The sequence below is a fragment of the Pseudomonas sp. S2_C11 genome, from assembly GCF_054668395.1.
Window position 1 is genome coordinate 5,097,694 of record NZ_CP162765.1, and the last position, 55,481, is coordinate 5,153,174.

At 59.1% G+C, this 55,481-nt stretch carries 57 protein-coding genes, 1 tRNA gene and 1 pseudogene (2 of these 59 only partly in view); 33 read left to right on the top strand and 26 right to left on the bottom strand.

Translation table 11 applies throughout. The features are described from left to right. The 5 genes from AB4N48_RS22910 to vapC form a co-directional block, all read left to right on the top strand. Positions 1–482 carry the 3' portion of an alpha/beta hydrolase family protein gene (locus AB4N48_RS22910; protein ID WP_256584334.1) on the top strand. The gene continues 454 nt to the left of window position 1, outside the view, so only the last 482 of its 936 coding nucleotides appear in the window; its start codon lies beyond the left edge, outside the window; the stop codon is at positions 480–482. Between the two features lie 29 nt (positions 483–511). Continuing rightward, positions 512–925, top strand: coding sequence for a hypothetical protein (locus AB4N48_RS22915; protein ID WP_016772137.1), 414 nt, complete (start codon positions 512–514; stop codon positions 923–925). Positions 926–931: 6 nt separating this feature from the next. Further along, on the top strand, positions 932–1,384 hold the full coding sequence (locus AB4N48_RS22920) for a hypothetical protein (protein ID WP_236168219.1): 453 nt from the start codon (positions 932–934) through the stop codon (positions 1,382–1,384). 164 nt (positions 1,385–1,548) lie between these two features. Further along, positions 1,549–1,779: a type II toxin-antitoxin system VapB family antitoxin gene (gene vapB, locus AB4N48_RS22925; protein WP_024011210.1), complete on the top strand. Its 231-nt coding sequence runs from the start codon at positions 1,549–1,551 to the stop codon at positions 1,777–1,779. Next, positions 1,779–2,177: a type II toxin-antitoxin system tRNA(fMet)-specific endonuclease VapC gene (gene vapC, locus AB4N48_RS22930; RefSeq protein ID WP_460094364.1), complete on the top strand. Its 399-nt coding sequence runs from the start codon at positions 1,779–1,781 to the stop codon at positions 2,175–2,177. The genes vapB and vapC overlap by 1 nt, the downstream gene beginning before the upstream one ends. Positions 2,178–2,255: 78 nt before the next feature. On the opposite strand, the gene gabP is transcribed toward vapC, so the two are convergent. Further along, complete coding sequence (gene gabP / locus AB4N48_RS22935; RefSeq protein ID WP_016772141.1) at positions 2,256–3,647, bottom strand: GABA permease; 1,392 nt, start codon at positions 3,645–3,647, stop codon at positions 2,256–2,258. Positions 3,648–4,190: 543 nt separating this feature from the next. Between gabP and AB4N48_RS22940 the strand changes: the two genes are divergently transcribed. The 6 genes from AB4N48_RS22940 to AB4N48_RS22965 all read left to right on the top strand — a co-directional run bounded on the left by AB4N48_RS22940 (position 4,191) and on the right by AB4N48_RS22965 (position 8,910). After that, positions 4,191–4,964 (top strand): ABC transporter ATP-binding protein, encoded by a 774-nt coding sequence (locus AB4N48_RS22940; RefSeq protein ID WP_024011209.1) that lies wholly within the window; start codon positions 4,191–4,193, stop codon positions 4,962–4,964. Between the two features lie 13 nt (positions 4,965–4,977). Then, entirely contained in the window at positions 4,978–5,730 is a 753-nt protein-coding gene (locus AB4N48_RS22945; RefSeq protein ID WP_056787192.1) for an ABC transporter substrate-binding protein, read from the top strand. A 77-nt stretch (positions 5,731–5,807) separates the two neighbouring features. Beyond that, positions 5,808–6,503 (top strand): ABC transporter permease, encoded by a 696-nt coding sequence (locus AB4N48_RS22950; RefSeq protein ID WP_016772144.1) that lies wholly within the window; start codon positions 5,808–5,810, stop codon positions 6,501–6,503. Beyond that, the gene (locus AB4N48_RS22955) at positions 6,500–7,189 is read left to right on the top strand and encodes an ABC transporter permease (protein WP_460094365.1); all 690 of its coding nucleotides are present in this window, start codon (positions 6,500–6,502) and stop codon (positions 7,187–7,189) included. The genes AB4N48_RS22950 and AB4N48_RS22955 overlap by 4 nt, the downstream gene beginning before the upstream one ends. Next, the gene (locus AB4N48_RS22960; RefSeq protein WP_460094366.1) at positions 7,170–8,405 is read left to right on the top strand and encodes a methyltransferase; all 1,236 of its coding nucleotides are present in this window, start codon (positions 7,170–7,172) and stop codon (positions 8,403–8,405) included. Before AB4N48_RS22955 ends, AB4N48_RS22960 begins: the two co-directional genes overlap by 20 nt. 429 nt (positions 8,406–8,834) lie before the next feature. Then, positions 8,835–8,910 (top strand) — tRNA-Thr (locus AB4N48_RS22965). 85 nt (positions 8,911–8,995) lie between these two features. Here AB4N48_RS22965 and AB4N48_RS22970 read toward each other — a convergent pair. Then, positions 8,996–9,097 (bottom strand): annotated as a pseudogene (locus AB4N48_RS22970) (helix-turn-helix domain-containing protein); the annotation flags it as partial. A gap of 19 nt (positions 9,098–9,116) precedes the next feature. Here AB4N48_RS22970 and AB4N48_RS22975 point away from each other — a divergent pair. After that, a complete protein-coding gene (locus AB4N48_RS22975; protein ID WP_236168269.1) occupies positions 9,117–9,161 on the top strand; it encodes a hypothetical protein in 45 nt (14 codons plus the stop codon). A 333-nt stretch (positions 9,162–9,494) separates the two neighbouring features. Further along, complete coding sequence (locus tag AB4N48_RS22980; RefSeq protein ID WP_460094367.1) at positions 9,495–10,292, top strand: lipopolysaccharide biosynthesis protein; 798 nt, start codon at positions 9,495–9,497, stop codon at positions 10,290–10,292. Here the strand turns inward: AB4N48_RS22980 and AB4N48_RS22985 are convergent. From AB4N48_RS22985 to AB4N48_RS22995, 3 genes are all read right to left on the bottom strand, one after another. Then, positions 10,283–10,963 (bottom strand): RES family NAD+ phosphorylase, encoded by a 681-nt coding sequence (locus tag AB4N48_RS22985; RefSeq protein WP_460094368.1) that lies wholly within the window; start codon positions 10,961–10,963, stop codon positions 10,283–10,285. The genes AB4N48_RS22980 and AB4N48_RS22985 overlap by 10 nt on opposite strands. Next, positions 10,960–11,367, bottom strand: a complete 408-nt coding sequence (locus AB4N48_RS22990) for an MbcA/ParS/Xre antitoxin family protein (protein WP_460094369.1) — start codon at positions 11,365–11,367, stop codon at positions 10,960–10,962. Before AB4N48_RS22990 ends, AB4N48_RS22985 begins: the two co-directional genes overlap by 4 nt. Positions 11,368–11,586: 219 nt before the next feature. Next, a complete protein-coding gene (locus AB4N48_RS22995) occupies positions 11,587–11,877 on the bottom strand; it encodes a type II toxin-antitoxin system RelB/DinJ family antitoxin (RefSeq protein ID WP_056787159.1) in 291 nt (96 codons plus the stop codon). 468 nt (positions 11,878–12,345) lie between these two features. Here AB4N48_RS22995 and AB4N48_RS23000 point away from each other — a divergent pair, with 468 nt between their 5' ends. Beyond that, positions 12,346–13,272, top strand: a complete 927-nt coding sequence (locus AB4N48_RS23000) for a LysR family transcriptional regulator (protein ID WP_016772151.1) — start codon at positions 12,346–12,348, stop codon at positions 13,270–13,272. On the opposite strand, the gene AB4N48_RS23005 is transcribed toward AB4N48_RS23000, so the two are convergent. The 9 genes from AB4N48_RS23005 to AB4N48_RS23045 all read right to left on the bottom strand — a co-directional run bounded on the left by AB4N48_RS23005 (position 13,189) and on the right by AB4N48_RS23045 (position 23,061). Next, positions 13,189–13,506, bottom strand: coding sequence for an AzlD domain-containing protein (locus AB4N48_RS23005; protein WP_024011198.1), 318 nt, complete (start codon positions 13,504–13,506; stop codon positions 13,189–13,191). The two genes, AB4N48_RS23000 and AB4N48_RS23005, sit on opposite strands and share 84 nt — an antisense overlap. Beyond that, complete coding sequence (locus AB4N48_RS23010; RefSeq protein WP_016772152.1) at positions 13,485–14,201, bottom strand: AzlC family ABC transporter permease; 717 nt, start codon at positions 14,199–14,201, stop codon at positions 13,485–13,487. Before AB4N48_RS23010 ends, AB4N48_RS23005 begins: the two co-directional genes overlap by 22 nt. Next, on the bottom strand, positions 14,198–14,575 hold the full coding sequence (locus AB4N48_RS23015; RefSeq protein WP_016986309.1) for a GNAT family N-acetyltransferase: 378 nt from the start codon (positions 14,573–14,575) through the stop codon (positions 14,198–14,200). Before AB4N48_RS23015 ends, AB4N48_RS23010 begins: the two co-directional genes overlap by 4 nt. A gap of 79 nt (positions 14,576–14,654) precedes the next feature. After that, entirely contained in the window at positions 14,655–15,401 is a 747-nt protein-coding gene (locus tag AB4N48_RS23020) for a 2OG-Fe dioxygenase family protein (protein ID WP_041477502.1), read from the bottom strand. Positions 15,402–15,632: 231 nt separating this feature from the next. Beyond that, positions 15,633–16,937, bottom strand: a complete 1,305-nt coding sequence (locus AB4N48_RS23025; protein ID WP_150741768.1) for an OprD family porin — start codon at positions 16,935–16,937, stop codon at positions 15,633–15,635. Between the two features lie 463 nt (positions 16,938–17,400). Continuing rightward, positions 17,401–17,613: a hypothetical protein gene (locus AB4N48_RS23030; RefSeq protein WP_039756463.1), complete on the bottom strand. Its 213-nt coding sequence runs from the start codon at positions 17,611–17,613 to the stop codon at positions 17,401–17,403. Between the two features lie 245 nt (positions 17,614–17,858). Further along, complete coding sequence (gene aguA, locus AB4N48_RS23035) at positions 17,859–18,965, bottom strand: agmatine deiminase (RefSeq protein ID WP_457264662.1); 1,107 nt, start codon at positions 18,963–18,965, stop codon at positions 17,859–17,861. Then, positions 18,965–19,843 (bottom strand): N-carbamoylputrescine amidase, encoded by an 879-nt coding sequence (gene aguB, locus AB4N48_RS23040; protein ID WP_460094370.1) that lies wholly within the window; start codon positions 19,841–19,843, stop codon positions 18,965–18,967. The genes aguA and aguB overlap by 1 nt, the downstream gene beginning before the upstream one ends. A 305-nt stretch (positions 19,844–20,148) precedes the next feature. After that, entirely contained in the window at positions 20,149–23,061 is a 2,913-nt protein-coding gene (locus AB4N48_RS23045; RefSeq protein ID WP_460094371.1) for an aminotransferase, read from the bottom strand. A 161-nt stretch (positions 23,062–23,222) separates the two neighbouring features. Here AB4N48_RS23045 and rfbC point away from each other — a divergent pair, with 161 nt between their 5' ends. From rfbC to AB4N48_RS23065, 4 genes are read left to right on the top strand one after another with little or no spacing between them, the layout of a single operon-like run. After that, on the top strand, positions 23,223–23,768 hold the full coding sequence (rfbC, locus tag AB4N48_RS23050; protein ID WP_056787145.1) for a dTDP-4-dehydrorhamnose 3,5-epimerase: 546 nt from the start codon (positions 23,223–23,225) through the stop codon (positions 23,766–23,768). A 42-nt stretch (positions 23,769–23,810) separates the two neighbouring features. Then, positions 23,811–25,619: a sensor histidine kinase gene (locus AB4N48_RS23055; protein ID WP_122508427.1), complete on the top strand. Its 1,809-nt coding sequence runs from the start codon at positions 23,811–23,813 to the stop codon at positions 25,617–25,619. Continuing rightward, entirely contained in the window at positions 25,616–26,998 is a 1,383-nt protein-coding gene (locus AB4N48_RS23060) for a sigma-54-dependent transcriptional regulator (protein ID WP_041477494.1), read from the top strand. The genes AB4N48_RS23055 and AB4N48_RS23060 overlap by 4 nt, the downstream gene beginning before the upstream one ends. Then, positions 26,995–27,450, top strand: coding sequence for a thioesterase domain-containing protein (locus AB4N48_RS23065; protein WP_252877249.1), 456 nt, complete (start codon positions 26,995–26,997; stop codon positions 27,448–27,450). Before AB4N48_RS23060 ends, AB4N48_RS23065 begins: the two co-directional genes overlap by 4 nt. A gap of 199 nt (positions 27,451–27,649) precedes the next feature. Here the strand turns inward: AB4N48_RS23065 and cysQ are convergent, their stop codons facing one another. Both cysQ and nudE read right to left on the bottom strand, forming a co-directional pair. Then, positions 27,650–28,477 carry a 3'(2'),5'-bisphosphate nucleotidase CysQ gene (gene cysQ, locus AB4N48_RS23070; protein ID WP_460095576.1) on the bottom strand — a complete coding sequence of 276 codons (828 nt, stop codon included), beginning with the start codon at positions 28,475–28,477 and terminating at the stop codon, positions 27,650–27,652. A 7-nt stretch (positions 28,478–28,484) separates the two neighbouring features. Next, on the bottom strand, positions 28,485–29,054 hold the full coding sequence (gene nudE / locus AB4N48_RS23075; protein ID WP_016772166.1) for an ADP compounds hydrolase NudE: 570 nt from the start codon (positions 29,052–29,054) through the stop codon (positions 28,485–28,487). Between the two features lie 88 nt (positions 29,055–29,142). On the opposite strand from nudE, the gene yrfG reads away from it, so the two are divergent. Further along, complete coding sequence (yrfG, locus tag AB4N48_RS23080) at positions 29,143–29,805, top strand: GMP/IMP nucleotidase (RefSeq protein WP_460094372.1); 663 nt, start codon at positions 29,143–29,145, stop codon at positions 29,803–29,805. A gap of 24 nt (positions 29,806–29,829) precedes the next feature. On the opposite strand, the gene AB4N48_RS23085 is transcribed toward yrfG, so the two are convergent. Together AB4N48_RS23085 and lysM are read right to left on the bottom strand one after the other, a co-directional pair. Then, positions 29,830–30,825, bottom strand: coding sequence for an IS110 family RNA-guided transposase (locus AB4N48_RS23085; protein WP_460066159.1), 996 nt, complete (start codon positions 30,823–30,825; stop codon positions 29,830–29,832). Positions 30,826–31,185: 360 nt separating this feature from the next. Beyond that, positions 31,186–31,626, bottom strand: a complete 441-nt coding sequence (gene lysM, locus AB4N48_RS23090; protein WP_123585632.1) for a peptidoglycan-binding protein LysM — start codon at positions 31,624–31,626, stop codon at positions 31,186–31,188. A 137-nt stretch (positions 31,627–31,763) separates the two neighbouring features. Here lysM and AB4N48_RS23095 point away from each other — a divergent pair, with 137 nt between their 5' ends. The 4 genes from AB4N48_RS23095 to AB4N48_RS23110 all read left to right on the top strand — a co-directional run bounded on the left by AB4N48_RS23095 (position 31,764) and on the right by AB4N48_RS23110 (position 36,746). After that, on the top strand, positions 31,764–32,651 hold the full coding sequence (locus tag AB4N48_RS23095; RefSeq protein ID WP_252868618.1) for a LysR family transcriptional regulator: 888 nt from the start codon (positions 31,764–31,766) through the stop codon (positions 32,649–32,651). Positions 32,652–32,743: 92 nt separating this feature from the next. Next, positions 32,744–33,583, top strand: a complete 840-nt coding sequence (gene fdhD, locus AB4N48_RS23100) for a formate dehydrogenase accessory sulfurtransferase FdhD (protein ID WP_071174078.1) — start codon at positions 32,744–32,746, stop codon at positions 33,581–33,583. Then, on the top strand, positions 33,580–35,928 hold the full coding sequence (locus AB4N48_RS23105; RefSeq protein WP_056787127.1) for an FdhF/YdeP family oxidoreductase: 2,349 nt from the start codon (positions 33,580–33,582) through the stop codon (positions 35,926–35,928). Before fdhD ends, AB4N48_RS23105 begins: the two co-directional genes overlap by 4 nt. Positions 35,929–36,260: 332 nt before the next feature. Then, a complete protein-coding gene (locus tag AB4N48_RS23110) occupies positions 36,261–36,746 on the top strand; it encodes a glycine zipper domain-containing protein (RefSeq protein ID WP_039756448.1) in 486 nt (161 codons plus the stop codon). Positions 36,747–36,801: 55 nt separating this feature from the next. On the opposite strand, the gene AB4N48_RS23115 is transcribed toward AB4N48_RS23110, so the two are convergent. The 3 genes from AB4N48_RS23115 to AB4N48_RS23125 form a co-directional block, all read right to left on the bottom strand. Then, the gene (locus tag AB4N48_RS23115) at positions 36,802–37,221 is read right to left on the bottom strand and encodes an acyl-CoA thioesterase (protein ID WP_071174077.1); all 420 of its coding nucleotides are present in this window, start codon (positions 37,219–37,221) and stop codon (positions 36,802–36,804) included. 102 nt (positions 37,222–37,323) lie between these two features. After that, a complete protein-coding gene (locus AB4N48_RS23120) occupies positions 37,324–38,550 on the bottom strand; it encodes a 3-hydroxyacyl-CoA dehydrogenase (protein WP_460094374.1) in 1,227 nt (408 codons plus the stop codon). A gap of 213 nt (positions 38,551–38,763) precedes the next feature. Then, positions 38,764–40,692 (bottom strand): RecQ family ATP-dependent DNA helicase, encoded by a 1,929-nt coding sequence (locus AB4N48_RS23125; RefSeq protein ID WP_305381982.1) that lies wholly within the window; start codon positions 40,690–40,692, stop codon positions 38,764–38,766. A gap of 271 nt (positions 40,693–40,963) precedes the next feature. Between AB4N48_RS23125 and AB4N48_RS23130 the strand changes: the two genes are divergently transcribed. The 3 genes from AB4N48_RS23130 to AB4N48_RS23140 all read left to right on the top strand — a co-directional run bounded on the left by AB4N48_RS23130 (position 40,964) and on the right by AB4N48_RS23140 (position 43,149). Continuing rightward, complete coding sequence (locus tag AB4N48_RS23130; protein ID WP_252887128.1) at positions 40,964–42,106, top strand: lipase family protein; 1,143 nt, start codon at positions 40,964–40,966, stop codon at positions 42,104–42,106. 324 nt (positions 42,107–42,430) lie between these two features. Next, positions 42,431–42,877: an antitoxin PaaA2 family protein gene (locus AB4N48_RS23135; protein ID WP_056787116.1), complete on the top strand. Its 447-nt coding sequence runs from the start codon at positions 42,431–42,433 to the stop codon at positions 42,875–42,877. Next, positions 42,877–43,149, top strand: a complete 273-nt coding sequence (locus AB4N48_RS23140; protein WP_056787114.1) for a type II toxin-antitoxin system RelE/ParE family toxin — start codon at positions 42,877–42,879, stop codon at positions 43,147–43,149. The genes AB4N48_RS23135 and AB4N48_RS23140 overlap by 1 nt, the downstream gene beginning before the upstream one ends. Before the next feature lie 177 nt (positions 43,150–43,326). Here AB4N48_RS23140 and AB4N48_RS23145 read toward each other — a convergent pair whose 3' ends face one another. Both AB4N48_RS23145 and hslO read right to left on the bottom strand, forming a co-directional pair. Continuing rightward, positions 43,327–44,868, bottom strand: a complete 1,542-nt coding sequence (locus tag AB4N48_RS23145) for a phosphoenolpyruvate carboxykinase (RefSeq protein ID WP_016772179.1) — start codon at positions 44,866–44,868, stop codon at positions 43,327–43,329. A 181-nt stretch (positions 44,869–45,049) separates the two neighbouring features. Beyond that, positions 45,050–45,952: an Hsp33 family molecular chaperone HslO gene (hslO, locus tag AB4N48_RS23150; RefSeq protein ID WP_460094376.1), complete on the bottom strand. Its 903-nt coding sequence runs from the start codon at positions 45,950–45,952 to the stop codon at positions 45,050–45,052. A 107-nt stretch (positions 45,953–46,059) separates the two neighbouring features. Here hslO and AB4N48_RS23155 point away from each other — a divergent pair, with 107 nt between their 5' ends. Beyond that, on the top strand, positions 46,060–46,860 hold the full coding sequence (locus tag AB4N48_RS23155; protein ID WP_130887608.1) for a phosphatase PAP2 family protein: 801 nt from the start codon (positions 46,060–46,062) through the stop codon (positions 46,858–46,860). Between the two features lie 98 nt (positions 46,861–46,958). Here AB4N48_RS23155 and AB4N48_RS23160 read toward each other — a convergent pair whose 3' ends face one another. Then, positions 46,959–47,366: an RNA-binding S4 domain-containing protein gene (locus tag AB4N48_RS23160; protein ID WP_460094378.1), complete on the bottom strand. Its 408-nt coding sequence runs from the start codon at positions 47,364–47,366 to the stop codon at positions 46,959–46,961. Positions 47,367–47,482: 116 nt separating this feature from the next. Between AB4N48_RS23160 and rimA the strand changes: the two genes are divergently transcribed. The 3 genes from rimA to rimK are packed head-to-tail and all read left to right on the top strand — an operon-like array spanning position 47,483 to position 49,659. Next, positions 47,483–48,262, top strand: a complete 780-nt coding sequence (gene rimA / locus AB4N48_RS23165) for a S6 modification regulatory phosphodiesterase RimA (protein WP_323620221.1) — start codon at positions 47,483–47,485, stop codon at positions 48,260–48,262. Between the two features lie 15 nt (positions 48,263–48,277). Then, positions 48,278–48,757, top strand: a complete 480-nt coding sequence (rimB, locus tag AB4N48_RS23170; protein WP_016772184.1) for a retropepsin-like aspartic endopeptidase RimB — start codon at positions 48,278–48,280, stop codon at positions 48,755–48,757. Beyond that, entirely contained in the window at positions 48,754–49,659 is a 906-nt protein-coding gene (gene rimK, locus AB4N48_RS23175; RefSeq protein ID WP_024011184.1) for a 30S ribosomal protein S6--L-glutamate ligase, read from the top strand. The genes rimB and rimK overlap by 4 nt, the downstream gene beginning before the upstream one ends. 86 nt (positions 49,660–49,745) lie before the next feature. Here the strand turns inward: rimK and AB4N48_RS23180 are convergent, their stop codons facing one another. Both AB4N48_RS23180 and ompR read right to left on the bottom strand, forming a co-directional pair. Then, positions 49,746–51,059 carry an ATP-binding protein gene (locus AB4N48_RS23180; protein WP_016770645.1) on the bottom strand — a complete coding sequence of 438 codons (1,314 nt, stop codon included), beginning with the start codon at positions 51,057–51,059 and terminating at the stop codon, positions 49,746–49,748. Positions 51,060–51,173: 114 nt separating this feature from the next. After that, positions 51,174–51,914: an osmolarity response regulator transcription factor OmpR gene (gene ompR / locus AB4N48_RS23185; protein ID WP_016772186.1), complete on the bottom strand. Its 741-nt coding sequence runs from the start codon at positions 51,912–51,914 to the stop codon at positions 51,174–51,176. 358 nt (positions 51,915–52,272) lie between these two features. Between ompR and AB4N48_RS23190 the strand changes: the two genes are divergently transcribed. From AB4N48_RS23190 to gshA, 3 genes are all read left to right on the top strand, one after another. Beyond that, positions 52,273–54,597 (top strand): Tex family protein, encoded by a 2,325-nt coding sequence (locus tag AB4N48_RS23190; protein WP_305381979.1) that lies wholly within the window; start codon positions 52,273–52,275, stop codon positions 54,595–54,597. After that, positions 54,597–54,980, top strand: a complete 384-nt coding sequence (locus AB4N48_RS23195) for a PaaI family thioesterase (protein ID WP_052392141.1) — start codon at positions 54,597–54,599, stop codon at positions 54,978–54,980. The genes AB4N48_RS23190 and AB4N48_RS23195 overlap by 1 nt, the downstream gene beginning before the upstream one ends. Before the next feature lie 247 nt (positions 54,981–55,227). Beyond that, positions 55,228–55,481: the beginning of a glutamate--cysteine ligase gene (gshA, locus tag AB4N48_RS23200; protein ID WP_041477477.1), read on the top strand. It continues 1,330 nt past the right edge of the window; the window shows 254 of its 1,584 coding nt (coding positions 1–254); the start codon lies at positions 55,228–55,230; its stop codon lies off the right edge, out of view.

Genomic DNA, 55,481 nt, shown 5'->3' on the forward strand with positions numbered 1-55,481 from the left:
ATGCTTCCGAACAGCGCTGGCGGATGTTCGGCAAGTGGCATGTGGTCATGCCTTTGATGGCGCTGCTCTGCGGCTATTTTCCAGGCAAGCGGATCGGCTGGCTGGAGGACACGCCAACCGGCGTTGTCTGCGACTGGAGCACCCCCACTGCACGGTACGAGGATCGTCCAAGCGGTCGGGTGCTGATGAAAAAGGCGGGCGCCCTGCCCTTCGATGGCGTCCGCGCGCAGACCCTCGCCATCAGCCTCAGCGATGATCCTTACGGAACGATCCCGGCGATCGAACGCCTGCTCGGCTACTTCAGCAACGCGGCAAAAACCCATCTGCGCATTGCGCCGCAGGACATCGGCGAACGACAAGTCGGACATTTCGGCTTTTTTCGCAGCGCATACCAAGCCACACTATGGCCCATTGCTCTGACCTGGCTGCAGACCGGCGCACTGGCCGCCGATACACCCGGCCGACAAGTGCCACGCAGCTGAGCCCCTCTCAACGCACGACGGAACACATCATGGCCTCCGCCAACAAGCAGCAAAAACGCGCCACCCGGGCCAAAGCCAAGGCCAAGCAGAACCGCACCAAGCGCGCCGAAGCGCCGGTCGAGCTCGACCCGAACGACGACCGCATCGATTTCGAATCGGTGGACCTGACCGAGCTGTTCAAGAAAATGATCGACGCCGAGAAGATCAGCCAACAGGCCATGTGCACCGCGTTCCTTGAAGATCCGCTGCTGGAACTGGTCTATGAGCAGGAGGGTGAGGAAGGCGCGATGGATTTCATCCTCGCCGCGCTGATCGAGTATCGCCAGTGGTCGCAGGAAACCGACGAGGCCGGCGCGCTGGCGTGGATCGAATCTCCGGCATTCCAGGCTGACTACGTAGCGGCATCCGACGCGATCGCGGCACAAACCCAACAGAAGAACTGAGCTCCCATGGCATCCCTGAACAAGCAACAGAAACGCGCTAAACGCGCCAAGGCCAAAGCCAAGCAGATCCGTATGGTCGGGCGCAAACCGCTGGATCAGGACGAAGAGCTCGGCCACCTCGCCGAGCCGATCCCGGAATACACCCTGGCGATGTTCAGCAAAATGCGCGATGCCGAAGCCGTCAGCCGCAACGAAATGCTGCTGACCCTGCTGCGCGAACTGGCCTTCATCATCGTCGACCATCCTGAACTGCTCGACATGGAAAACGCCGACAACGAAGGCATGGCCGCCACCCACCTGGCCGCCGACATGCTCATCGACTACCGCATGTGGGCCGACGGCATGACCATCGAACAGGCCCAGGCCTGGCTGAGCGAGCCGCAGTTCATTACGGATTTCGGGGTGGCGCTGGATGCTTATGGGAAGTCGGTAGACACCCAGGAAGGCAAGAGCGAATAAGCCCTTCTCAGAAACAAAAACGGCCGCTAGTCATCCCTGACAGCGGCCGTTTTTGTTTGGATGGCCTAGCTACTCTTTGTCCGGTGACGATGTATATCCCATTGACATATCCCCAGCACGATCTATCCTGAGCTAATCACAGGAACAGACCCGGGAGCTCGAATATGGAGCAGACCACAATTTTCATGAGCAACAGAAGTCAGGCAGTCCGACTGCCAAAGGCAGTTGCGATGCCCGGCGACGTTAAACGAGTGGAAGTCATCGCGATTGGCAGAACACGCGTCATTACGCCTGCTGGAGAAAGCTGGGATAGCTGGTTTGATGGCGACAGCGTCAGCCCTGATTTCATGGCTAACCGTGAGCAACCCACTGAACAGGAGCGCGAGTCGTTCTGATGATCAAGTACATGCTGGATACAAATATCTGCATCTTCACCATCAAGAACAAACCACAAATTGTCCGGGAAGCCTTCAATCGACATTCCGAGCAGTTGTGCATCAGCGCTATCACGCTTATGGAGCTTATTTACGGTGCTGAAAAGTCGGCGGCCCCGGAGAAAAATCTGGCAATTGTTGAAGGATTTGTCGCGCGACTGGATGTCTTGCCTTTCGATAACGACGCAGCCGCACAGGCCGGGATGGTTCGATCTGAACTCGCGAAGGCTGGAACGCCGATCGGGCCATACGACCAAATGATCGCTGGCCACGCACGCTCACTTGGACTCATTGTAGTGACGAACAACGTACGGGAGTTTCAACGCGTTTCCGGTTTGCGAATCGAGGACTGGGTTTAACCTGACTGGAAAGCTCAGAAACAAAAACGGCCGCTAGTCATCCCTGACAGCGGCCGTTTTTACATCACGCGTTACGACTCAGTTCAACACCACCGCACCACGCTTCTCCAGCTTGCGACGGCGCGACACCAGCAGACCAGCGGCTACCACCATCAGGCTCAGCAGGCCCGTGGCAAGGATCTCCACGCGGTGGGCTTCCTGGAACAGCATGATGGTCAGCGCGGCGACGATGAAGATGATCACCGCCCAGGTCAGCCCGGGGAACAGCCACATGCTGAAGACGATTTTCTCGCCGCGCGCCATGCGCTGTTTCCGCATGCGCAGTTGCGAGAAGGCGATCACCAGGTACACCAGCAGGGCGATGGCGCCGGAGCTGGCCAGGAGGAATTCAAACACCGCGGCCGGAGCCACATAGTTGGCGAAGGTGCAGAGAAACGCTGCGCCGGTCGACAACATCACCGCCCAGTAAGGCGTACCGCTCTTGTTGGTGCGGGTCGACATGGCCGGGGCATCGCCGCGCTTGCCGAGGGAAAAGAGCATGCGCGAGGAGGTGTACAGCGCCGAGTTCAGGCAACTGGTCACTGCGACCAGTACGACGATGTCGACGATCATCTTGGCGTTGGGAATGCCCATGCGCTCAAGTACGGTCTGGTAGGAACCCAGGTTGGCCAAGGTAGGATCGTTCCACGGCACCAGCGCAACCACGATGAAAATCGACACCAGATAGAACAGGCCGATCCGCCAGATCACCGAGTTGGTCGCTTTGGAAATCTGCTTGCCAGGGTCTTTCGATTCCGCCGCTGCGATGGTGACGATTTCGGTACCCATGAACGAGAACATGGTGGTCAGGATCGCGCCCAGCACAGCACCCATGCCATTGGGCAGAAAGCCGCCGCTGTCGAACAGGTGCGAAACGCCACTGACCTGGCTGGTCGGCAGGAAGCCGAAAATCGCTGCAAGGCCGAGGCCGATGAAGCCGATGATCGCAAGCACCTTGATCAGGGCGAACCAGAACTCGAACTCACCGTAATTCTTCACGCTGAACAGGTTGGTCACGGTCAGCAGCATGGTGATCACCAGCGCGAAAGCCCAAATGTCGACACCCGGGAACCACGCATGCAGGATGGTCGCGGCGGCGTTGGCTTCCAGCGGAATCACCAACACCCAGAACCACCAGTACAGCCAGCCGATGGTGAATCCGGCCCAGTGACCGATCGCGCGATCAGCGTAAGTCGAGAACGAACCGGTGTCCGGCGAAGCCACGGCCATCTCGCCGAGCATGCGCATCACCAGCACCACCAGAGTACCGGCAGCGGCGTAGGCCAGCAGCACGGCCGGGCCGGCGGCAGCGATGGCGTGGCCGGAGCCTACGAACAAACCGGCGCCGATCACACCGGCGATCGACAACATGGTCACATGACGCGGTTTGAGCCCCTGTTCGAGGCCAGTGGAGCTTGGGGTACTGCTCATAGAGACTACCTTTGCAAGGAAAGCGAGTGCGTCCGGCGCGTCTGAAAATTCTTTCTCGTAAAAAGAATCCAACGGCTTGTTCCTTATTCTGCACGCAATATTTGCGCCAAAATGTTTCAAGTCCTTGAGGGCCGGGGGCTCCGGCATCCGATGCAAGTCCTTGAGTTTAATGGCTATTCGCCAGAACGTTACCCGGCGACTCACTTTCAAGACGAATCAGCGCACCAGAAACACACAGAAAAAGTGTGCGACGCACAGAAAAAGGGCGAATAAGGAACGTTCGGCCGGATAGCGCTTCCAACACCCCGCCAAAGCTGGCAACATCGCGCCTTTTTTTACGCGGCACCCACGGGTATGCACGATCAAACACCCGTCCGGTTGTTGATGGGGCGACAGTCTGCTGCGCCGATGCGACAACCCGCCACATGCCACCCGTTTACCGCTCGTAGCGCTGTTGGCTGCCATTGAAACGCTATGCTAGCTTGGCCGCCTCGTCAGGAAGGCCCGCCAACAGCAGGAGCGCAACATATATGAGGAACGCACATGGCTGAGGCCACGCCCGCGCTTGAAATCCGCAACTTGCACAAACGCTACGGACAGCTGGAGGTGCTCAAAGGCATCTCGCTGACCGCCCGCGACGGCGACGTGATATCGATCCTCGGCTCTTCCGGTTCCGGCAAGTCCACGTTCCTGCGTTGCATCAACCTGTTGGAAAACCCGCACCAGGGCCAGATCCTGGTGGCCGGTGAAGAACTCAAGCTCAAAGCCGCGAAGAACGGCGAACTGGTCGCCGCTGACGGCAAACAGATCAACCGCCTGCGCTCGGAGATTGGTTTTGTATTTCAAAACTTTAATCTGTGGCCGCACATGAGCGTGCTCGACAACGTCATCGAAGCCCCGCGCCGCGTGCTCGGCCAGAGCAAGGCCGAGGCCATCGAAGTCGCCGAAGCGTTGCTGGCCAAGGTCGGCATCGCCGACAAGCGCCACGCCTACCCGGCGCAATTGTCCGGTGGTCAGCAACAACGCGCAGCGATCGCCCGCACGCTGGCGATGCAGCCGAAGGTGATCCTGTTCGACGAACCGACCTCCGCGCTTGACCCGGAAATGGTTCAGGAAGTACTTAGTGTCATCCGCGCATTGGCCGAAGAAGGCCGCACCATGCTGCTCGTGACCCACGAAATGGGCTTCGCCCGCCAGGTTTCCAGCGAAGTGGTGTTCCTTCATCAGGGCCTTATAGAAGAGCAAGGATCGCCACAGCAGGTGTTCGACAACCCGCTTTCGGCGCGCTGCAAACAATTCATGTCCAGCAACCGCTAACGGAGCAACATGCATGCAGAATTTCAAAAAGGTCTTCCTGGCCGCCGCCGTCACCCTCGCGTTCAGCGCCGGTGCCATGGCTGAAACCCTGAAGATGGGCATCGAAGCGGCCTACCCGCCGTTCAACAATAAAGACGCCAGCGGCCAAGTGGTCGGCTTCGACAAGGAAATCGGCGACGCCCTGTGCGCGAAGATGAAAGCCGAATGTTCCGTCGTCACTTCCGACTGGGACGGCATCATTCCGGCGCTGAACGCCGAGAAGTTCGACTTCCTGATCTCCTCGCTGTCGATCACCGAAGAGCGCAAAGCCGCGGTGGACTTCACCGACCCGTACTACTCGAACAAATTGCAGTTCATCGCGCCGAAAAACGTCGACTTCAAAACCGACAAGGACTCGCTCAAGGGCAAGACCATCGGCACCCAGCGCGCAACGCTGGCCGGCACCTGGCTGGAAGACACCTACGGTGACGATATCAAGGTCAGCCTCTACGACACCCAGGAAAACGCCTACCTCGACCTGACCTCCGGTCGTGTCGACGCGATCCTCGCCGACAAGTACGCCAACTATGACTGGCTGAAAACCGACGCTGGCAAGAACTACGAGTTCAAGGGCGACCCGGTAGTGGAAAGCGACAAGATCGGTATCGCCGTGCGCAAGGGTGACAACGAACTGCGCAACAAGCTGAACGCCGCCCTGAAGGAAATCGTCGCTGACGGTACCTACAAGAAAATCAACGACAAGTACTTCCCGTTCAGCATCTATTGATCTGACCTGTGGGACCGGCGCCGCGATCAAGCGGCGCCGGCTCCCGACTTTGCCTGCCGCAATTTGAACAGAAACCCATGATTATCGACCTCTACGGATTCGGCCCGGCGCTCGCCGCTGGTGCGCTGATGACCGTCCAACTGGCCCTCACCGCCCTGTGCCTGGGCCTGGTGCTCGGCCTGCTCGGCGCCTTGGCCAAGACTTCCCCGTACAAGCCGCTGCAATGGCTTGGCGGTACCTATTCGACGCTGGTGCGCGGCGTCCCGGAATTGCTCTGGGTGCTGTTGATCTACTTCGGTACGGTCAACCTGATGCGCGCCCTCGGTGAGTACTTCGGCAACCCCGACCTGCAACTCAACGCTTTTGCCGCTGGTGTGATCGCACTGGGTCTGTGCTTCGGCGCCTACGCCACGGAAGTGTTTCGCGGCGCCCTGCTGGCCATTCCCAAGGGTCACCGTGAGGCCGGCCAGGCTCTGGGCCTGTCGAAATGGCGGATTTTTACCCGTTTGATCATGCCGCAGATGTGGCGCATTGCCCTGCCGGGCCTGGGCAACCTGTTCATGATCCTGATGAAAGACACCGCGCTGGTATCGGTCATCGGTCTGGAAGAAATCATGCGTCACGCGCAGATCGGTGTGACCGTGTCAAAACAACCGTTCACCTTCTATATGGTCGCGGCGATCATGTACCTCGGCCTGACAGTGCTGGCGATGACCGGCATGCACTTGCTGGAAAAACGCGCCGCCCGCGGCTTTGCGAGGAGCGCGCAATGAACTGGGAAGTCATCATCAAGTGGCTGCCAAAACTGGCACAGGGCGCGACCCTGACGCTGGAACTGGTCGGCATCGCGGTCATTGCCGGCCTGCTGCTCGCGATTCCGCTGGGCATCGCCCGCTCTTCGAAGCGCTGGTACGTGCGCTCGCTGCCTTACGCCTACATCTTCTTTTTCCGGGGCACGCCGTTGCTGGTGCAGCTGTTCCTGGTCTATTACGGCCTGGCGCAGTTCGACGCCGTACGTGAAAGCGCGTTGTGGCCCTACCTGCGCGATCCGTTCTGGTGCGCGACCGTGACCATGACCTTGCACACAGCGGCGTACATCGCCGAGATTCTGCGCGGTGCCATTCAGGCGATTCCACCCGGTGAAATTGAAGCCGCGCGAGCCTTGGGCATGTCCAGACCGAAAGCGATGTTCTACATCATCCTGCCCCGTGCCGCGCGCATCGGCCTGCCGGCCTACAGCAACGAAGTGATCCTGATGCTCAAGGCCAGCGCCCTGGCCAGCACCGTGACCCTGCTGGAACTGACCGGCATGGCACGCACGATCATCGCCCGCACTTATCTGCCGGTGGAGATCTTCTTCGCCGCCGGCGTGTTCTATCTGGTCATGGCTTACGTGCTGGTACGCGGCTTCAAGCTGCTGGAGCGCTGGCTGCGCGTCGATGCCTGCCAAGGCCGCTGACACTTCCTGCGTGCTGACGGGCGAGGACTTACTCGCCCGCTTCACCGCGCTGGATGCTTTTCTGATTGAGCATCAGGCGCTGTGGAAACCTCGACCGTTCACTCACCTACAACTTCCATGGGAAGCGTCCTACCCGGAGTTGTCTGCGTGGCTACGCAAGCGATCGCTGGAAGCCGCAGAACGCGCGCATAACCATCCTGCTGATCTTGTCGATGCGCCAGAGCCGTTCGCTTCATTGGCGAAGTTGTCGGCAGAGTTGAGTACGGTCGATGAGTTTCCGGGGCATGCGCTTGAGGCTGCCGGGCATCGCTTGAATGTCGATGTGCCCGGGCGCAAGTGGCAGCAGATCGAGGCGTTTGCCGGTCGCTTGTCTTTCGCTTCGCCACCGACGCATTGGTTGGATTGGTGTTCAGGCAAAGGGCACTTGGGACGGCGCTTAATGGGGTCGGGGCAGCAACTGACTTGCGTTGAATACGATCCTTTATTGGTCGCCAGCGGTCAGGCACTGAGTCAGCGTCATCACTTGCACGCCCTGCATGTCGAACAGGATGTACTCGCGGCAGACGCCCCGGCCGTATTGAACGCCGCCCACACCCCCGTCGCCCTCCACGCATGCGGTGATCTGCACGTGCGCTTGATGCATTTGGCCAGTGCTGCCGGCTGCCAGCAAATGGCGATCGCACCGTGCTGTTACAACCGCATCAGTCGTAACGAATACCAGGCCTTGTCCTGCGCAGGATCGGCATCGCTTCTACAGCTCTCGCTGGAAGATCTGGCGCTGCCGATGAACGAAACCGTCACCGCCGGTGCGCGCGTCCGGCGCCAGCGTGACACATCGATGGCTCGTCGCCTGGCTTTTGACCTGCTGCAACGGCAAGTGCGCGGCGTCGATGAATACCTGCCAACGCCCTCCCTGCCCAGCGCCTGGCTGGACAAACCGTTCGCCGATTACTGTCGCGATCTGGCTGTGCTCAAAGAGTTATCCACAATCGGTGAGGCAGATTGGCCCGCACTCGAAGCAACCGGTTGGCAGCGGTTGGCCGAAGTTCGCAATCTCGAATTGCTTTGCGGTTTGTTCCGCCGACCGCTTGAGCTCTGGCTGAATCTGGATCGGGCGCTTTTCCTCGCAGAACAGGGATACGTCGTACGCCTCGGCACCTTTTGCGATACCTCTCTCACACCGCGTAACTTACTGCTGCTCGCCGAGCGCGCCTAAAACGTTACGACCTGTGGATAACTCTGTTGATGGATTTGCTGTGGATCCAATATCTGCGCCTGTTTGGTCGCTTTAACAACACTGGTCATTTTTTGTTCACATGAATAAAAAACCTGTAAAACAAGGATTTGCGAACAAGATGAGAATGGGTTCACAACACCTCGTATAAGCCAGTATCCGCGCCCCTCAGTTGTGCATAAGCTGCCAATCAAAACGACATAACCGACGAATATTGGGCTAGCCGAGTGAATAACTGCAAGGCCCCGAAAGCCCAGACTCAACCGTACGCCCTGCATAAATGCCTCACTGCGCTTAAGGTACAAAAGCTGCGTATAAATTTGCGCACTGCCTTATTTTTCCGGAATGCAAAAATAGTCTGAATTCAGGGGTTTACAGGATCTACCCAATCGCTATAATCGTCGCCCACACGCCGGTATAGCTCAGTTGGTAGAGCAACTGACTTGTAATCAGTAGGTCCCGGGTTCGACTCCTGGTGCCGGCACCATACAAAACAAAGCCCCTGCAGAAATGCAGGGGCTTTGTTGTTTCTGAGTCAGCCAAGACGTCCAAAATGGGGATCGGGCAGGATGTAAATCCCGCAACGCCTCAGGATGCTGACTTGCCACCCGCAAGAGAGTCTGCGCTGCACCCGTCGGCTGCCTGTGCCCCTGTTCCCAATCCTGCAAAGTCCGCGCTTATGCCTCGCAGTATCTGCACGAGCTAAGCAAGGCATTGATCGATGATGTGGTGAAGTAATGGATTCGCCACCAGAAAGGCATTGATGCAAACCGCCATCCGAAGCCCTCGTTGATGCGAGGGCTTTTTGCATTTCAGGCCTGCCGAAAACATGCCGGCCTTCCTCAAGATCCCTTGATGCGCGGACATATCCGACTTCCCTCCTGCATCTATCCAGATAACCCGCCAGCCACTGGAGCGTTCTTGGCCAACGCATCGGCCGCCCCGCAGCCAATTGGGAACTAACGCCGAGCGCAACACTCCCTTACAAAGCGCGGCGCTGTGGAAGAGTCATCTCGCTTCATCACGTCAGCACAACGGACTGAACGCATGACATGGACCTAGAGACCATCGATGAACTCGACATCAAGAACGCCAAATGCCTCCCCACTTCCCCTCCACGTCAGGGACTTTGCTGACTGCCGAAATATCGCTCACGGCGCTGCATTCATCATCGTTTCGGGCAGCTCCGCGAAAGATTTTCCCATCGAACAGTTTGCCGACATCCCGATGATCACGGTGAACGGTGCGATATCCATGTTCATGGGAACAGGCATAAAGCCGTTCTTCTACGCATGCACCGATACCAGTTTTTCGCTACAACAACCTGAACTGTTTGCCTATGCGATGCGCACTAGTCAGCGTGTAGCTGTGTGGGCTAACCAGGCTCAGGAACTGATTGTTGAACCGACAGGTGATCTCTATTTGCTCAAGAAAGCGCCCAAACCAACCTTGACTGAATGGCTACTGCGCAACAACCAGGATCTGGTACGTAATCGAGCTGTTTGGGGTAGTCGAAACCGCAGTATCGGGTTCAGCAAAAACCTGGCCCATGGTTTTTTTGATGCCCGCACAGTCTTGTATCTCGCACTCCAACTTGCCTATCACGCAGGCTTTTCAAAGGTGATTTTGGTGGGAGCGGATATGAACCAGTCCGCGGGGCGCTTTTACGAGACTAATGGAAGCTCTATCTCGCCGTGCGGTCTGGATCAGCATTTTCATTCCAGAATACTTCCATCTCTGAAACTCATGTCCGACAAAGTCGTCGGCAAAGAGTTTGCCGTTTACAACTTGTCGCCCTCTTCGCGAATTCCTTCCGGCGTCATTCCGGTCAAAACACTCGACGAAGTCAAAGCGATAATTCAGACCTGACTGACCTCGAACACAAACGAAATTCTGCCCTCACTTGCGCTCCAGACATAGCGCAAGTGCTTGCCCTGCTTCGGAATCGATACCGCCGGCGGACGAAACGCCGCAACGCATTCATGCCCAGGCAACCTCACGCTGTTATAGAGCAAGCCCCACGACTCGGCATCGCGCAGTTGCCGCGCGAACAGCTGTGATGGGCCATAGGCTTCAGGATCAGGCTGATGCAAGTGATCAAAGCCATGGCGGACATCATGCAGCGGTTTGGTCACCTGATTGATATAGGTACGCATGGTCAATTCGAGATCGGCTTCCCAGGTCGCGGCAAGAAAGCGTTCCTGGTGAAAACAGGTTTCGGCGATGGCCGCAGCCTGGCTGCTGGCGGCGTAATAGACGCCGAAGGTGCCGTCACTGAAACGGCTGCGTTTGCCGACGTGAGTGAACGCGGCCATCACCGGGCTGGAACCGGGGCCGGACAGACGATCTTCGGGACGTACGCGAGCGAGTACGCCGGCCTGTTCGATCAGGCGATCATTGGTCAGCGCTTCGATGGCGTAGGCAACTTCGAGGTCCTCGGGGTCGAGGACGTCTTCGAACAGCGCAATCGGCGGGAAGCTGCTGTTGACGATGCGATACGCCCGCGGCCATGGCACATCCACCGGCGCCGGCGCTTTCAACCGCGCACTCCGTCGAGGTAGCGGCGTACATCGGCGATATCGACCACCCGGCCCGCCAGCATGTAATCCAGGGCGGTTTTGCCATTGAACGGTGCCGCAGTGTTCGGGCTGCTGACCCACTTGTAGGCGCGCTCACGGCTATTGCTGAAGATGATGCTCAGCGCCTTGTGAATGCCCATCAGATAAGAGATGCGCTCAAGGGTATCGTTAGGCAGACGTACGTTCGGCAGGTGTTTGTATTTATAGAACGTGGTGTTGCCGACTCCTCCGAGCAGGGTGCGTTGTTGCTCGGCGTTGCAGCCCCAGTGCTCCATGAGGTTGAAGAAGAACTTCAGCGCAACGCGGCCGGCTTCGGGGGCGTCGAGTTGTTCGCGTGGGGTGAGAGCTGGGGATGAGGTAGGCATAGACGCCTCCTGATTTTTTGTCTTAGCTGAAGACTAGTACATAACTGTAATTTTTTAGCGTTTTGATACACAAATGAACGAATCGTAACAATCACACGCACAGAAGCCGGAGTTAAGCCGGCTTATGTTTTTCTGCGCTATTTAAACAGTTCTGAATGACTCCCTAAACGATCCCAAGACTTCTTGAATTCAGAAGTCTGTGCACACTGTTTAGGCCGATCAGCGCGTTTTTGCGTTTTCTCCTGTTTCGCCATCAGCATTCCTTAGCATGTCGTCTATCGAGTCGAAACGCTGACGGATTTCTCGTGCTTCCATCATTGCGCGGGCCGTCTTCTCCGATGGAACTCGCACCTCGAAGGGAAGCCCCTGAGTAGCAACAACCTGTCGCAGAAAAAGTCGCATGGCGTCGCTAATGCTCAGCCCGCAAGCGTTCAAGACTTCAGTGGCACGCGCTTTCAAATCCTCATCAATGCGGCAGCGCACATCGGTAGTTTTCAGTAGTGCAGCCATTTCAATTACCTCATCGTGGTTTTGTAGCTACATCAGCGCTACCTCTGCATTGTGTTCGGAGTGATCTTTGTGGGTCAATGCGAAGTTGATAGGTGGTTATCTACCACCATGGCTCGCATGCCAGACATCCATTTCAACTCCTTTGACTGTTGGGCGCTATCAGCTGAATCGTTACTTTACCTGAGACCTATCTGCGTATGACGCAGGCAAAAAGCTAGGAAGATGTAAGCTGTTTCTCTTCGAAAAAAATCTCCCCGCGCACCAAAACCACGCACTTTTTTGACCTTCATCACCCCCACTTCACCAAAAACCCCGATCCTCTGTCAGCCTCCAGCCATCGGCGGGGAAATCAATTCGCTACTAAATCCGCGACAACTATGCTCAGGTGCAGGAATATAGCCGGCATATGGCGCCGTTTCGGTCGTTTCGTAAACAACAATACCCAGCCCACTTCAGAGGGCATTACCCATGGATAGCAGAACCTTACGCAACCTCATGCGCATCGTGCAGACCGGCTCGTTGTCGGCCGCAGCCGAGCATTCGTGCCTGACCGTGCAGGCGTTGGCCGCACAGTTGAACAAGGTCGAAGAGCAGTTCGGTTTCCGCTTGTTTCGCCGCTCCAACAAGGGCCTGACGCTGACGCCGCAAGGTACGGAGCTCACGCCTTACATCGACAAAGTGTTGATCGCCACGCGACAGATGGAAGAAAAGGTCGAGGCGCTGAAGGTGCCCGGGCAGCGCACGTTGAAGGTGGCGTTGAACAACACCCTGTCGCCTGATTTCAACCGACGCATGATCGGACGCCTGATTGAGGTGTTTCCCGATTACCAGATGGAATTCAGCTACGCCGAGTCGATGGAAAACCTCAGCAAGCTGAAGAATGAGGACTTCGATCTGGCGGTGTTGATCGGCCCACAGCGCCCGGGGTTGCCGAGCATCGTCCTGCCGGATGTGCAGGTGCAGGTGGTCGGTGCGCATTGCGGTCAGGAAAACGATCCGCTGACTTTGCTGGGCAACAAGTTTCAGGTGCGTCCTGCGGAAGATTGTCCGTATTCCCACAGCTTCTTGCGGTTTCTCGACGCCGGGCTGGGCAATCACGAGAACGGCCAGCGCATGGTCTATTCCTGCAGCGAAACCCTGACGCTGTCGTTGATCACGCAGATGGATGCGGTCGGCATGGTCTCGCGTGAAGCGGCGCAGAAGAACGGTCTGACGATTTTTCCCGGTTTCGAGGATTTCCTCGAAGTGCGCCTGGCGGTAAACAATCCGGAGCTGTCGCACCAGGCGCTGAACGACGTCGTTGATCTGCCGCTACATGAACGAGCCGAGCGCAATGTACGCAGCCGTCCCCACCGCCACACTGAGAAAGAGGTTTTTGCTGAAATACGCACATAGCAACGTCGGAATCGCAGCATAGAATTCCGGGCGATCGAGCTGGATCTGCCGATCCTTGATCAACAGGGGTGTGAGGCTGATCGCAGCGACGATCGCCACCGGCAGATATTCCAGCGCCCGCGCCACGAAGGGCGGCCAGTGTTCGGTGTTGATCTGCAGTGGCAAGGCGCGCGGCAGGAAGGTCACGGCCATCATCAGCACCACCACCAGAATCAGGAACGTTTGGTCAGGCATACACCCACTCCGCAGCCCACAAACGTGGCGATAAATACGTTGAAGGGCGAACTGCCGATCAGGCTCAGCGCCCCCATGCAGACCACGGCGGCAGCGGCGGCAATCAGTTTGTTGCGCGTGTTGCACAGCGAGACCAGCACGTAAAGCATCATCGCCGTCAGCGCGTAGTCGAGCTGATATTTGATCAAGTGCGCCGCGTACTGCGCGCAGACCGCACCGAGCAAACCGCCGAGCACCCACGAGGTGTGGCAGAACAGGTTGAAGCCGATCAGGTAACGCACATTGACCGGTGCGCCCGTGCCGAGCTTGACGCTATGAAAGGCGAAGGATTCATCCGTCAGGCCACCGGCGTAAGCCCAACGCTCCATGCGGCTCAAGCCAAGGGCGCGCAGGGCCTTGGCCATGTACACCGACATCAGCATGTGCCGCGCATTGATCAGGAAAGTGGTCAGCACAATGGTGGTCAGCGAGGCGCCGCTGGAGATCAGCGCCAGCGCGGCGAACTGCGAAGCGCCGGCATAGACGAACAAGCACATCGCTACTGGCAGCCACATCGGCAGGCCGGCGTTGACCGCCATCAGCCCGAAGACAAACGACACGGTGAAATACCCGGCGACCACCGGGCTGGCTTCGGCAAACGTGCGCGACGGCTGATGAGTCGCCATCAGCGGCGCGCTGCCGGACCTTTCATTCATAGATCCCTCTCAAATGTTCGTTCGCCGTGAGGCTCGCAAAAACCCTGGGCAGCCCAGAATCGCTTGCCCGCGAGGTTAGCATCGTCGACGAACAGAAACATCCGCAGCACCCCGACCCGTTTCATGTCGGACGACGCTGCTTCAACCAGACGCTGGCCCACGCCCTGGCTGCGGTAGCGCGGGCTCACGGCCAGATGATTGATCGTGCCGCGACTGCCGAGCATGCCGCCGAGCACCGCGCCGACGATCTCGCCAGCCACATCGAACGCCAGATACGCCGTGGTGGTTTTCTGGATCAACACGCCGCGCAGGCATTTGGCGTCCTGCCATTCGCAGAACGACACTTCGTCGAACTGGCGGAAGAAGCGCTCCATGCGTTGCGCATCCTTGGCGGTGGCGCGGCGCAGTACCACTGGCGTCGAGCACTCGACGCCGTCGATTGGGGTGATCTGATTAGCGAACAATGTCGAAAGCGGTCCCGGGCCGCGAGAAGGAAATCGCCAGAATCTGCCGGTACGCCATGGCATGGGTGTGGGTATTGCGCGCCGGGGTCACGTAGTGGCGCATGTCGCGATCGAGGAAGAAGGTGGTATCGAGAATTTCCTCGTAGGTGGTCGCCGCCAGTTGATGCTCGTGGATGTCGTACAGTCGACTCTCGGCACCCTCTACGTTACTGCGGCCCCAGAAGTGCACACCGCTGAACGGATAGCCGTCGCAATGAATACCTTCAGGAGTGATTTCCAGCTGTTTGCCGGGTTTGATCTCGATGCGGATCTGATGGATCTGGCACTGCCAGATTTCATCGTGCAACTCTTCCGGCAGGACACTTTTGTACACTTCGAAATCGGTGTCGATCAGGCTGCGCATCACCGGCGAGGAGATCACTTCCTCGGAAAAGTCCTGGAAGTGGCGCACCACGCCACCGACGTAAGCGTTGTTCTCTTTCGATTGCACATAGGCGCGATGCTCAAGTTGCTTGAGCTCGCGAGTTTTCGGGTTGTATTCAAAGTCGCTGTAACGACGATAACGCATGCCGGCTTCGGCCTGACCGTAGTAGCTGTCTGGCTCCATGTTTTCCCAACTTTTGGTCAGTCTGACGAAGTCGGCAAAATGACCGTAGAGATTGAAGTCACCACCCTGGACGTTGACAAACTTGTCGCGCCGTAGCGATTCGCCCACTTCTCTGTTCAAAACGATCATTACCAAATTCTCCGCTGCGTTGAACGCCCTAATCTATTGGGTGGAGAATTTGCGTCCATGAGAAAGAATTTCAGGCATTTGAAGCACTGCTTGAAACGGAATCTGCAGCGCTTGAAAAACGACTTTTACATGACAAAAACACCGGTTATTTGCGGTTTTCGCTGAAGAACCGGCGAAAAAAAACCCCGATCGAATCGGGGTTTTCTCATTTCTCTTACAGCGGATCGATCATCAGAAGATGTTGATCGGATAGTCCACGAATACACGCAGCTCGTTACCGCTGACGTTGTACTCGCTGGATTTCTGCGACACGCGCAGGATCGAGCTGCGCAACTTCACGCTCAGGTCTTTGGCCGGGCCACTCTGCACGACGTACTTGAACTGGTTGAAGATTTCGCGCTCGGTGCCGCCTTCGCTGGTGGACGTGGTGATGTTGTCGCCGCGCACGTAAGCGAAGTTGTAGCTCAGACCCGGAACGCCGAACGAACCGAAGTCCAGACCGTAACCCAGCTGCCAGCTGCGTTCGTCTTCGGCGTTGAAGTCAGACCAGTAGGAGTTGGCCAGATAGATGGAGTTACCACCGTCGCCGACACGGCCCTGATCTTTCTGGTAGCCGCCGTAGGCATAACCGAGGTTGCTGTCGCCGGTGGAACGCTGGTGCGCCACGGTGAACGAGTGCGGGCCGGTGGCGAAGGTGGCTGCCAGGCTCCAGATCTTGTTGTCGCGACCGGTGACGATGCTTTCGCCCGGCACGGTGTTTTCGCGTACGTACGAGCTGTCCAGCTTGGTGCGATAGCCGTTGAAATCCAGGGTCAGCGACTGATCCTTGTTGAACGGAATCACATAGTTGGCGTTCACGTACTGTTTCTTCAAGACGTCCTCAACGTCGGAGGCGTACAGCGCGCCTTTGAAGTTTTCGGTGAACTGATAGCTGCCGCCCAACACGTTGATCGACTTCAGACCGCCGCTGTCACGGCCTTCATCGCTCTTGCGCGATTCGGCGGTGAAGCGACCGGCGTTCAATTCCAGGCCTTTGATCTCACGGGAGGTGATCAAAGTACCGGTATAGCTTTCCGGCAGCAGACGCACGTTGTCGTAGCTCAGCACCGGCAGGGCCGGCATCTGGTCGCCATAGGTCAACACGGTGTTGGAAACACGGAATTTGACCGCTGCGCCGCCCTTGGCAATGTCGTGGTTCGCGCGACCATCATTTTCCTGCCTGAAGAAGTCGATGCCGCCGGCGCCGCTACGGCCCTTGCCGCCGTCCAGGCGCAATGCGTACAGACCGAAAGCGTCCACGCCGACACCAACGGTGCCTTGGGTGAAGCCCGACGAGAACGTACCGATGGCCGCTTGGCCCCATTCGGCCTTGTCCTTGTTACCGTCTTTGTAATCACGATTGATGTAGGCGTTGCGCAACAGCACTTTAAGGCTGCTGTCTTCAACGAAACCCTTGGATTCGGCCTGGTCGTTAGCCATGGCCTGTGTAGCACTCAACATCCCCAGGGCGATCAGACTGATTCGCTTGTTCAACATTTTGTTTTCCTTATTACGGGTTGAAACGCGCTGTGTCGAACGGCTGAAACGGCGCTTTCTGCACTCTTGTATTCACCCCGAAACAAAAAAGCCCGCCGACGTAACGTCCTGGCGGGCCTGCTCCTTATTTTGAGTCATGGCGGTTAGCCACAGGCGTTGGGCCGAATCGTAGCCGCGCCCTGAACTGTGTGTCAATTTCAAGAATCGTCTTTAAATAGGCGAAAAACGTCTAAGAAACGTATTTTTTTTGCTGGGCTGTTGCAGAAAAAACGGATTAAACAGGGAGTTCTGAACTGTGGGAGCAAGCCTGCTCTGGAAGCGCTGGATCAGTTAACAAAGTCATTGGCAGTGCTGACGCCTTCGCGAGCAGGCTCGCTCCCACCTTTGAATGCCTGTGGATAAAAATCAGGCCAAAAAAAGCGCCGCCATCCCGGCAGCGCTTTTTGACCAATCCCTGTTGTTCCTATCCTTCCATCACATCCCACAAGGCTTCCAGCTCGGCCTCGCTGAACAGGCCAGCGGGGTAACGCTCGATCATCATCCGGCGCGGATCAGGTTGTCTGATCTGACGCGTTCCATTGGACTTCAACCAGTGCGCGACAAGCTGGAGCGATTCGCCGTTGACGGCCATGGGATGCACAGTCCGCTCGCTGACTACGTTCACTTCGGCGTTCATTTCAGCGCTCTCTCCCCGTTCATGAGCGGCTACGTTATCCAAGGTTTGTGACAGAACTGTTGAAGTTCCCCTCCCTCCCTAGTGCATCAGGAGCAATACAAGAGCTATGCCAAGGCGACTCGAATGTCGACCGGCGGATACAAACAAGCCCGCGGTCCTGACGGGCCGCGGGCTTGCTTTCATGCTGAGCGAGCTAATCATTGCCTGGCTGATTTGTGAATCAACTCAAGCTGTTACGACTCAACTCACTCTTTGTGCGGCGCTGGCTGCTGTTGGGTAAGGCAGTGAATATTGCCGCCACCCAGTAACAGTTCACGGCCCGGCACCATCACCACTTCGTGCTGCGGGAACAGCTTCTGCAGAATTTCCCTGGCCGGGGCATCCATCGGGTCGTCGAAGCTCGGCGCGATGATGCCGCCGTTGACGATCAGGAAGTTCACGTAGGAGCCGGCCAGGCGCACGGAAGGATTGCGCTCCTGCGAACCGTCCACCGCATCGACGCCGGCACACTCTTCTTCGGTCGCGTACAGCGGCCCCGGAATCGGCATTTTGTGCACCGTGAACGGGCGGCCCTTGGCGTCGGTGCTGCTTTGCAGCACTTGCATCGCGGCCTGGCAGCGCGGGTAGTTCGGATCCTGCGGATCTTCGGTCCAGGCCAGCAACACTTCGCCCGGACGCACGTAGCAGCAGAAGTTATCCACATGGCCGTCGGTTTCATCGTTGAACAAGCCATCCGGCAACCAGATGATCTTGTCCACAGACAGGTTGTCGCTGAGTACGGCTTCGATTTCTTCGCGGCTCAGGTGCGGGTTGCGATTGCGGTTGAGCAGGCATTCTTCGGTGGTGATCAGCGTGCCTTCGCCGTCGACATGAATCGAGCCGCCTTCGAGCACGAAACCTTCGGTGCGGTAGCGCGGGCTGCGCTCGATCTCGAGGATCTTGCCGCCGACCTGCGAATCACGGTTCCACGGTGCATACAGGCCGCCATCGAAACCGCCCCAGGCGTTGAAATCCCAGTTCACACCGCGCACTTCGCCATGGTTATTGATAACGAAGGTCGGGCCGCTGTCACGAACCCAGGCATCGTCGCTGGACATTTCCACCACGCGGATATTCGGCACATCGAGGCGCGCGAGGGCGTTTTCGTACTGGCCGGCGGAGACGGCAACGGTCACCGGCTCGAAGCGGGCGATGGCTTTGGCCACTGTGGCGTGCGCGGCCTGCGCCGGTTTGCCACCCAGACGCCAGTTGTCCGGGCGCTCGGGCCAGATCATCCAGGTCTGGGTTTGTGGCGCCCACTCGGCCGGCATGTAGAAGCCGTCGGCGCGCGGGGTACTTTTCAATGTGGTCATCAGGACTCCAGGGAACCGTCGAGGGTTTTCAACGCGCCGTACAGATTCGGTCGGCGGTCGCGGAATGAACCCCACGCGCTGCGAATATGTTCCAGCTCGTCGAGGTTGAACGTGTGCACAAGAATACCTTCTTCGGTTTTATTCAGCTCCTGCACTTTTTCGCCGAACTGGTTGGCGATGAACGAAGAGCCATAGAAGGTGATGTCGTAGCCGTCCTGTTCTTCGTTGCCGATGCGGTTGCTGGCGATCAGCGGCATCAGATTGGCGCCGGCATGGCCCTGCTGCACCCGCTGCCAGTGATCGCGCGAAGAAATGGTCTTGTCGTGCGGCTCGCTGCCGATCGCGGTTGGATAAAAGAGAATTTCCGCGCCTTGCAGGGCCATGCTGCGCGCCGCTTCCGGGAACCACTGGTCCCAGCAGATGCCGACGCCGATTTTCGCATAACGGGTGTTCCACACCTTGAAGCCGGTGTCGCCCGGGTTGAAGTAATACTTCTCGTGATAGCCCGGGCCGTCCGGAATGTGGCTTTTACGATAAATTCCGAGGTTGCTGCCGTCGGCGTCGATGATCGCGATGCTGTTGAAGCGTGCACGCCCGGCCAGTTCGTAGAAGCTGATCGGCAGCACCACTTGCAGCTCTTTGGCAATTTTCCGGAAATGCTTGATGGCGACGTTTTCTTCAACCGTCGTTGCCAGTTGCAGGTAATCCGGATTGGGCTTCTGGCAGAAGTACGGTGCCTCGAACAGTTCCAGGATGAGGATGATCTGCGCGCCTTTGCCGGCGGCTTCACGGACCAGTCTTTCAGCGGTTTCGAGGTTGGCTTCCAGGTCCCACGAACAGGCCATCTGCGTGGCGGCGACGGTAACGATACGGCTCATGAATCATCTCCGGGCTAGTGCTTTGACAGTCGAAGAATTCGACCGAAAAGAAAACGCGCGCACCGGACAAAAGATCGTCATGCCGGAGCAATGGCGAATTTATAACCGATAAATATCGGCTTTAAAAGCTATAAATCAGTAATCTATTCGTTTGAACGCTAATTAAATCGATACAAATCGAACTTGAGAGCGAAAACAAATGTGGGAGCGAGCCTGCTCGCGAATGCGCTGTGTCAGTCACCGCATGTGGCGACTGATACACAGCTTTCGCGAGCAGGCTCGCTCCCACAGGGGATGTGCCTTGCTTACAGGCCTTCGCTCAACACCCGATCCAGCATTTCGACGAAGAAATCCACGCTCTGGCGCGACGTCACCATCGGTGGCTTGATCTTGAGGATGTTCAAGTCATCGCCCGTCGGCTGCATGAAGATCCCCAACTCGCGCAGACGATCACACAGCAACGCAGTTTCGGCGGTCGCCGGCTCCAGCGTCTGGCGATTGCGGATCAGTTCCAGCCCGAGGTAGAAACCGGAGCCGTGCACCGCACCGACCAGCGGATGTTTATCGATTAACGCTTCCAGGCGCGCCTTGAAGTAACCGCCGACGACCTGGGCGTTTTCCCAGAGCTTTTCCTCCTCCATCACATCCAGCACCGCCATGCCGATCTGGCAACTGACCGGACTGCCGCCCGCCGACGAGAAGAAATAACCTTCGGCCTCCAGCGCCTCGGCGATTTCCCGGCGGGTGATCACCGCGCCAAGTGGCTGGCCGTTACCCATGCCTTTGGCCATGGTGATGATGTCCGGCACCACGCCCTGCTCTTCGAAGCCCCAGAAGAAATGGCCCATGCGCCCGTAACCGACCTGCACTTCGTCAGCGATGCACACCCCGCCCTGCGCGCGGACCTTTTCATACACCTGCGGCAGATAGCCCGGCGGTAAAGAAATACCCCCGGCATTACCGTAGACCGGCTCGCAGATGAAACCGGCCAGTTGCCGCTTTTGCTCGGCCAGTTTTTGCAGGTGATGTTCGACGCTGCGCACGTAATCCGGCGCCGAATCCGCGCCACGGAATTCGCCCCGATAAGTGTTCGGCGCCGGCACCGGATGCACCCAGTCCGGGCGACTTTCCAGCGCCCTCGGGTTGTCGGCAATCGACGTCGATACCGCATCGGCACCGATCGTCCAGCCGTGATACGCCTCGAGCACGCTGATCATGTCGCGCCCGCCGCTGAAAGCCCAGGCCAGACGAATCGCCAGGTCATTGGCCTCGCTGCCGCTGTTGACCAGGAACACGCGATCCATGCCCTTCGGCGCCAGCTTCAACAAGCGCTCGGAGAACTCGGCGACCGCCGCATAGTTGAAGCGCGAATTGGTATTGAGCAACGACCACTGCCGCGCCGCGACCGCCGCCATCCGAGGGTGACCGTGGCCGAGCACCGCGACGTTATTGAGCATGTCCAGATAGGATCGGCCCTGCATATCAATCAGGTGATTGCGCCAGCCGCGTTCAATACGTGGCGGGTCAACGTAATAGTGTTTTTGCGTGCGGGCGAAACTGGCATCGCGGCGTTCAAGCAGGGTTTGCGCGTCCAGCTCAGGCTCGGCGTCGCAGGCCAGCCCGAGCAACGTCGCCGGCGACGGGCACGACGCCTGCCACGCGGATGCACGGGACGGCGTGCAGAACAGCGGCGCGTCGAGTTCTGCTCCCCGGCACATCTGCACGAGCAGCGAACCCGTGACCGCACCGAGTTTCTGGCCTCGATCCAGTGCCGCGCCATGGCCAAGAACTGGCGTCACGCCCCACAGGCGAACGCTGAACTGCGGGCCATCGAGTTGCAGCGCCCCGTTTGCCGCTTGATTCAGAACGCCGGGGAACGGTGCTTGCACCTCGCTTCCGGTCGGCACACGCAATTCGACATGCAACGGGAACGTATCCGGTTCAGCCGCACTGTCCGGGCGGGTGCGTGACAAGCGGTACTGGCCATAACGCGTCGCCGCCAGCCCATGGACCGCTGCTGCTTCTGTCAGCAAGCGCTGATCAATGCCCGGCTGCTCCCAATTGCCCGCTTCGAAATGCGGACTCAACACGCCCAGATCGATCAGCGCAAATTCACGCCCGACCAGCCCGGGCAACAATGGTGCAAATTCTGTGTTTTCAGCCTCCGGCACGGTCTGTCCCACGGCGGTGAGAATCGCCGCTTCCATCAGCTCCAGTGGCACCGAGGTCGCGACGCGGAAGATTTCCCACTCGTGGCTGAGATTGTCGCGGCTATAAGTATTGGCGGGATCGATGCTCACCTGTTGCTCGCCACTGAGCACCAGCACCGCCGCCCGCGCCACGATCAAGGGCCACAGCGCTTGCAGTTCTGCGTACTGCAACGGATTGACCGCGTGATACGCCTTGACCGCCGACAGGATGACAAACGGATCGCCATCGGCGTGATGCAGCAAAGCCGCACAGGTCACGGACAAATCAGTGATGCGCCAGGTGCGCACCAGATCACCGAAGTCGATCACCCCCTGCAATTGCCAATGCCGCTGGGCATCACGCGCCCAGACGACGTTGTCATCGGTGATATCCATGTGAATCGCCTGCACCGGCAGCTTGTCCAGCAGCGGCTGCAAACGGCGCTCGGCCTGCTCGGCGGCAGCGCTGATCACCGCACGCTGCTGCACGTCCGAGATCACCGGCAACAGATGACTGATCAAAGCGTTGGCGTGACGCGCGTCCCACTGCAAGGTGCGTTCAAGGCCGGGGTGATCGAAGCCTGCCAGCGCCAGATCCATCTCGCCACAGAGTCGGCCAAACCCGGCAACCACGTCCTGGCCAAGATGATCGAAATCGGTCAACGGCTGCCCGTCGATGTACTCCAACAACCGCACATGCACCGTTTCGCCATTGGCTTGCAACGACAACAGATCTGCACCGTTATTGGCTGCGATGACGCGCGGCACCTTGATCGCCGAGTGCTCGGCCAGATAATTGAGGCCTGCGTGCTGGGCTTGCAGCTCCACAAGAGCGTAGTCGCCACGACAGACTTTCAACACGAAGCGCCCACTGCCAGCGTCGACGCGATAATTCAGATCCTGCTGGCTGCCCAGCGCCTGCAACGTGCCGCTGAGCCCGTAATGTTCGGCCAGCCATTGCAGCGCCTGCGCCTCTGAAACCTGCGGACCGGGCAAACTGGCGCGATGAATCAACGTGGCGAGCGGCATGAAACGACCCCTGTAATTTTATTAGGCGCTTATATCGCCATTGCCTTGGCGGTTACGCAACCCCCAGCGTGACTGAACGGCCCAATTCAAACCGAACGCTCGCGCCCTGCAGCACTTTGCGCAAGAATGTCGGCCATTCACACCTGTCTATGGAAATCCTCATGAATGTCATCACCACCGATCTGCCCGGTGTTCTGATCATCGAACCCAAGGTGTTCGGCGACGAGCGCGGTTTTTTCTACGAGAGTTTCAATGCCAAAGCGTTTCAGGACGCCACCGGTCTGGATACGCAATTTGTGCAGGACAACCATTCGCGCTCGCAAAAAGGCGTGCTGCGTGGCCTGCATTACCAGTTGCAGAACACCCAGGGCAAACTGGTTCGCGTGACCGCGGGTGAAGTGCTTGATGTGGCGGTGGACATCCGTCGCAGCTCGCCGCATTTCGGCAAATCGGTGGCGGTGCGCCTGTCGGCGGAAAATCATCGTCAGCTATGGGTACCGGAAGGTTTCGCTCACGGTTTCGTGGTGCTGAGCGAGTTCGCCGAATTCCTCTACAAGACCACCAACTATTACGACCCGTCCTCCGAGCGCAGCATTCGCTGGGACGACCCGGCGCTGGGCATCGACTGGCAACTGGACGAAGCGCCGAAGCTGTCGGCCAAGGACCAGGCGGCTGCGCTGCTCAAGGACGCTGACGTCTTCGCCTGAGGCCGGGCATAATGCGCCTGTCCCTACAGGCGTATCCGGCACATGAAACCACCGCTTCCCCGCAGACCCCGCTGGCGCAGCCTCGCGCTGTTGGCCCTGTGCCTGGCGCCGCTGCTGTGGCCGCTGGAACATCTTGCCGAGCGCTATTACCGCAGCGAACTCGCCGGGCAGAATCGCCAGACCCTCGATCTCTACGTCGCCAACCTGCTCGGCACCCTGCATCGCTATGAAGTGTTGCCGCAGATTCTCGGCGATCTGCCGGCCCTGCGCGCAGTGCTCGGTGCGCCGGACGACGGCGTGACCCAAGGCAACGCCAATCGCCTGCTGAAAAACATCGCTGCGCAGACCGGCGCTGAAGTCATGTATCTGATGGACACCTCCGGCCAGACACTGGCGGCGTCGAACTGGGACAAACGCGACAGCTTCGTCGGCCGCAACTTCGCCTTCCGCCCGTATTTCAGCGAAGCCATGGCCGGGCGCCTCGGACGCTTCTTCGGCCTCGGCACCACTTCCGCCAAGCGCGGCTACTTCTTCGCCGCTGCTGTGCGCAACGGCGAGAAAATCATCGGCGTGCTGGTGATCAAGGTCGACCTCGACCATACCGAAAGCCTGTGGGGCAAAACCCCGGAACAATTGCTGGTGACCGACCATAACGGCGTGGTCATCCTGACGTCGCGCCCGGAATGGCGTTTCCGCTCCACCCGTGCATTGAGCGATGCCGAGCGCGCCGCGATCACCGCGATCCAGCCCTACCCGACCCGTGAACCGCGGCCGCTGAACCTGAGCGCCGACGCCTGGCTGACGCAGACCCACGACATCGCCGAAACCGGTTGGAGCGTCAGCATTCTCGCCCCGCGCACGCTGATCGATCGTCCGGTGCGCACGGTGGTTGCGATCGGCGGCGCCACGCTGTTGGTGGTGATGCTGCTGGTGGGTTTGATGATGCAACGTCGCCGGCATTATCTGGAGCGCATCGCCTTTGAGGCCAAGGCGCGCCGCGAGCTGGAGGGCCGGGTTGCCGAACGTACCAGCGATCTGGAGGGCCTCAACCGGCGTTTGAAACAGGAAGTGCTCGAGCGTGAGCAGGCGCAGCAGGAGCTGGTACGCGCCCAGGACGATCTGGTTCAGGCCGGCAAACTGTCGGCGCTGGGGACCATGTCGGCGAGTATCAGCCACGAACTCAATCAGCCGCTGGCAGCGATTCGCAGTTATGCGGAAAACGCCGAAGTGCTGCTCGATCATCAGCGCACCGAGGACGCGCGCGGCAACCTCAAGCTGATCAGCGAACTGACCGGGCGCATGGCCTCGATCATCGCCCATTTGCGTGCCTTCGCTCGGCGCGATCGCCACGCACCGGAAAGCGTCGCTCTGCAACCGGCGCTGGACGATGCGCTGGCATTACTCGCCAAACGTCGGCGCAGCATGGAAGTCGAACTGATTCGCGACCTGCCCGCCGCGACGCTGTGGGTCGAGGCCGGAGAAACCCGATTGCGCCAGGTGCTCGGCAATCTGCTGGCCAACGCCCTCGATGCGCTCACCGAAAAAGGCCCGCCGCGCAAATTGTGGCTGAGTGCCGAAGCCACCGCCGACGGCGTCAATCTGTACATTCGCGACAACGGCCCCGGGTTCTGCATGGAAGCTCTTGGCCGTGCCAGCGAGCCCTTCTACACCACCAAGACCCGCACCCAGGGTCTGGGTCTGGGGCTGGCCATTTGTGAAACGCTGATGCGCGCCTTTGGCGGCGAGCTGTCGTTCGCCAACCACAAGCAAGGCGGCGCCCTGATCACCTTGCGCCTGCGCGCCGGCGCGCCCGGAGTCAGCCTGCAACCTTCCGAGGATCGAAGTGCATGACCATCGACAATCGCATCCAGGTAGTGTTGATCGACGACGATCCGCACCTGCGCCAGGCTCTCGGCCAGACCCTGGACCTGGCCGGCCTGAAAATTCTTCCGCTGTCCGAAGCCAAGGGCCTCGCCGCACAGCTTGAGCGTGACTGGCCAGGTGTGGTGGTCAGCGACATTCGCATGCCGGGCATGGACGGCCTCGAGCTGCTCAGTGAATTGCACGCACAGGATCCCGAGTTGCCGGTGCTGCTGATCACCGGCCATGGCGACGTACCGCTGGCAGTGCAAGCGATGCGCGCCGGTGCTTACGATTTTCTGGAAAAGCCCTTTGCCAGCGATGCACTGCTCGACAGCGTCCGTCGCGCCCTCGCGCTACGGCGGCTGGTGCTGGACAACCGCAGCCTGCGTCTGGCCTTGAGCGACCGCAACGAATTGAGCGCTCGGCTGGTCGGCCATTCGACGCCAATGCTGCGCCTGCGTGAACAGATCGGCGCGCTGGCGGCGACCAAGGCCGACGTGCTGATCCTCGGCGAAACCGGTGCCGGCAAAGAGGTGGTGGCCCGCGCGCTGCACGATTTGTCGAGCCGCCGCAACGGCCCGTTCGTGGCGATCAACGCCGGCGCCCTGGCCGAATCGGTGGTGGAAAGCGAGCTGTTCGGCCACGAGCCCGGCGCCTTCACCGGCGCGCAGAAGCGTCGCATCGGCAAATTCGAATTCGCCAACGGCGGCACGCTGTTTCTCGACGAAATCGAAAGCATGAGCATGGACGTGCAAGTGAAACTGCTGCGCATGCTCCAGGAGCGGGTCGTCGAGCGCCTGGGCGGCAATCAGTTGATCCCGCTGGACATCCGCGTCATCGCCGCGACCAAGGAAGACCTGCGCCAGGCGGCGGATCAGGGCCGCTTCCGCGCCGACTTGTATTACCGCCTCAACGTCGCGCCGCTGCGCATCCCGCCGTTGCGCGAACGCGGCGAAGACGCACTGGTGTTGTTCCAGCATTACGCCGATGAAGCCAGCGCCCGTCACGGCTTGCCGCCCCACGAGCTGCAACCGGCACACCGCGCCCTGCTGCTGCGCCATACTTGGCCAGGCAATGTACGTGAACTGCAAAATGCCGCCGAACGCTTCGCCCTCGGCCTTGAACTGGCACTGGACAACAGCGCTGATGGCAGCGGCGGCGCGCCTGTAGAAGTGGTCAGCGGCGGCCTCAGCGAGCAAGTCGAAAACTTCGAAAAATCGTTGATAGCCGCCGAACTGGCGCGCTCGCACAGCTCGGTGCGCAGCCTCGCCGAAGCTCTGGGTATTCCGCGCAAGACCCTGCATGACAAGCTGCGCAAACACGGTCTGAATTTCGGCGACAGCAGCCACGGGGAAGACAACGAATGAGCAGCGAAAGCGAATACCTGCAAACGGTGCTGCATCACGACATTCCGCTGACCGCCGAAATGGGCCTCGAGGTGCTTGAGTGGCGCGAGCAGCAACTGAGCCTGCACCTGCCCCTCGCGCCCAACGTCAATCACAAGAGCACCATGTTTGGCGGCAGCCTGTACTGCGCAGCGGTGCTGGCCGGTTGGGGCTGGTTGCATTTACGTTTGAAGGAAGAAGGGATTGCCGACGGACATATCGTCATTCAGGAAGGACAGATCAGTTATCCGCTGCCGGTGACGGGAGACGCCGTGGCCATTTGCCCGGCGCCGGAGGCCGCGGTGTGGAAACGCTTTGTGGCGATGTATCGGCGATATGGACGGGCGCGGCTGACGCTGGATACGCGGATACTGAATGCGGGAAGTGAGGACGAGGCGGTGAGATTTACCGGGCAGTACGTTTTGCACCGTTGAAGATCAACAGCCCCTCACCCTAGCCCTCTCCCGAGGGAGAGGGAACCGATACGGGGATGCTACAGATTTACGTCGACCTGAAACTGCTTCGCCGAATCCACGACTCGATTCTCCAGGTCGATGCATAGCGCCAGACAACTCGGTCGGCTCCCTCTCCTGGGGGAGAGGGCCGGGGTGAGGGGAATTGCGGATCAGGCAGTTAGCCTCGGGCCAACTCCAACAACCGTCCGCGCCACGCAGCCTTCGCCGGCAGCGCCAGAAAGAACTCGTTCAACAGCGATTCTCGCGGCGGATAACTGAACGCTTCACCCTTCAAATCCAGCACCTCGCCCCCCGCCCCTTCCAGCACGCCCTGCGCTGCCGCCGTGTCCCACTGCGAAGTCGGCGCCAGTCGCGGATAGCAATCAGCAGCACCTTCGGCCAACAGACAGAACTTCAAGGAACTGCCGATATTGGCCAGTTGCAACTCACCAAGACTGGCGCTCAACCCGGCCAGCAAACGCTCTTGCTCGGGACTGGAATGTCGACGGCTGGCGACCACGGTAAACGCCTCGCCCGGCGCAGGCACATCGCGCACCTGAATCGCCGTCGGCGTACCGCCCTCGTCGCCACGCCAGGCTCCAAATCCGGCGCCGCCGACATAAAAACGACCGTTGGTCGGCATCGTCACCACACCAAACACCACCCGGCCATTTTCGATCAGCGCGATGTTGACGGTGAATTCTTCGCTACCGCTGATGAACTCCTTGGTACCGTCCAGCGGATCCACCAGCCACCAGCGCTGCCAACCGGCGCGAACACTTTGCGGGATGTCGGCGTCCTCTTCGGACAGCACCGGAATGCTCGGATCCAGCGCCATCAGCCCGGCAACGATAAGGTGATGGGCGGCCAGGTCGGCGGCCGTGACCGGCGAATCATCGGACTTGGCCGTGACTTCAACGCCGGCGCGCCAGAACGGCAGAATCGCCTCGCCAGCCTGTAAAGCCAGCGCAACCACAGGTGCCATCAGCGGATGGGGAAAATTCATCGACGTCTCACTCATAGCTGAACACCCCGCGCTGGCTCAGCAGGTCGCGGGTCAGATACAGCGCAGCCAAGGCGCGGCCCTCGGAAAATTGCGGATTCTGCGCCAGTGCCGACAGTTCGCGCAGGTTGACCTTGTCGACCCGCATCGGCTCCGGCTCATCACCTTCCAGCCGCTCTTCATACAGGTCGGTGGCCAGCACCACCTGGATTTTCTGGCTCATGTAACCGGGCGACAGCGACAGCTCGGTCAGATGTTCCAGTTGACGTGCGCCATAACCGGCCTCTTCCTTGAGTTCCCGCTCAGCGGCCGCCAGCACGTCTTCGCCCGGCTCGATCAGGCCTTTGGGCAGAGACAGTTCGTACTCGTCGGTGCCGCCGCAGTATTCCTCGATCAACACTGCGTGTTCGGCATCAAGCATCGCGACGATCATCACCGCGCCGTAGCCCGCACCCTTGCCGACCAGACGCTCGTAAGTGCGCTCCACGCCATTGGAAAATCGCAGCTTGAGTTCTTCGACGCGAAACAGGCGACTGGTGGCGACGATCTCGCGGGCGAGTACGGTGGGTTTCTGGCGCATGCAAAGCTCCTTGGCGTGAACGCGCTACTATAACGCGGCTTTCCCGATTGTTTGCGTCGGATATCTTTTCACCGTTCGAGACGTTGCCATGCCTTCTTTACCGTGGTCCGACATCGATACCGTTCTGCTCGACATGGACGGCACGCTGCTGGATCTGCACTTCGACAACCATTTCTGGCTCGAACACCTGCCCCAACGCTACGCCGAACTGCACGGCATCAGCCGGGCCATGGCCGAGCTGGAATTGCAGCCGTTGTTCGAGCGCCACGCTGGCCAGTTGCAGTGGTACTGCCTGGATTTCTGGAGCGCAGAACTGAAATTGTCGGTGCGTGAACTGAAACAGGAAACTGCCCACTTGATCGCCCTGCGCGCCGATGCCGATACCTTTCTCGGCGCAATCAAACGCGCCGGCAAACGGGTGATCATGATCACCAACGCGCACCGCGATTCGCTGTCGTTGAAACTGGAACGGATCGAACTGGCGCCGTACTTCGAGCGGCTGATCAGCTCGCATGACTACGGTTATCCCAAGGAGAACCCGCAGTTCTGGGATGCCTTGCAGGCGGACATCGGTTTTGATCCGGCGCGCAGCCTGTTTATCGACGACACCTTGCCGATCCTGCGCAGTGCGCGGGATTTTGGCGTGGCGCACTTGCTGGCGGTGAAAGAACCGGACAGCCGCAAAGGGCCGAAGGACACAGCGGAGTTTGCCGCAGTCGAGAATTACCGCGATTTGATTGCAGGGCTTTGACCCCTGTAGATACTCTGTTCACGGTCAAGCTTTTTGGGTGTGTTTATCGCTAAAAAGCTTGGCTGTACTGAAGTCTTCGCCTGCCCGCATGCAGGCCCATAGTCCGGTCAGGTATTTGCGCATGACTGCGACAATAGCCTGCATCTTCCTCTTTCCTCGAGCCACCAAGGCTTCGTAAAACGCTTTAACGTTCGGGTCGCAACGTATGGCGGTCAGCGCAGGCATGTACATCGCTGATCGCAAATAGGCATTGCCGCCCTTACTTATCCGGCCGGGTTTATCAATGCTGGTGCCTGATTGCGTGAGTCGGACATCGAGTCCGGCATGGCGGCTGACCTGCGCTGACTTGAGCGTTACCGGTAAGGTCGTCAGTTCAGCCAGCGCCGCAAATACTGAGATCTCACCCATGCCAGGGGCGGCGATCATGTGGGCGAACTGGGCGCTCAACGTTGGGCAGTTGTCGATCAATGCACGACCCGCTAGTCGGAAACGCTCGATTCGTTTGTCAAAGGCGTTGATGGCTTCTTCTTCGTCTTCAATCAGCATCAGAAGAGTTGTTTGAGTGGCTTTTAGTGCATGCAGCTCGTTTTTGGCGCGGGTGCGATGACCCGTCAAACGATTGATGTGGCGACCGATAGCGCGTAGCTCAAGCTGTATTGAAGTGGGCGGCGTCCACAACCTTGGGCTCATGCGTTCGCCGTACTCAGCTAATAACTGGGCATCGATTGCGTCCGTTTTGCTGTTTTTCAGCATCAGTTTTGCAAAGTTGTGAAAACTCTTCGGATTGATAACCGAGACTGGCAAACCCGCCGCAGCGAGCTCCATGGCCAAGTCCAGATAGTAGATTCCTGTGGCTTCCATCACCACAGACATAGGCTTGAGCTCAAGCAATTTGCCGACAGCAGCTTTGCGCCCCGCCGGTGTCTGGTCGATATTGCACTGACCTGCAAAGCGGCCGCCATTGCGCCAGCCCATCGCTGTAGTGCGAGATCCCACATCCAAGCCGACGTGCATGTTCATGCTTTCAACTCCAAGAGAACTGAGTTAAAAATGCTTCCTGGTTCCCCTGACCTCGAACTTCATGCCACTGCAACCTTGTAATGCGAAGTCCGACTCGTCGGCTTCTCGATACTCTTCGTGGTGGGCAATGAGGCGGGGGGACCTCTCTACATACAAGGTCAGGAGCAAGTCCTGCCTTAAGGAGCGATCGGTCTCCCCCAGAAACACATCTTCGTATGTCGCACCAGCGAGCTTAGATCTCATTCATGCTGGTGTGTGGGGAACATACAAGGAGCTGCCGCAGGCTGCGATCTTTTGATCTGCTTTTTTTAAAGTCCAAGTCAAAAGATCGCAGCCTTCGGCAGCTCCTACATGATTGCGTTATTTCGGAATGCGCAGTTTTTGTCCCGGATAGATCTTGTTCACATCCTTGAGCATCGGTTTGTTGGCATCGAAGATTTTCTGGTACTGGTTGGCATTGCCATAGACGCGCAGGGAGATCGCACTGAGCGTGTCACCTGCCTTGACCTCGACAAACTCGGCAGCCACGACGACCGGTCCGGTCACCGTGATCTGATCATCGACACTGCCTACGCCCGCAATGTTGCCCACCGCGAGCAGAATCTTTTCCTTCTCTTCCTGGCTCGCCACTTCACCGGTCACCGTCACCTTGTCGCCATCCACGGTCGCCTGCACGTTGGGATTGCCCAACCCGACCTTGCTGATATGTTCCTTCAACTGCTCACTCGCATTGGCATTGCCTGGGGTCAACAGATCAATCAGCTTCTCACCGGCCTCTTTCACAAAGCTCAACAGACTCATAGCGCACACTCCTTGATTTGGGTTCCAGTCGTCCAAGCCTAGACCACCCCGGCCAAACCCGGTTCCAGTCCGACCAATGACGCTGCCGCGCCGCTGGCGGTAGAATCGCCACACCCCGCCAACCGCCCGGAGCGAAGATGGACATCAAGCAACTGAAATTCCTCATCGCCCTCGACGAAACCCGCCATTTCGGCCAGGCCGCCGCGCGCTGCCACATCACCCAGCCGACCCTGTCGATGCGCTTGCGCAGCCTCGAGGAAGAACTCGACCTGCCATTGGTCAATCGCGGCCAGCGCTTCGAAGGCTTCACCGCACCGGGCGAACGCGTGCTGGCGTGGGCGCGTACGGTGCTGGCAGCCTATGACGGCTTGCAGGCGGAAGCGGCGGCCTGTCGCGGCAATCTGATCGGTACGCTGCGCCTGGGCGTGGTGCCGCTGTCGAGTTTCGATCCCTTGCCGCTGATGCAACGACTGCACGCGGCGCACCCGGACCTGCGTTTCGAGCTGTCTTCGCTGAGCTCCGAGCAGGTGCTCGAACACCTGGCGAACAACCGCATCGACATTGGCGTGTCGTATCTGGAGCGTCTGGACAGCGAGCGCTTCGATTCGCTGGCCTTCAACGAGACGCGCATGGGCCTGCTCTATGACGAGCGCTCGTTCAGTTTCGGCGATGAACCCCTGAGCTGGGAATCGCTGATCGAACTGCCGCTGTGCATGCTCACCAGCGGCATGCATTTTCGCCAGTCCATCGACCACAACTTCCACAGCCGTGGCCTGACGCCGCAACCGCTGTTGCAAACCGACGCCGTGCATCAACTGCTGCAAGCAGTCCACGGCGGTTTTTGCTGCGCAATCATGCCCCTCGACGGCGGCGCGGAAACCCTCGCCGATCACCTGCGCCTGCAACCGATCGAAAATGCCCACACCCTCGCCCCGCTGGGCCTGATCATGCGCCGTGGGGCGCCGCGTTCAGCGCTGGCAGAAGCCTGTTTCGCGCTTTATCAGAAATCGTCAAAAGACGCTTGATCGACGGCATCTATCGGTAGATCGGTAATAGCGATTAGACGCGACAACTTGCCGCGCCTAGTCTTGACCTAGATCAAACCGTCGGTGATGCCATGAACGCCAAGCGCCCAGCCTGCGCGGCGCCAGCAATTGAAACGCCCGCGCCAGCCGCCAGCCAGACCTACAGCTACAGCGATCTACCCTTTGAGGCATCGGCCAGCACCGCGCTGGCCGAGGAAGTCGCGTTGGCGATCGCCTACAACGGCATCAGCCAGGCGGTGATGCTGGTGACCCCGACCGACCTTGAAGATTTCATCGTCGGCTTCAGCCTCGGCAGCGGCATCATCGAAGACGCCAGCGATATCTACGATCTGCAACTGACAGGCGCAGGCTCGGCGCAATACGCGCAAGTGACCATCGCCAATCGCGCATTCTGGAACCTCAAACAGCAGCGTCGGCAGTTGGCCGGCACCAGCGGCTGCGGACTGTGCGGCGTCGAAGCCGTCGAACAGGCGCTGCCTGAGCTCAAGGTGTTGCCGGGCGCAGCCTTGCCACCGATCGAATGGCTCGACGGTTTGCGCCAGCGCATCGGCGCTTTTCAGCCGCTCGGTCAGCACTGCGGCGCGGTGCATGCGGCGGTGTTCATGAACGCCAGTGGTGAACTGCTGCTCGGTCGTGAAGACATCGGTCGGCATAACGCGCTGGACAAGCTGATCGGCGGACTGATCCGCCAGAAGATATCCACAGAGGGCGGGCTGGCGATCGTCACCAGCCGTTGCAGCCTCGAATTGATCCAGAAAGTCTTGCGTGCCGGCATCCAGACCCTGGTCAGCCTGTCGGCGCCTACCGGCCTGGCCGTGCAATGGGCCCGGCGCCATAACCTCAATCTCATCCACCTGCCGCAGAAAAGTGCGCCGCGGGTGTACAGCCCCGCGATGGAGAATCAAGCGTGAGCCAACATCATCAAGCCGACCAGAAACCTGTCCCGCGCTACAAGCCTTACAAAGGTGCCGCCGGCGGCTGGGGCGCCCTGATCAGTGTGGCCCAGGCGTGGCTGACCAGCGACAACGCCCTGAAAAACCTGCGCATGATGCTCAAGACCAACCAGAACGGCGGCTTCGACTGCCCGGGTTGCGCTTGGGGTGATTCGCCGGAGAGCGGCATGGTCAAGTTCTGCGAGAACGGCGCCAAAGCGGTGAACTGGGAAGCGACCAAGCGTCGCGTCGACGCGAAATTCTTCGCCAAGCACAGCGTCACTTCCCTGTTGGAACAAAGCGATTATTGGCTGGAATATCAGGGTCGCCTGACCGAGCCGATGGTCTACGACGCCGAGTCCGATCGCTACAAGCCGATCAGTTGGGAAGATGCCTTCGCTCTGATCGGCAAGCACCTGCGCAACCTGCCAAGCCCGGATCAGGCTGAGTTCTACACCTCGGGGCGCGCCAGCAACGAAGCGGCGTATCTGTATCAACTGTTCGTGCGGGCTTACGGCACCAACAATTTCCCTGACTGTTCGAACATGTGCCACGAGGCCAGCGGCGTAGCGTTGGCGCAGAGTGTCGGGGTCGGCAAAGGCACGGTGACCTTCGACGACTTCGAACACGCCGACGCGATTTTCGTCTGGGGCCAGAACCCCGGCACCAACCATCCGCGCATGCTCGAACCGTTGCGTGAAGCGGTGAAACGCGGCGCCCAGGTGGTGTGCATCAATCCGCTGAAAGAGCGCGGTCTGGAGCGTTTTCAGCATCCCCAGCACCCGATCGAAATGCTCACCAACGGCGACAAGCCGACCAACACTGCGTACTTCCGCCCGGCACTCGGCGGCGACATGGCGGTGCTGCGCGGCATGGCCAAGTTCCTCCTGCAATGGGAACGCGATGCGCAGAAGGCGGGCGAGCCGGCGGTGTTCGACCATGACTTCCTCAATGCTCACAGCGCCAACGTGCTGGAGTACCTCGCCACGGTCGACGATACCTCGTGGGAGCAGATCGTCGAGCAATCGGGCCTGACCCTGGTCGAGATCGAGCAAGCAGCGCGCATGTACGCCAAAGGCAAGAACGTGATCATGTGCTGGGCCATGGGCATCACCCAGCACCGTCATTCGGTGCCGACCATTCAGGAAATCGCCAATCTGATGCTGCTGCGCGGCAATATCGGCAAACCTGGCGCCGGTCTGTGCCCGGTGCGTGGTCACAGCAACGTGCAGGGCGACCGCACCATGGGCATCAACGAGCGTCCACCGGTGGCGTTCCTCGATTCGCTGGAGCGTCGCTTCCAGTTCAAGGTGCCGCGTCATAACGGTCACAACGTGGTCGAGGCAATCCATGCGATGGCCGAAGGTCGCGCCAAGGTGTTCATCGGCTTGGGCGGCAACTTCGCCCAAGCCACGCCGGACAGCTCACGCACCTTCGAAGCGCTGAGCAACTGTGACCTGACTGTGCAGATCAGCACCAAACTCAACCGCAGCCACCTCGCTCACGGTAAAGACGCGCTGATCCTGCCGTGCCTGGGCCGTACCGACATCGACATCCAGACCGAAGGCCCGCAAGCGGTGACTGTGGAAGACTCGTTCAGCATGGTCCACGCTTCCAACGGCCAGTTGCAGCCGCTGTCGAACCAGATGCGCTCGGAGCCGTCGATCATCGCCGGCATCGCTGCCGCGACGTTGGGCAGCCAACCGGTGGACTGGAACTGGCTGGTAGCCGATTACGGGCGCATTCGCGAACTGATCGCCGACACCATCCCGAGTTTCAAAGACTTCAACGACAAGATCAAAAACCCGGGCGGCTTCTATCTGGGCAACTCGGCTGGCGCCCGCAAGTGGAACACGCCATCGGGCCGTGCCAATTTCCGCGCCAACCAGTTGCCGAAAGATCTGGTTCACGAACGCACCCGTGCCACTGGGCAGGTGCCGGATCTGATCCTGCAATCGATGCGTTCCCACGATCAGTACAACACGACGATCTATGGTCTCGACGACCGCTACCGTGGCGTGAAGGGCCAGCGTGACGTGCTGTTCGCCAACGAGGCCGACATCATTCGCCTGGGCTTCCGTCCTGGGCAGAAGGCCGACATCGTGTCGATCTGGGACGACGGTCGCGAGCGTCGGGTGAAAGGTTTTACATTGTTGGCGTTCGATATTCCTGCGGGGCAGGCGGCGGCGTACTATCCGGAGGTCAATCCGCTGGTGCCGCTGGAAAGTACGGGGGATGGCAGCCACACGCCGACGTCGAAGTTCATTGCGATCCGGCTGGAAGCGGCGAGTGAGACTGGGTTGATCATGGCTAAATCCGCTTAACCGCGGAGCCAGATCCGGCCCCTTCGCGAGCAGGCTCGCTCCTACACTTGGAATGCATTTCAAAGGTGGGAGCGAGCCTGCTCGCGAATGCGATCGACCTGTCAACAGATCTGCCGTGGCAAAGATTTTCGACCGCCCACAAAAAAGGCCGTTTCTGCATGAAAACGGCCTGTCCGAAGTAGCTAAAGACCGGCGAAAATCGGTTAAGTTCCGGTGAAAAAACAGTAACTTGCAATATTGTATACAAGTCGTGTTATTCGTCGGATTTTGATTGTCACGCCCATTGCAGAGCTTCAGGATCGGCGCCGTCATCCCTTTGAGGCTCATCCTCTATGAAGTTCTCCTCGATTCTCTTGTTGTCCCTTGGCCTGGTCAGTGGCTTCGCTTCTGCCGGAGGCACCACCGAAGCAGGTGTGGGCGGCGCATTGGGCGGGGTTCTTGGCTCGGTCGTCGGTCAATCGTTAGGCGGCAATACAGGTTCCACCATCGGCGCAGCCCTGGGCGGCGCGGGTGGTAGTGCGGTCGGTGCAGACAAGCGCAGCCGTGGCGAAGCGGCCATCGGCGGTGCACTGGGTGCAGCCGGCGGTAACGTGGTTGGCCGTAGTCTCGGCGGCACCACCGGCAGCCTGATCGGCTCCGCCGCTGGTGGCGGCGCAGGTGGCGCACTGGGTAACTACATGGGCAACAAGAGTGACGACGATGATCGTCGTTACGACCGTCGCCATGATGACCGTCGCTACTACCGCGACCGTGGTCATCCAGGTCGCGGCCATGCCTACGGCCACCGCAAGCATCACAAGTACTATCGCCACCACTAAGGCGAAGGCTTGAACAAAAAATCGCAGCTTTTGGGCTGCGATTTTTTTTGCGCGTCTAGACCACCAGCCGCTCCAGCGCCCCGCGCAAACCGGCAGGAATCGGCACCGGCTGATTGCTCGCCCGATCGACAAACACATGCACGAACCGTCCCGCCGCACACGCCTCGCTTTCGCCGACCTTGAACACAGCCAATTCATATTGCACCGAACTGTTGCCCAGCTTGCCGACCCGCAGTCCGATCTCGATCAGATCGGGGAAAGCGATCGAGGCAAAGTAATCGCAGGCGGAACTGACCACGAATCCCACCACTTCGCCGTCATGAATATCCAGGCCACCGACCTGAATCAGGTAGGTATTCACCGCCGTGTCGAAGAAGCTGTAGTAGGTAACGTTGTTGACGTGACCGTAGGCGTCGTTGTCGTGCCAGCGTGTGGTGATGGGCTGGAAGTGGGGGTAGTCGCAGCGTTGATTCATGCAGGGTTCTCGCATTTTCTTACTTGAATTTGATCGTGAGGACGAACACTTTACCTGTGGGAGCGAGCCTGCTCGCGAAGGCGTCAGCACAGCCGACCGGTGTCAACGATCAGCAAACCCCTTCCCCTGCGCCGCCAGTTCGCCAATCAGCCGCGCCGGCGTCCACTGATCGCCCTGCCGCGTCTCCAGCGCCAGCAAGCGCTGATGAATATCCGCTAGCCCCTGCCGATCCGCCCACGCCATCGGCCCACCCTTATCCGCTGGAAAACCATAGCCGTTCAAGTACACCAGATCGATGTCATGGGCCGAGCCGGCAATGCCTTCCTGCAAAATCTTCGCGCCTTCGTTGACCAGAGCCAGCAAACAGCGCTCAACGATTTCTTCGGGACCGATGTCGCGACGCTGGAAACCCAGATCTTCGCTGACCCGCAGTACCAATGCATCGACCTCGGGATCATGCTCGGCCTGGCGACTGCCCGGCTCATAATGGTAATAACCGTTACCGGACTTTTGCCCGAACCGGCCCATCTCACAAAGGCGGTTATCCACCTGAACTTCGGGCGCATCCTGCCCCTTGCCAGCTAGCTCCCGAGCACGCCATTCCAGATCGATGCCAACCACGTCGTACATGCGAAACGGCCCCATGGCGAAGCCGAAGCCTTGCAGCGCGGTATCCACCTGCTGTGGATAAGCGCCTTCGAGAAGCATCTTGCGCGCTTCCAGTACATACGGATGCAGCATGCGGTTGCCGATAAAACCGTGGCAGTTGCCCGACACCACACTGACCTTGCCCATGCGCTTGCCAAGCGACAACGCTGCCTCGAGTGCCGCTGGCGAGGTCTGCGCACCGCGCACGATTTCCAGCAATTTCATGATGTGCGCGGGGCTGAAGAAATGCAGACCCAGCACCTGTTCCGGGCGCCGGGTCGCAGCCGCGATGGCGTCGATGTCCAGCGCCGAGGTGTTGCTCGCCAGCAAAGCCTCGGGCTTGAGCAAGCCATCCAGCTCGCGAAAGATCTTCTGCTTCAGTTCAAGGTTTTCGTACACCGCTTCGATCACCAGATCGACATTGCGAATCGATGCGTAATCCGCCGCTGCTGATACGCGAGCCATTCGCGCATCCGCTTCGGCCTGATCGATGCGGCCCTGACGCACGTTGTGTGCATAAGTTTCGGCGACCGTCGTCAGCGCCTGCTCAAGCATCTGTGGATTGTTGTCCACCCACTGCACGCTCACGCCGGCATTGGCCAGGCACATGACGATGCCACGGCCCATGGTGCCCGCACCGATCACCGCAGCTTGCTGGATTTCGAAGGATGTCTGGCTCATGTTGTTCTCTTGTGGGTGGCCCGAAGACAGATTCCAACCTTAGTCAGGCAACGGCGGTTTTTGAAGTTTATTAGCGTGATGATCGACATTCAGCGGATGGATGGAGGCTCTGCCTTGATGACACTTGAAGTAGGAGCTGCCGAAGACTGCGATCTTTTGATCTTGAAAAAATCAACATCAAAAGATCGCAGCCTTCGGCAGCTCCTACAGGGGTCAAAGGTGCTCTTGCGCCCACTCGCGGACCTGCGCGTAGGGGTATTCTTCCAACGCAGCAAAACCCGGTATCGCCCGCGCCTTGAGTTTGGTGAACAACGGCACGCTGATTCCGCACAGGAATCGCGTCAGACGTTCGGCCGATGGAATACGCCCTGTTTGCTGCTCATGCCTGTGGATAAATTCACCACACAACTGCGCGAAGTTTTTATCCACAAGCGGCGGCAATGGCGGCGGCTCCGGCAACCGCGCGATCTGGCCGTGACATACCGAACAATGGCCACAACGCTCGGGGGCATTGTGGTCACCGAAATACTCGGCCAGGCGATAACCCAGGCAGCGTTCGGTGGCAAACACCTCAAGCATGGCGTGAATCCGCGCCACTTCAGTCTGTTCGTGGCGGGTGAAATACTCGTGCAGCTCAGCGCTCAGGGCGTCGCTGGCAAAATCACTTTGCAGCAGGCTGTAAACCTCGGTCATTTGCTTGCTTTCAAGCTCGACCCAGCCTTTTTCCTGGAAGTAATCAAGCGCTGTCACCACGCGATTGCGCTCGGCGGAATACTGCGAAAACATCGCTTCGAAATCTACTGTGGCCCAGGTGCGTGCTCGCGTGGACGTCCTGATGATCGCCGCAACGAAATCCCTGCGCTCGCCTTCGAAGCGCTGAAGCAATGCTTCAGGCTCAAGCAGATATTTGAAGCGGTATTCAGCGTAATAAGCGTAGCGCGGCGCGATCAGGCCTCGCAGTTCCAGCTGCACCAGCAAAGTCTTCAACGGCAACGAGCGAATGTTGCTCTGATCCGCCAATGGCCCAAGCAAAAACTCCCATTGTCCGTCCGGCACTGAGGCTTTGAGCTCTTCGAGCACATAATGAATCCCGTCGCGTTCGGGTGTATCACCGTAGACGAAATTTTCCAGCACATTGAGGCTGTCGCGGTTGGCCAGTACCAGGCAGTCGGAGAGCTGCCCGTCACGCCCGGCGCGGCCGATTTCCTGGCTGTAGTTTTCGATGGATTTGGGCAGATCGAAATGCACCACGTTGCGGATGTCGCTCTTGTCGATGCCCATGCCGAAGGCAATGGTGGCGACAATGCAATTGGACTGCCCGGCCATGAAGCGGCGTTGAATGTCTTCACGCTGATCGTGGGGCAAACCGGCGTGGTAAGCCTCGGCCTGGATTCCATTGCGTTGAAGATGCTCGGCGATGTGCTCGGCGGTCTTCTGCAACGTCACGTAGACAATGCTCGGTTGCCCAGGACGCTCGGTCATCCATTCGACCAGACGCTGGCGTTTGTCCTGACCGCGTACAGGCTCGACCAGCAAATTGAGGTTGGGCCGATAGAAACCAGTGGTCACTACATCGTCCGGAGCGATGGCGAATTTGGCCTGCATGTCGGCGATGACTTTTGGTGTCGCCGTGGCGGTGAGCAGCAAAGCCTGCGGAATGTTGAACTGACGCTGGTAGTCGGGCAGTTTCAGATAGTCCGGCCGAAAGTTGTGGCCCCATTCGGAAATGCAGTGCGCCTCGTCGACCACCAGCAACGAGATCGGCACCTGCTGCAGGAAATTGCGGAAGCGCTCGTTCTTCAAGCGCTCGACGGAGATCATCAGAATTTTCAGCTCGCCCGAACGCGCACGGGCCATGACGTCGTTGGCATCCTCGCGGCTCTGCGCCGAATCGATACTGCCTGCCGAGATGCCGCGGGACTTGAGAAACGCCAGTTGATCCTGCATCAACGCCAGCAACGGCGAGACCACCAATGTCAGGTGTGGCAGTAAAAGTGCCGGCAGTTGGTAGCAAAGCGATTTGCCGGAGCCGGTGGGAAAGATCGCCGCCGCCGAACGCCCCGCCAGCACCGCGCTGACAGCGGCCTCCTGACCGGGGCGAAACTGTGGATAACCAAAAACCTGTTCCAGGGTGTGGTGCATTTACTGTCACTCCTTTGACTGCTGCCATGCCCAAAGCCTAGCGGGCGATCGCAGCGAGTCGAGAAAAGGTCGGGGTTGAATCGATACTGAATGATACATGGGAAGCGAAAACCAAGCGTTTAACAATCGAAGCGCCTCGACATACTTTCGAAAAGCTCAGCTACATATATAACAAACTTCACATTACAAACGCAGACACAACAGCGCCCTTTATTTTTAACACCACCTAAAACTAACTTGACTGCTCTTATACATAAGCAAGAGCAACGAAATGACAACTTTAACAATATTTTTCTGCGGCACCGGCTCCAACAAATTTGATGACAAACATAAAAGCTTCTGGGACGGCGAAATCGTTTCTACGCTCGCTGCACACCACAGCGGACGCGAATTTGCCGAGTGGATCGTCGTCGATGGCCCTGGCAGCGGCAATATGCAAGCCGACGACCTGTTCACCAAGACCTCTGAATACGGCCTGTCCGGCACGCTGTTCGGCAAAGGCTGGGATGAAAACGTGCAGCACGCTGTGAACATTATCAAAGGCAAATGCGACTGGCAGCGTAAACAACTGACCGAGTTAGAATATAACCGTCTGAAAGCCGCAGGCATTCCTATTGAAGATGTGAAAGTGGAAGGCTCCTGGTTCTGGCGCCAGTATAACTATGGCGATCGGAGTATCACGCAACAGAAGTTGCAGGAACAGATCATCAAGACTTTCCGCAAGAACGGCGTTATTCCCGCGCGAGTCAATCTGGTCGGCTGGAGCCGTGGCGGTATCAGTTGCCACATGCTCGCCAATGCGATGTTCCAGGACGCTGCACTCAAACATATTCCGGTGAATATATTTGCGATTGATCCAGTCCCGGGCATCGGCAACTTCCAGGAAAACCGCGTCAAACTTCAATCCAACGTCAAGGAATACATCGCCTTCTATGCCCGCGACGAGCGCTCAAAAGGCTTCAGCTGCGTGATCCCGCAAACCGCTACCGGCACCAAAACCTCGATCTATCCAATGGCCGGTCGCCACGCCACCCTCGCCGGCAACGCCACGGCCCTCGGCGGCGATCCCACCAACAGCAGCGACCTCAATGCGCTGATCGAGCCCGGCCGCATCGTTCGCCATCTGGCGGAAATCTGCCTCAAGCGTTGGGGCGTGCCACTGAGCAAAACGCTCAATCTGAGCGATGCCGACCTGCTGCGCTTCACCGGCACCATCGTCAGCGACGAAGCCCGCTACAAGAAGATGCACAGCCAGTCCTACACCTATTTCACCGAACAGGACAAAGGCGAGCGCTATGTCTCGCTGGGCAGCAAAGGCGTGCCGTTCTCGGCAGTCAAAGGCACGATCTACCGGCCGGCAACAGGACTGACCACAAGCCTGCTGGATATTTCTGGCTACCAACATTTGCGTTGAAAAGCGTTTAAGAATCGGTAGCAACGTCTGGCGAATTGTTCGTCCCGTTCCTACTTCACGCAATGCCTTGTCGGCTATCGCGAGCGGGTGGTGCGAACCTATAGTCGTGGGTGTCGCTGCTTTGGCAGCGACACCCACATCACCCACGCCCTGTACCTGCTGACACAGGACGGCTGGGACCTGCTGCAAGTCAGATGCCCCCGGCTAAGTAACAAACGAAACATCATCGCTGCACACGCCGTGTCCAGCACCAGGAGTCAAAATTTGCAAACTACTATTGATTGCGTACGATGGGAGCCATTACTCAGCGAAGGGCTCGCATTTATGGCCAGCACTGAAATCATCGATCACAGCGCCCTCGTTCGCTTGGTCGAAAACGGTTCTGTGAGCGGCACAATTATCGTCGCGAAACCAGGAGGCTGGTCGGTCGAGATTCGGCAAGGCAGCCGCAAATGCGCGCTGACAGCACAACGCAGTGGTCAGGTGCGCCTGTTCAAGAGGCTGGAGACGCTTGTGACCTATCTGCAGGGCTTGGGCATCAGCCAATTCAACGTGGATGCCTCCGGCTATGACCCGCTGCAACTGAAAACCTACGCCAGGCCTGATCGCTCTGAAGCGTTGAAACAAGCCCATGAAGCGGCCGCTTATGAGGAATGGTTCAAGCGACAGGTGCAGATCAGCATCGATGATCCAAGGCCAAGTATCAGCGATGAAGATGCTCGCCGAATATTCGCCGCCAAGCGTGATGCCCTGCGTCAACGAGGGCGCTGATGAGGTTGGTCTGGCGCCCGGAAGCGCTTGCTGACCGAGACCGGATAATGGACCGAATCGGTCAGGACAACCCAGACGCTGCTGCGGATCTCGATGAAATGTTCGAATCAAAAGGGGAAATAGCAAGACAGCGCCCAACCTTGTACCGAAAGGGCAGGGTCCTCGGAACACGTGAAATCGTTGCGGCCGCCAACTACGTCATCGTCTACGCAATCAAAAAAGACCGGGTGGAAGTGCTGCGTGTCATGCATGCACGGCAGCAATGGCCTTAATTAGAGGATCATGTTGCAGTACTGTTGAGTGGCATTACTCTGGCCGTATCAGGCCAAAAATGAATGAATACTGCTACATGGCAAGTGACGAACCGCCGTTGAGATGAGCTTACCCAAATCTTCGCCCATGAAAAAACCGCCCCAAAGGGCGGTTTTTTATTCACTGCAAACTACTACTTACAACTTCGGCCCAGCCGCCTTGATCGCGTCGCTCACTTCGAACTTCTTGAAGTTCTCGATGAACAGACCGGCCAGTGCTTTCGCTGCCTCGTCGTACGCCGCCTTGTCAGCCCAGGTGTTGCGTGGGTTGAGCAGGTTGGTGTCGACGCCTGGTACGGCCAGAGGCACGTCGAGGTTGATGGTGTCCAGGTGCTCGGTGGCAGCACCGATCAGAGCGCCGCTCTGGATCGCTGCGATCACCGCGCGGGTGGTCGGGATGTTGAAGCGTTGGCCGACGCCGTAGCCGCCGCCGGTCCAGCCGGTGTTGACCAGGTAGACCTTGGAGCCGAAGCCGCGGATGCGCTTGATCAGCAGTTCTGCGTATTCGCCAGCCGGACGCGGGAAGAACGGTGCGCCGAAGCAGGTGGAGAAGGTCGACTTGATGCCGCTGCCCGAACCCATTTCAGTCGAGCCCACCAGTGCGGTGTAGCCGGAAAGGAAGTGGTAGGCCGCTTGCTCTTCGTTGAGGATCGACACTGGCGGCAGTACGCCGGTCAGGTCGCAGGTCAGGAAGATCACCGCGTTTGGCTCGCCACCCAGGTTCTTCTCGGAACGCTTGGCAACGTGCTCCAGCGGGTAGGCGGCGCGGCTGTTCTGGGTCAGGCTGACATCGGCATAATCGGCGTGCTTGGCGTCGTCGATGACGACGTTTTCCAGCACCGCGCCGTGCTTGATGGCTTTCCAGATAACCGGCTCGTTCTTCTCGGAGAGGTCGATGCACTTGGCATAGCAACCGCCTTCGATGTTGAACACCACGCCTTCGCCCCAGCCGTGTTCGTCGTCACCGATCAGGTAACGGCTTTCGTCGGCCGACAGGGTGGTTTTACCGGTGCCCGACAGACCGAAGAACAGGGTCACGTCACCGTCTTCGCCGATGTTGGCAGCGCAGTGCATTGGCAGCACGTCAGCGGCCGGCAGCAGGAAGTTCTGCACCGAGAACATGGCTTTCTTCATCTCGCCGGCGTAACGCATGCCAGCGATCAGCACTTTCTTCTGCGCGAAGTTGATGATCACGCAACCGTCGGAGTTGGTGCCGTCACGCTCAGGCACGCACTCGAAGTTGGCAACGTTGAGCACTTGCCATTCTTCACGGCCAGCCGGGTTGTACTGGGCCGGGTTGATGAACAGGCAACGACCGAACAGGTTCTGCCAGGCAGTCTGTGTGGTCATTTTCACGGCCAGGTAGTGATCTTCCGCCGCGCCTACATGCACGTGGGAAACGAAGTGCTCTTGCGCGTTGTTGAAGGCCTCGACGCGAGCCCACAGGGCATCGAACTTGTCGGCCGGGAACTTGCGGTTGATCGGGCCCCAGGCAATAGCGGCCTGGGTGGAAGGCTCTTCAACGATGAAACGGTCGACTGGCGAGCGGCCGGTGCGGTGACCGGTGCGAACAACCAGAGCGCCGGTATCGGCAAGCTCGCCTTCACCGCGATTCAGGGCTTCTTTTACCAGATCATCAACACTCAGATCGGTGTACACGGCGTTATTGGCTTGCGTCATGAGGTTCCCCGTCGGCCAGTGGCCGAGTGTGCTCCAAACGTTTTGTAGTAGAAAGTCGTGCACTACTACCGCGAAAAAAGTGGGCCGGATTATGCCAGAAAAGCCCAAAAAGAGTAGGGTCCTCCCGTCGTAACGGCGATATTCCGTCATTCCGCAGTGAATTTACCTGCGCTGAACCGTTTTAGTGACGGGTATCTGACGGCGTATCGACGCCCGCGCCAGCGAACAATTGAGCAATATCGGCCGCGTCGAACAGGTACTGCTGATTGCAGAACTGGCAATCTATCTCGACTTTGCCGCCCTGCTCGGCGGCCAGCGCCAACGCATCTTCCAGCCCAAGACTGACCAGCGCATTGCCGGAGCGTTCCCGCGAGCAGCTGCAACTGAAGCGCAGATGCTGCACATCAAACAGACGTACCTGCTCTTCGTGGTACAGGCGATGCAGCACGGTTTCGTTGTCGAGGCTGAGCAATTCATCGGCGCTCAGAGTGCTGGCCAACGCGGTGAGATGCTGCCAGCTGGCGGCGCGGTCCTCTTCGTCTTTCAAGCGATCGGCGGGGAGTTGTTGCAGAAACATGCCACGGGCACGACGACCGTCGGCGAAGAGCTTGAAGCGGGTGCCGACCTGTTGTGACATGACGAAATAGTTGGTGAAACAGTCCGACAGTGTCTCGCCGTCAAGATCAACAATGCCCTGATAGCGCTGGCCAACAGTCGGGTCGACGGTCAGGGCCAGAACGCCGTTCGGCATCAAGTCGGCAAGAGTCGCGTCAACCGCGATCTGCTCGGCGTTGTAACGCGCCAGACCACGGATCTCACGCTCGCTGGAGCACTCGATCATCAGCAGCGGAATCGGCCCTTCCGAGCGCGCCTGCAAAATCAGCAAGCCATCGAACTTGAGCGTGCCGACCAGTAACGACGCGGCCGCCATCAGTTCGCCGAGCAACTGCGCAACCGGCTCCGGGTACGGGTGTTTGGCGAGGACTTCGGCGTAGCTGCGCTCCAGCGCTACCAGTTCGCCGCGAGTGTCGCTGTCATCGAAGATGAAGCGTTGAGTGAAATCGGTATCCGCTAGGTCGGTCATAGGTCTGGGTATCTGAATGTGATGACAAAATGGTTACAAAACGTGAAAATTTGCGCTTGCTGGCACTTTTTTTGATGCCGGCGCTTTTTCGCCATGGGAGGCATTTTATGAACAATCCGGGTTTGTTCCAATCAAGATGGAACCTCGGCCGGCTGGTTCTGTGTAACGTAGTGCCGCTGGCGCTACTGGCTTTCTGGTTATGGCCTACCGGTCAGATGCTGTGTGTGATTTTCGACGAGTGGCTGTTCCGCTCGTTGAATGCGCCGCTGGCCAGCAACCCGATATGGCTCCACATCTGGGCAATTGCAAGTCTGCGCCCGTTCGACATCGTCGTCGGACTGATTCTGCTGACGCTGCTGATCAAGGGCGATTGGGTTTTCAGGGCGATCGACGTGCGTCGTGCGTTCTTCGGTTTTTTCTCGATCCTGCTGCTGATGGTGGTGATCCGCGCGCTGTTTTCCAAATTCGCCGATCACATGGGCTGGCAGCACAGCAGCCCGTCAATGGTGCTTGAGGGCGCCGTGCACATCAGCGATTACTTTCCGCATCTGGAAAAAACCTGGGAGCTGAAGGACCGTTCGGGCCAGAGTTTTCCCGGTGATCATGCCTCGGTGTTGTTGATCTGGGCGTTGTTCATGGGCGTGTTCAGCCGCACCGTTGGACAATTTCTAACGGTCTGGGGTCTGGCCGTGTTGTTCATGTTGCCGCGTCTGGTGGCAGGCGCGCATTGGGGTCAGGACGACTACATCGGTGGTGTGCTGCTGGCGGTATGGGCGTTGGGCTGGGGTTACTACACGCCGTTTGCCTATCACGCGTCGAACTTCTGGTTGAAGCTGACCGCGCCGGTTTTCACGCTGTTGGGCAAGCTGCCGATGCTGTCGCGGATGAGTGTGGTGCGTAGCGCCTGATACCGCGTCGTACTCGATTCGCGAGCAGGCTCGCTCCCACAGACGACCTCGATCAAATGTGGCAGCGAGCCTGCTCGCGAAGAGGCCGGCACAACGTTTCAATCTTCGTTGCTGCTACCGCGAAACTTGAACAGATCCCGCCGCTGTTTCTTGCTCGGTTTGCCATCGGTGCTCACGCCCAACGAGCCCGCCTGGCGCATCGCCGCAGCTGCTTCACGCTTGGCAATACTCGCTTCGGTCTCGGCATACAAGGTCTGCGCCTCGGGCGCGCCGCGCCGCACGATCGACAATGCCTCGACCCTCACCGTGCGCACTTCGAAGCCGGTGCGAATCTCGAACTCATCACCAATGCGCGGCTCCTTGCCCGGCTTGCAGCGCTCGCCACGACAATGCACCTTGCCGCTTTCGATTGCTGCTTTGGCCAGAGCACGCGTCTTGTAGAAACGCGCCGCCCATAGCCATTTATCGAGACGGACCTTGTCGTCCTCCTCCTGCTTCTGTCCCATATGAATTCCTCGCTCAGCCAGTAGTCGGAACTGTACTACCGTTTCTGTCGGGCGCAAGAACTCGGCCCTCCAGATTGACTGTGATCTTCGCCGCCCGACCGGCCTGGAGTGACCGCGTGACTAAATTTCCAACTTCGTTGACCTCACCCAGGGGCGGTTGCCAGGGCTGCCAGCAAAGCGAACCGCTGGATTTCGATTTTGCCTTCGCCTACCAGCCGATTGTCGACCTGCGCGATCAATCGGTATTTGCCCACGAAGCGCTGGTGCGAGGCGTGTCAGGGGAAGGTGCTCTGTCGGTGTTAAATCAGGTTACAGAAGACAACCGCTACCGTTTCGACCAGCTCTGCCGGACCCGCGCCATCGAAGGTGCAGCGAGCCTTAATATGCAGACACACTTGTCGATCAACTTTTTGCCCAACGCCGTCTACCGTCCAGAGCTATGCATTCGCAGCACACTGGAGGCCGCACGCAAACACAACTTTCCGATCGATCGGCTGATTTTCGAAACTCTGGAAATCGAGCACGTAGATAATTATCGCCATTTGACCAATATTCTGCGTGAATACCGCGAATTCGGCTTCAAGACCGCCATCGACGATTTTGGTGCCGGCTATTCGGGGCTCAATCTGCTGGCTGATTTCCAACCGGACCTGATCAAACTCGACATGGCGCTGATCCGCGATGTTGACCAAGACCGTGTCCGTCAGGTGATCGTTCGGGGGATTGTCACAATGTGTGCGGAGTTGGACGTTACAGTCATTGCCGAAGGCATAGAAGGCGCCGGGGAGCGGGATTTCCTCGCGGACTGTGGAATATTCCTGATGCAGGGCTACTGGTTCGCCAGACCTGCATTCAAAGCGTTGGCCCAGGTGCCGGACGAGGCCTGGAAGCGTTAACCCTTGGTTTTTTCTTTGAAGACATTTGATCATTTGACCGTTGTCGGTCTGCGCGAGTGGGTGGCGCTCCCGGGTTTGGGAGTTGCGGGCCTGCGCGCAAAAATCGACACCGGCGCCAGCACCTCCAGCCTGCACGCCACCGACATCGAGCCTTTCGAACGCGACGGCGAGAAATGGGTGCGCTTCACTGCGCATCTCGGCACGGTGGTGCAGTTGCGTCACCGGCGCTGCGAAGCGCCGTTGGTCACGCGCAAAACCATCAAGAGCTCCAACGGCCATGCCCAGGTGCGCTATGTGATCAGCACCACGCTGGCCCTGGGTGATCGGGTCTGGCCGGTGGAGTTCACTCTGGCCTGCCGCAAGTCCATGCGCTATCGCCTGCTGCTCGGTTCCAAAGCCCTGATCGATGGCCAGTTGGTGGTCAATCCGGGCATCAAATATGTACAAGACAAGCCGGTGTTCCCGGTATCTACCTCCTCCACAGGTGTTGCATGAAGATCGCTGTGCTGTCGCGTAATCCGCGTCTGTATTCCACCCGCCGTCTGGTCGAAGCCGGAATCGAGCGCGGGCATGAAATGGTGGTGATCGACACCTTGCGCGCCTACATGAACATTGCCAGCCACAAGCCGCAGATCCATTACCGCGGCAAACCGCTGGAAGGTTTTGACGCGGTGATCCCGCGGATCGGCGCATCGGTGACGTTCTACGGCTGCGCGGTGTTGCGTCAGTTCGAAATGATGGGCGTGTTCCCGCTCAACGAGTCGGTGGCAATTGCCCGCTCGCGGGACAAATTGCGTTCGCTGCAGCTGCTGTCGCGGCGCGGCATCGGTTTGCCGGTCACCGGTTTTGCCCACTCGCCGGACGATATTCCCGACCTGATCGCCATGGTCAACGGTGCACCGCTGGTGATCAAGGTACTGGAAGGCACCCAGGGCATCGGCGTGGTGCTGTGCGAAACAGCCACGGCGGCAGAATCGGTGATCGAGGCGTTCATGGGCCTGAAGCAGAACATCATGGTCCAGGAATACATCAAGGAAGCCGGCGGCGCGGATATCCGCTGCTTCGTGGTCGGCGACAAGGTGATCGCGGCAATGAAGCGCCAGGCCAAACCGGGCGAGTTTCGTTCCAACCTGCATCGCGGCGGCAGCGCCAGCCTGATCAAGATCACCCCGGAAGAACGCATGACCGCGTTACGCGCTGCCAAGGTCATGGGCCTGGCAGTGGCGGGTGTGGATATCCTGCGTTCCAATCACGGTCCGCTGGTGATGGAAGTGAACTCGTCGCCGGGACTGGAAGGCATCGAAACCACCACTGGCAAGAATGTCGCCGGGATCATCATCGAGCATCTGGAAAAGAATGGCGGGCCGAATATGACTCGCACCAAGGGCAAGGGCTAAAGCAAAAGATCGCAGCCTTCGGCAGCTCCTACAGGGGAATGCATTTCGTGTAGGAGCTGCCGCAGGCTGCGATCTTTTTTCCGCCGTTACACCGCATCTCGGGGCAACATCAATCCCAACGGCAATCTCACCCGCGCTTCCAGTCCCCCCCCGGACCGGTTGCGCAATTCGACATTGCCGCCATGCATCGCCGCAATCCTTTTCACGATCGCCAGCCCCAGCCCGGTGCCTTTGCCACCGCGAGCCCGATCACCTCGGGTAAACGGGTTGAAGATCGCTTCAAGCTCGGACGGATCAATACCCGCGCCACGGTCCATCACGCTCAGCACCACATACGGCGCGCTGGTATCTCCCGACACATAAGCCGCGACTTCAACACCCGTGCCGGCATGGTTCAAGGCATTGCCGATCAGGTTGTTGAGCAGGCGTTTCATCGACACCCGACGCAGCGGAAACGGCTGGATCGGTTCCAGGCGCAGGCGCACTTTCTCTTCGTTCTGGTTGTATGGCGCGGCGACTTCGCGCACCAGATCGCTGAGGTCGACCTCTTCCACCGACTCGTCACGACCGTCGCGAATGAACGCGAGGAATTGGTCGAGAATCGCGTCCATGTCTTCGATGTCGCGGACCATGTCGTCGGTGAGGTCGGTGTGATCGCCCATCAGTTCCAGCGACAGGCGCAAGCGCGTCAGCGGTGTCCGCAAGTCGTGGGAAACCCCCGCCAGCATCAGCTCGCGCTCACGCCCGGCCTGTTCGACGTCCTCGGCCATCTGGTTGAAGGCGCGATAAACCTCGGTCATTTCGCTCGGCGTATCACTGATCGGCAGACGTACGCTGCGACCCTGGCCGAGTTGCCGCGCGGCATACACCAGGCGCTTCAACGGCTGGTTGAGCTGGCTGACGAAAATCCATGCGGAGGCTGTCGACAACAGGCCGATGGCGAGGAACCAGCCGAGCACGTTCCAGATTTTCTGGCCGCGCAGCGGATGTGGATACAGCGGCACTTTCAGCCAGCCATCGCCCAGACTCGGTGCCCTCACCCACAGCGCCGGCGGCGAATGCATGCGCAAACGCACCTCGGTGTCGGCACCCAGTTCCGCCTGCATCTGACGTTGGTAGATTTCGCTGTACGGCCAGTGCTGTTCGCCTTCCGGCACACCGGCGCCGACCACCCGAATCAGGGTCGCGGCATCGGCAATTTTTGCGCGGTTCTCTTCGTCGGCGGCCCAATAGGCGCGTAGCGTCAGAGCGACACCATGGCTGTATTGGCGATCCACCAGCACGTCCTCGTTCATCAACAGATAAACCAGGGTCAGCGCCTTGGAAAACAGCACGACGATCAGCACCAGCCAGAGGGTGCGGGAGAAAAAACTTTGGGGGAACCAGACGGGGGTTTTCATCTTTAACCGCTACACACTTGCAGGAGCGAGCAATGCTCGCATATTGCGGATTGCGAGTCTGTGGCAATGGCCGTGCGACCAGAGCCTTGCAGACCCGCTCCTACAAATCACCGATCACTTGGTGGCGGTGCCATCCGGTACGAACACGTAACCCACGCCCCAGACGGTCTGGATGTAGCGCGGTTTCGACGGATCGGGTTCGATCATGCGGCGCAGACGCGAGATCTGCACGTCGATGGAGCGCTCCAGCGCATCCCATTCACGGCCACGGGCGAGGTTCATCAGCTTGTCGCGGGTCAGCGGCTGACGCGCGTTCATCACCAGCGCCTTGAGTACCGCGAACTCACCGGTGGTGAGCATGTGCACTTCATCGCCACGCTTGAGCTCGCGGGTCGCCAGCGACAACACGTAATCACCGAAGGTGACGTTTTCGTCTTCACTGCCTGGCGCGCCCGGCACCGGTGCGGCCTGACGGCGCAATACCGCTTTGACCCGAGCCATCAGCTCGTCCGGGTTGAACGGCTTGGCCAGGTAATCGTCGGCGCCCAGTTCAAGGCCCTTGATACGGCTCAGCTCATCGCCCTTGGCGGTGAGCATGATGATCGGAATCTGGTTGTTCGCGCTGCGCAGACGGCGGCACGCGGTCAGGCCGTCTTCGCCCGGCAGCATCAGGTCGAGAACGACCAGATTGAACACTTCACGCGCCAGCAGACGGTCCATCTGCTCAGTGTTCGGAACGGTACGGGCACGGTAGCCCTTGCTGACGAAGAAACGCTCCAGCAGGCTGCTCAGCCCCGGATCGTCATCAACGATAAGAATTTTTTCGCCTTCAGCCGTTTGTGCAGTGCTGCTCATTGGATGCTCCTTTTAGCTCGGCGCGCATTATGGCGTAGCTGTCGTTATACGCACCGTGCGCATTGTTAGCAGATTTTTCCTTCACTGCCAGAAAACCGGGGTTTATGCCTACAGCCTGCAACGCCCCCGAATGACAGAACGCTGGTTATAATGCGCGGCGTTTTGCGCCAGGCAACGTCTGAATCGTTACCGTAAGTGGCCGGTATTTTTTCCGGCCCTGTGCAGTAACTGTTCGATTTCACGGGTCAATGGGCAGCTTCTTGATCCAGGCAGCGGCAATTTTCCAGCCGCTCAATCAGCCTCCAGGCCATTATCTGCGTGCCTGCGAGCCTGCTTTCATACTATGTCAGGTGGTTTTATGGACAGCATCAACAGCCGCATCGCCGAGGAACTCGGCGTACGCCCACAACAGGTCGAAGCGGCCGTCGCGCTACTCGATGAAGGTTCTACCGTCCCCTTCATCGCCCGTTACCGGAAAGAAGTCACCGGCAGCCTCGATGACACCCAGTTGCGTCATCTGGAAGAGCGCCTGCGCTACCTGCGAGAACTCGACGAACGGCGCATCAGCATCCTCGCCAGCATCGAAGAGCAAGGCAAGCTCACCCCTGCCCTGGAACGCGACATCAAGCTCGCCGACACCAAAACCCGTCTCGAAGACTTGTACCTGCCGTACAAGCAGAAGCGCCGCACCAAGGGCCAGATCGCCCTCGAAGCCGGCCTCGGCGAACTGGCCGACGGCTTGTTCAACGACCCGAACCTGTCGCCGGAAACCGAAGCCGCACGCTTCGTCGATGCCGAAAAAGGTGTGGCCGACGTCAAGGCTGCGCTGGAAGGCGCCAAGTACATCCTCATGGAGCGCTTCGCAGAAGACGCCAGCCTGTTGGAAAAGCTGCGTAATTTCCTCAAACAGGAAGCGATCCTCAGTGCCCGCGTCATCGCCGGCAAGGAAGAGGAAGGCGCCAAGTTCCGTGATTACTTCGAACACGACGAGCCGCTGAAAAGCATGCCATCGCACCGTGCCCTGGCGATTTTCCGTGGCCGCAACGAAGGCATTCTCAGCTCCGCGCTGAAAGTCGGCGATGAGCTGCCCGGCACGATGCACCCGTGCGAAGGCATGATCGCTCAGCAGTTCGGCATCCAGAACCAGAACCGCCCGGCGGACAAATGGCTCGGTGAAGTGGTGCGCTGGACCTGGAAGGTCAAGCTCTACACCCACCTGGAAACCGACCTGCTCGGCGAGTTGCGCGATGGCGCCGAAACCGAAGCGATCAACGTTTTCGCGCACAACCTGCACGACCTGCTGTTGGCCGCTCCGGCAGGCCCGCGCGCGACGCTGGGCCTCGACCCGGGCCTGCGTACCGGCTGCAAGGTGGCCGTGGTCGATTCGACCGGCAAGCTGCTCGACCACGCCACGGTTTACCCGCACGTGCCGCACAACAAATGGGATCAGACCATCGCCATCCTCGCCGCGCTATGCGCCAAGCATTCGGTGGACCTGATCGCCATCGGCAACGGCACTGCCAGCCGCGAGACCGACAAGCTGGCGATCGAGCTGATCAAAAAATATCCAGCGATGAAAATGACCAAGGTCATGGTTTCCGAAGCCGGCGCCTCGGTGTACTCGGCGTCGGAACTGGCGGCCAAGGAATTCCCGGACCTCGATGTGTCGATCCGTGGCGCCGTGTCGATCGCCCGTCGCCTGCAGGATCCGTTGGCCGAGCTGGTGAAAATCGATCCGAAATCCATTGGCGTCGGCCAGTACCAGCACGACGTCTCGCAGCTGAAACTGGCGCGCGGTCTGGACGCCGTGGTCGAGGACTGCGTGAACGCCGTGGGCGTGGATGTGAACACCGCCTCCGTGGCCTTGCTGGCACGGATTTCCGGCCTCAATGCGACGCTGGCGCAGAACATCGTTGCTCACCGTGACGAACACGGCGCGTTCAAGACCCGTGCAGCGCTGAAGAAAGTCGCGCGACTGGGCGAGAAAACCTTCGAACAGGCCGCCGGTTTCTTGCGCGTGATGAACGGCGACAACCCGCTGGATTCGTCGGCGGTGCACCCGGAAGCCTATCCACTGGTGCAGCGCATTGCCGCTGAAACCGACCGCGACATTCGCTCGCTGATCGGCGATGCCGCGTTCCTCAAGCGTCTGGACCCGAAGAAATTCACCGACGAAACCTTCGGTCTGCCGACTGTCACCGACATCCTGCAAGAACTGGAAAAACCCGGTCGCGACCCACGTCCGGAGTTCAAGACTGCCGAATTCCAGGAAGGCGTCGAAGACCTCAAGGATCTGCAACTGGGGATGATCCTTGAAGGCGTGGTGACCAACGTGACGGCGTTTGGTGCATTCGTCGACATCGGCGTGCATCAGGATGGTCTGGTGCACATCTCGGCGCTGTCGGAGAAGTTCATCAAGGACCCGCGCGAAGCGGTCAAGGCCGGTGACGTGGTGAAAGTGAAGGTCATGGAAGTCGATATCCCGCGCAAACGCGTCGGTCTGTCGATGCGCATGAGCGACACTCCCGGCGAGAAAATCGATGGCGCCCGTGGCTCGCGTCCGGGCTCGGCACCGCGCCAGTCTTCGGGCAACGCGCCGCGCAAGGAAACCACCACCGCCGCGCCGGTGAACAATGCGATGGCCTCGCTGTTCGCCAACGCCAAGCAGTTGAAGAAACGCTGATGGAAATGCCGGCCGGGCTCGTCGAGAGCGCGTTTTTCAAGCTGTTGGGCTGTCGCCTGCACAGTCTCGAAACCGGGGTGGCGCAAGTCGCCCTGGCGCTTGAGCCCGAACTGCGCAACCGCGGCGGCAAACTGCACGGCGGCGCGCTGTTCAGTCTGGTCGACATCGCCATGGGCCTGGCTTGTTCCAGCAGCCATGGCTTCGATCAGCAGAGTGCGACCATCGAATGCAAGATCAACTACATCCGCGCCGTTTCCGACGGCGAGGTGCTGTGCACGGCGCGGGTGATCCACCCGGGCCGGCGCACGCTGGTGGTCGAAGCCGAGGTGGTGCAGGGCGACAAACTGGTCGCAAAAGCGCAAGGCACCTTCGCTGTCCTGTAGATGTTGCTCATCATTTTGAGTTAATTTCGGCGCAACGAATCCTGTGGGAGCTGCCGAAGGCTGCGATCTTTTGATTTTGTTTTTCAACAGCAAGATCAAAAGATCGCAGCCTTCGGCAGCTCCTACGGGTTCATGTGTGCGGCTGACAGGCTAGAAAACCAGGCGATAACGCCAGTTTCAACTTCACCCTTGTAGACCGTCTTGCCCACCCCCATATTGGGGCGACTGACGCGTGAAGGAATCCAAATTGAGCGAACTTCTCAACCGCCGCCTGGCTCTGCTCGGCGAGCGCGCTAACCTCTCTCTGCTCAAGCAGTGCCTGCACGGTATCGAACGTGAATGCCTGCGCGTGACCAGTGAAGGTCGCCTGGCGCAAACGCCGCACCCCGAAGCCCTGGGTTCCGCGCTGACCAACGAACAGATCACCACCGACTACTCCGAGTCGCTGCTGGAATTCATTACGCCTGCCCTGCCGGATCCTGCCGACACGCTGGCGAGCCT

Excerpts from the sequence above, each read along its gene's own strand:
- AB4N48_RS22915 (WP_016772137.1), top strand. The coding sequence starts at position 512 with ATGGCCTCCGCCAACAAGCAGCAAAAACGCGCCACCCGGGCCAAAGCC.
- AB4N48_RS22920 (WP_236168219.1), top strand. The coding sequence starts at position 932 with ATGGCATCCCTGAACAAGCAACAGAAACGCGCTAAACGCGCCAAGGCC.
- vapB (WP_024011210.1), top strand. The coding sequence starts at position 1,549 with ATGGAGCAGACCACAATTTTCATGAGCAACAGAAGTCAGGCAGTCCGA.
- vapC (WP_460094364.1), top strand. The coding sequence starts at position 1,779 with ATGATCAAGTACATGCTGGATACAAATATCTGCATCTTCACCATCAAG.
- gabP (WP_016772141.1), bottom strand. The coding sequence starts at position 3,647 with ATGAGCAGTACCCCAAGCTCCACTGGCCTCGAACAGGGGCTCAAACCG.
- AB4N48_RS22940 (WP_024011209.1), top strand. The coding sequence starts at position 4,191 with ATGGCTGAGGCCACGCCCGCGCTTGAAATCCGCAACTTGCACAAACGC.
- AB4N48_RS22945 (WP_056787192.1), top strand. The coding sequence starts at position 4,978 with ATGCAGAATTTCAAAAAGGTCTTCCTGGCCGCCGCCGTCACCCTCGCG.
- AB4N48_RS22950 (WP_016772144.1), top strand. The coding sequence starts at position 5,808 with ATGATTATCGACCTCTACGGATTCGGCCCGGCGCTCGCCGCTGGTGCG.
- AB4N48_RS22955 (WP_460094365.1), top strand. The coding sequence starts at position 6,500 with ATGAACTGGGAAGTCATCATCAAGTGGCTGCCAAAACTGGCACAGGGC.
- AB4N48_RS22960 (WP_460094366.1), top strand. The coding sequence starts at position 7,170 with ATGCCTGCCAAGGCCGCTGACACTTCCTGCGTGCTGACGGGCGAGGAC.
- AB4N48_RS22980 (WP_460094367.1), top strand. The coding sequence starts at position 9,495 with ATGAACTCGACATCAAGAACGCCAAATGCCTCCCCACTTCCCCTCCAC.
- AB4N48_RS22990 (WP_460094369.1), bottom strand. The coding sequence starts at position 11,367 with ATGCCTACCTCATCCCCAGCTCTCACCCCACGCGAACAACTCGACGCC.
- AB4N48_RS22995 (WP_056787159.1), bottom strand. The coding sequence starts at position 11,877 with ATGGCTGCACTACTGAAAACTACCGATGTGCGCTGCCGCATTGATGAG.
- AB4N48_RS23000 (WP_016772151.1), top strand. The coding sequence starts at position 12,346 with ATGGATAGCAGAACCTTACGCAACCTCATGCGCATCGTGCAGACCGGC.
- AB4N48_RS23005 (WP_024011198.1), bottom strand. The coding sequence starts at position 13,506 with ATGCCTGACCAAACGTTCCTGATTCTGGTGGTGGTGCTGATGATGGCC.
- AB4N48_RS23010 (WP_016772152.1), bottom strand. The coding sequence starts at position 14,201 with ATGAATGAAAGGTCCGGCAGCGCGCCGCTGATGGCGACTCATCAGCCG.
- AB4N48_RS23015 (WP_016986309.1), bottom strand. The coding sequence starts at position 14,575 with ATGGAGCGCTTCTTCCGCCAGTTCGACGAAGTGTCGTTCTGCGAATGG.
- AB4N48_RS23020 (WP_041477502.1), bottom strand. The coding sequence starts at position 15,401 with ATGATCGTTTTGAACAGAGAAGTGGGCGAATCGCTACGGCGCGACAAG.
- AB4N48_RS23025 (WP_150741768.1), bottom strand. The coding sequence starts at position 16,937 with ATGTTGAACAAGCGAATCAGTCTGATCGCCCTGGGGATGTTGAGTGCT.
- AB4N48_RS23030 (WP_039756463.1), bottom strand. The coding sequence starts at position 17,613 with ATGAACGCCGAAGTGAACGTAGTCAGCGAGCGGACTGTGCATCCCATG.
- aguA (WP_457264662.1), bottom strand. The coding sequence starts at position 18,965 with ATGACCACATTGAAAAGTACCCCGCGCGCCGACGGCTTCTACATGCCG.
- aguB (WP_460094370.1), bottom strand. The coding sequence starts at position 19,843 with ATGAGCCGTATCGTTACCGTCGCCGCCACGCAGATGGCCTGTTCGTGG.
- AB4N48_RS23045 (WP_460094371.1), bottom strand. The coding sequence starts at position 23,061 with ATGCCGCTCGCCACGTTGATTCATCGCGCCAGTTTGCCCGGTCCGCAG.
- rfbC (WP_056787145.1), top strand. The coding sequence starts at position 23,223 with ATGAATGTCATCACCACCGATCTGCCCGGTGTTCTGATCATCGAACCC.
- AB4N48_RS23055 (WP_122508427.1), top strand. The coding sequence starts at position 23,811 with ATGAAACCACCGCTTCCCCGCAGACCCCGCTGGCGCAGCCTCGCGCTG.
- AB4N48_RS23060 (WP_041477494.1), top strand. The coding sequence starts at position 25,616 with ATGACCATCGACAATCGCATCCAGGTAGTGTTGATCGACGACGATCCG.
- AB4N48_RS23065 (WP_252877249.1), top strand. The coding sequence starts at position 26,995 with ATGAGCAGCGAAAGCGAATACCTGCAAACGGTGCTGCATCACGACATT.
- cysQ (WP_460095576.1), bottom strand. The coding sequence starts at position 28,477 with ATGAATTTTCCCCATCCGCTGATGGCACCTGTGGTTGCGCTGGCTTTA.
- nudE (WP_016772166.1), bottom strand. The coding sequence starts at position 29,054 with ATGCGCCAGAAACCCACCGTACTCGCCCGCGAGATCGTCGCCACCAGT.
- yrfG (WP_460094372.1), top strand. The coding sequence starts at position 29,143 with ATGCCTTCTTTACCGTGGTCCGACATCGATACCGTTCTGCTCGACATG.
- AB4N48_RS23085 (WP_460066159.1), bottom strand. The coding sequence starts at position 30,825 with ATGAACATGCACGTCGGCTTGGATGTGGGATCTCGCACTACAGCGATG.
- lysM (WP_123585632.1), bottom strand. The coding sequence starts at position 31,626 with ATGAGTCTGTTGAGCTTTGTGAAAGAGGCCGGTGAGAAGCTGATTGAT.
- AB4N48_RS23095 (WP_252868618.1), top strand. The coding sequence starts at position 31,764 with ATGGACATCAAGCAACTGAAATTCCTCATCGCCCTCGACGAAACCCGC.
- fdhD (WP_071174078.1), top strand. The coding sequence starts at position 32,744 with ATGAACGCCAAGCGCCCAGCCTGCGCGGCGCCAGCAATTGAAACGCCC.
- AB4N48_RS23110 (WP_039756448.1), top strand. The coding sequence starts at position 36,261 with ATGAAGTTCTCCTCGATTCTCTTGTTGTCCCTTGGCCTGGTCAGTGGC.
- AB4N48_RS23115 (WP_071174077.1), bottom strand. The coding sequence starts at position 37,221 with ATGAATCAACGCTGCGACTACCCCCACTTCCAGCCCATCACCACACGC.
- AB4N48_RS23120 (WP_460094374.1), bottom strand. The coding sequence starts at position 38,550 with ATGAGCCAGACATCCTTCGAAATCCAGCAAGCTGCGGTGATCGGTGCG.
- AB4N48_RS23125 (WP_305381982.1), bottom strand. The coding sequence starts at position 40,692 with ATGCACCACACCCTGGAACAGGTTTTTGGTTATCCACAGTTTCGCCCC.
- AB4N48_RS23130 (WP_252887128.1), top strand. The coding sequence starts at position 40,964 with ATGACAACTTTAACAATATTTTTCTGCGGCACCGGCTCCAACAAATTT.
- AB4N48_RS23135 (WP_056787116.1), top strand. The coding sequence starts at position 42,431 with ATGGCCAGCACTGAAATCATCGATCACAGCGCCCTCGTTCGCTTGGTC.
- AB4N48_RS23140 (WP_056787114.1), top strand. The coding sequence starts at position 42,877 with ATGAGGTTGGTCTGGCGCCCGGAAGCGCTTGCTGACCGAGACCGGATA.
- AB4N48_RS23145 (WP_016772179.1), bottom strand. The coding sequence starts at position 44,868 with ATGACGCAAGCCAATAACGCCGTGTACACCGATCTGAGTGTTGATGAT.
- hslO (WP_460094376.1), bottom strand. The coding sequence starts at position 45,952 with ATGACCGACCTAGCGGATACCGATTTCACTCAACGCTTCATCTTCGAT.
- AB4N48_RS23155 (WP_130887608.1), top strand. The coding sequence starts at position 46,060 with ATGAACAATCCGGGTTTGTTCCAATCAAGATGGAACCTCGGCCGGCTG.
- AB4N48_RS23160 (WP_460094378.1), bottom strand. The coding sequence starts at position 47,366 with ATGGGACAGAAGCAGGAGGAGGACGACAAGGTCCGTCTCGATAAATGG.
- rimK (WP_024011184.1), top strand. The coding sequence starts at position 48,754 with ATGAAGATCGCTGTGCTGTCGCGTAATCCGCGTCTGTATTCCACCCGC.
- AB4N48_RS23180 (WP_016770645.1), bottom strand. The coding sequence starts at position 51,059 with ATGAAAACCCCCGTCTGGTTCCCCCAAAGTTTTTTCTCCCGCACCCTC.
- ompR (WP_016772186.1), bottom strand. The coding sequence starts at position 51,914 with ATGAGCAGCACTGCACAAACGGCTGAAGGCGAAAAAATTCTTATCGTT.
- AB4N48_RS23190 (WP_305381979.1), top strand. The coding sequence starts at position 52,273 with ATGGACAGCATCAACAGCCGCATCGCCGAGGAACTCGGCGTACGCCCA.
- AB4N48_RS23195 (WP_052392141.1), top strand. The coding sequence starts at position 54,597 with ATGGAAATGCCGGCCGGGCTCGTCGAGAGCGCGTTTTTCAAGCTGTTG.